General features: G+C 36.3%; 41 protein-coding genes, 2 tRNA genes and 2 pseudogenes (1 of these 45 running past the window's edge). 21 read left to right on the top strand and 24 right to left on the bottom strand.

What is annotated here, in order from left to right:
• Together ABID39_RS03000 and glpX are read left to right on the top strand one after the other, a co-directional pair.
• Positions 1 to 805, top strand: partial view of a homoserine dehydrogenase gene (locus ABID39_RS03000; protein ID WP_354185903.1) — the 3' portion only. 506 nt of this gene lie to the left of the window's left edge; only the last 805 of its 1,311 coding nucleotides appear in the window; the start codon falls outside the window, past its left edge; the stop codon is at positions 803 to 805.
• Between the two features lie 148 nt (positions 806 to 953).
• Complete coding sequence (gene glpX, locus ABID39_RS02995; RefSeq protein ID WP_354185901.1) at positions 954 to 1,940, top strand: class II fructose-bisphosphatase; 987 nt, start codon at positions 954 to 956, stop codon at positions 1,938 to 1,940.
• A gap of 107 nt (positions 1,941 to 2,047) precedes the next feature.
• Here glpX and ABID39_RS02990 read toward each other — a convergent pair whose 3' ends face one another.
• The gene (locus ABID39_RS02990; protein ID WP_354185899.1) at positions 2,048 to 3,154 is read right to left on the bottom strand and encodes a branched-chain amino acid aminotransferase; all 1,107 of its coding nucleotides are present in this window, start codon (positions 3,152 to 3,154) and stop codon (positions 2,048 to 2,050) included.
• A gap of 302 nt (positions 3,155 to 3,456) precedes the next feature.
• Between ABID39_RS02990 and ABID39_RS02985 the strand changes: the two genes are divergently transcribed.
• Entirely contained in the window at positions 3,457 to 3,831 is a 375-nt protein-coding gene (locus ABID39_RS02985; RefSeq protein WP_354185897.1) for a hypothetical protein, read from the top strand.
• Positions 3,832 to 3,922: 91 nt separating this feature from the next.
• On the opposite strand, the gene ABID39_RS02980 is transcribed toward ABID39_RS02985, so the two are convergent.
• The 3 genes from ABID39_RS02980 to ABID39_RS02970 all read right to left on the bottom strand — a co-directional run bounded on the left by ABID39_RS02980 (position 3,923) and on the right by ABID39_RS02970 (position 9,542).
• A complete protein-coding gene (locus ABID39_RS02980; protein WP_354185895.1) occupies positions 3,923 to 6,397 on the bottom strand; it encodes an SPOR domain-containing protein in 2,475 nt (824 codons plus the stop codon).
• 159 nt (positions 6,398 to 6,556) lie between these two features.
• On the bottom strand, positions 6,557 to 8,314 hold the full coding sequence (argS, locus tag ABID39_RS02975) for an arginine--tRNA ligase (protein ID WP_354185893.1): 1,758 nt from the start codon (positions 8,312 to 8,314) through the stop codon (positions 6,557 to 6,559).
• A gap of 31 nt (positions 8,315 to 8,345) precedes the next feature.
• The gene (locus ABID39_RS02970) at positions 8,346 to 9,542 is read right to left on the bottom strand and encodes a deoxyguanosinetriphosphate triphosphohydrolase (RefSeq protein ID WP_354185891.1); all 1,197 of its coding nucleotides are present in this window, start codon (positions 9,540 to 9,542) and stop codon (positions 8,346 to 8,348) included.
• A 105-nt stretch (positions 9,543 to 9,647) separates the two neighbouring features.
• On the opposite strand from ABID39_RS02970, the gene erpA reads away from it, so the two are divergent.
• The 5 genes and pseudogenes from erpA to glmS all read left to right on the top strand — a co-directional run bounded on the left by erpA (position 9,648) and on the right by glmS (position 15,190).
• Positions 9,648 to 9,971 carry an iron-sulfur cluster insertion protein ErpA gene (erpA, locus tag ABID39_RS02965; RefSeq protein WP_354185889.1) on the top strand — a complete coding sequence of 108 codons (324 nt, stop codon included), beginning with the start codon at positions 9,648 to 9,650 and terminating at the stop codon, positions 9,969 to 9,971.
• A 12-nt stretch (positions 9,972 to 9,983) separates the two neighbouring features.
• Positions 9,984 to 11,001, top strand: a pseudogene (locus tag ABID39_RS02960) (RgsD C-terminal domain-containing protein).
• A gap of 44 nt (positions 11,002 to 11,045) precedes the next feature.
• The gene (locus tag ABID39_RS02955; RefSeq protein WP_354185885.1) at positions 11,046 to 11,834 is read left to right on the top strand and encodes a cytochrome c biogenesis CcdA family protein; all 789 of its coding nucleotides are present in this window, start codon (positions 11,046 to 11,048) and stop codon (positions 11,832 to 11,834) included.
• A 13-nt stretch (positions 11,835 to 11,847) separates the two neighbouring features.
• Positions 11,848 to 13,197 carry a bifunctional UDP-N-acetylglucosamine diphosphorylase/glucosamine-1-phosphate N-acetyltransferase GlmU gene (gene glmU, locus ABID39_RS02950; RefSeq protein WP_354185883.1) on the top strand — a complete coding sequence of 450 codons (1,350 nt, stop codon included), beginning with the start codon at positions 11,848 to 11,850 and terminating at the stop codon, positions 13,195 to 13,197.
• A gap of 169 nt (positions 13,198 to 13,366) precedes the next feature.
• Positions 13,367 to 15,190, top strand: a complete 1,824-nt coding sequence (gene glmS, locus ABID39_RS02945) for a glutamine--fructose-6-phosphate transaminase (isomerizing) (protein ID WP_354185881.1) — start codon at positions 13,367 to 13,369, stop codon at positions 15,188 to 15,190.
• 1,379 nt (positions 15,191 to 16,569) lie between these two features.
• Here the strand turns inward: glmS and recG are convergent.
• Complete coding sequence (recG, locus tag ABID39_RS02940; RefSeq protein ID WP_354185879.1) at positions 16,570 to 18,678, bottom strand: ATP-dependent DNA helicase RecG; 2,109 nt, start codon at positions 18,676 to 18,678, stop codon at positions 16,570 to 16,572.
• Positions 18,679 to 19,078: 400 nt separating this feature from the next.
• Here recG and dnaE point away from each other — a divergent pair, with 400 nt between their 5' ends.
• A complete protein-coding gene (gene dnaE / locus ABID39_RS02935) occupies positions 19,079 to 22,567 on the top strand; it encodes a DNA polymerase III subunit alpha (RefSeq protein WP_354185877.1) in 3,489 nt (1,162 codons plus the stop codon).
• A gap of 732 nt (positions 22,568 to 23,299) precedes the next feature.
• Here dnaE and ABID39_RS02930 read toward each other — a convergent pair.
• Together ABID39_RS02930 and ABID39_RS02925 are read right to left on the bottom strand one after the other, a co-directional pair.
• Positions 23,300 to 24,550 carry an FAD-binding protein gene (locus tag ABID39_RS02930; RefSeq protein WP_354185875.1) on the bottom strand — a complete coding sequence of 417 codons (1,251 nt, stop codon included), beginning with the start codon at positions 24,548 to 24,550 and terminating at the stop codon, positions 23,300 to 23,302.
• A gap of 31 nt (positions 24,551 to 24,581) precedes the next feature.
• Positions 24,582 to 24,830 (bottom strand): zinc-finger domain-containing protein, encoded by a 249-nt coding sequence (locus ABID39_RS02925; RefSeq protein WP_354185873.1) that lies wholly within the window; start codon positions 24,828 to 24,830, stop codon positions 24,582 to 24,584.
• 320 nt (positions 24,831 to 25,150) lie between these two features.
• On the opposite strand from ABID39_RS02925, the gene ABID39_RS02920 reads away from it, so the two are divergent.
• Entirely contained in the window at positions 25,151 to 27,331 is a 2,181-nt protein-coding gene (locus tag ABID39_RS02920) for an RNA degradosome polyphosphate kinase (protein ID WP_354185871.1), read from the top strand.
• Between the two features lie 8 nt (positions 27,332 to 27,339).
• A complete protein-coding gene (ppx, locus tag ABID39_RS02915; RefSeq protein WP_354185869.1) occupies positions 27,340 to 28,851 on the top strand; it encodes an exopolyphosphatase in 1,512 nt (503 codons plus the stop codon).
• Positions 28,852 to 29,496: 645 nt separating this feature from the next.
• Here ppx and rnd read toward each other — a convergent pair.
• The gene (gene rnd / locus ABID39_RS02910) at positions 29,497 to 30,651 is read right to left on the bottom strand and encodes a ribonuclease D (protein WP_354185867.1); all 1,155 of its coding nucleotides are present in this window, start codon (positions 30,649 to 30,651) and stop codon (positions 29,497 to 29,499) included.
• A gap of 134 nt (positions 30,652 to 30,785) precedes the next feature.
• On the opposite strand from rnd, the gene aspS reads away from it, so the two are divergent.
• Positions 30,786 to 32,576: an aspartate--tRNA ligase gene (gene aspS / locus ABID39_RS02905; RefSeq protein WP_354185865.1), complete on the top strand. Its 1,791-nt coding sequence runs from the start codon at positions 30,786 to 30,788 to the stop codon at positions 32,574 to 32,576.
• A 553-nt stretch (positions 32,577 to 33,129) separates the two neighbouring features.
• On the top strand, positions 33,130 to 35,367 hold the full coding sequence (parC, locus tag ABID39_RS02900; RefSeq protein WP_354185863.1) for a DNA topoisomerase IV subunit A: 2,238 nt from the start codon (positions 33,130 to 33,132) through the stop codon (positions 35,365 to 35,367).
• A 117-nt stretch (positions 35,368 to 35,484) separates the two neighbouring features.
• Here the strand turns inward: parC and ABID39_RS02895 are convergent, their stop codons facing one another.
• From ABID39_RS02895 to rpe, 10 genes are all read right to left on the bottom strand, one after another.
• Positions 35,485 to 36,735 carry a multidrug effflux MFS transporter gene (locus ABID39_RS02895; protein ID WP_354185861.1) on the bottom strand — a complete coding sequence of 417 codons (1,251 nt, stop codon included), beginning with the start codon at positions 36,733 to 36,735 and terminating at the stop codon, positions 35,485 to 35,487.
• A 98-nt stretch (positions 36,736 to 36,833) separates the two neighbouring features.
• Positions 36,834 to 37,166, bottom strand: coding sequence for a Grx4 family monothiol glutaredoxin (gene grxD / locus ABID39_RS02890; protein ID WP_354185859.1), 333 nt, complete (start codon positions 37,164 to 37,166; stop codon positions 36,834 to 36,836).
• A 98-nt stretch (positions 37,167 to 37,264) separates the two neighbouring features.
• A complete protein-coding gene (locus ABID39_RS02885; protein ID WP_354185857.1) occupies positions 37,265 to 37,498 on the bottom strand; it encodes a BolA/IbaG family iron-sulfur metabolism protein in 234 nt (77 codons plus the stop codon).
• A 68-nt stretch (positions 37,499 to 37,566) separates the two neighbouring features.
• Positions 37,567 to 39,774 carry a phosphoribosylformylglycinamidine synthase subunit PurL gene (gene purL, locus ABID39_RS02880; RefSeq protein ID WP_354185855.1) on the bottom strand — a complete coding sequence of 736 codons (2,208 nt, stop codon included), beginning with the start codon at positions 39,772 to 39,774 and terminating at the stop codon, positions 37,567 to 37,569.
• A gap of 348 nt (positions 39,775 to 40,122) precedes the next feature.
• The gene (gene purQ / locus ABID39_RS02875) at positions 40,123 to 40,794 is read right to left on the bottom strand and encodes a phosphoribosylformylglycinamidine synthase subunit PurQ (RefSeq protein WP_354185853.1); all 672 of its coding nucleotides are present in this window, start codon (positions 40,792 to 40,794) and stop codon (positions 40,123 to 40,125) included.
• Between the two features lie 9 nt (positions 40,795 to 40,803).
• Positions 40,804 to 41,043: a phosphoribosylformylglycinamidine synthase subunit PurS gene (gene purS, locus ABID39_RS02870; protein WP_354185851.1), complete on the bottom strand. Its 240-nt coding sequence runs from the start codon at positions 41,041 to 41,043 to the stop codon at positions 40,804 to 40,806.
• 80 nt (positions 41,044 to 41,123) lie between these two features.
• Positions 41,124 to 41,888: a phosphoribosylaminoimidazolesuccinocarboxamide synthase gene (purC, locus tag ABID39_RS02865; protein WP_354185849.1), complete on the bottom strand. Its 765-nt coding sequence runs from the start codon at positions 41,886 to 41,888 to the stop codon at positions 41,124 to 41,126.
• Positions 41,889 to 42,049: 161 nt separating this feature from the next.
• Positions 42,050 to 42,598 carry an RBBP9/YdeN family alpha/beta hydrolase gene (locus tag ABID39_RS02860; protein WP_354185847.1) on the bottom strand — a complete coding sequence of 183 codons (549 nt, stop codon included), beginning with the start codon at positions 42,596 to 42,598 and terminating at the stop codon, positions 42,050 to 42,052.
• A 73-nt stretch (positions 42,599 to 42,671) separates the two neighbouring features.
• Complete coding sequence (gene purB / locus ABID39_RS02855) at positions 42,672 to 43,979, bottom strand: adenylosuccinate lyase (RefSeq protein WP_354185845.1); 1,308 nt, start codon at positions 43,977 to 43,979, stop codon at positions 42,672 to 42,674.
• Between the two features lie 10 nt (positions 43,980 to 43,989).
• The gene (gene rpe, locus ABID39_RS02850) at positions 43,990 to 44,664 is read right to left on the bottom strand and encodes a ribulose-phosphate 3-epimerase (RefSeq protein ID WP_354185843.1); all 675 of its coding nucleotides are present in this window, start codon (positions 44,662 to 44,664) and stop codon (positions 43,990 to 43,992) included.
• A 148-nt stretch (positions 44,665 to 44,812) separates the two neighbouring features.
• On the opposite strand from rpe, the gene ABID39_RS02845 reads away from it, so the two are divergent.
• Together ABID39_RS02845 and dksA are read left to right on the top strand one after the other, a co-directional pair.
• Positions 44,813 to 45,346, top strand: coding sequence for a flavin reductase (locus tag ABID39_RS02845; RefSeq protein WP_354185841.1), 534 nt, complete (start codon positions 44,813 to 44,815; stop codon positions 45,344 to 45,346).
• A gap of 326 nt (positions 45,347 to 45,672) precedes the next feature.
• Positions 45,673 to 46,089 carry an RNA polymerase-binding protein DksA gene (gene dksA, locus ABID39_RS02840; RefSeq protein WP_354185838.1) on the top strand — a complete coding sequence of 139 codons (417 nt, stop codon included), beginning with the start codon at positions 45,673 to 45,675 and terminating at the stop codon, positions 46,087 to 46,089.
• Between the two features lie 69 nt (positions 46,090 to 46,158).
• Here the strand turns inward: dksA and ABID39_RS02835 are convergent, their stop codons facing one another.
• Positions 46,159 to 46,677: a hypothetical protein gene (locus ABID39_RS02835; protein ID WP_354185836.1), complete on the bottom strand. Its 519-nt coding sequence runs from the start codon at positions 46,675 to 46,677 to the stop codon at positions 46,159 to 46,161.
• 199 nt (positions 46,678 to 46,876) lie between these two features.
• Between ABID39_RS02835 and ABID39_RS02830 the strand changes: the two genes are divergently transcribed.
• On the top strand, positions 46,877 to 49,420 hold the full coding sequence (locus ABID39_RS02830) for an ATP-binding protein (RefSeq protein WP_354185834.1): 2,544 nt from the start codon (positions 46,877 to 46,879) through the stop codon (positions 49,418 to 49,420).
• 271 nt (positions 49,421 to 49,691) lie between these two features.
• On the opposite strand, the gene purN is transcribed toward ABID39_RS02830, so the two are convergent.
• The gene (purN, locus tag ABID39_RS02825) at positions 49,692 to 50,303 is read right to left on the bottom strand and encodes a phosphoribosylglycinamide formyltransferase (RefSeq protein ID WP_354185832.1); all 612 of its coding nucleotides are present in this window, start codon (positions 50,301 to 50,303) and stop codon (positions 49,692 to 49,694) included.
• Positions 50,300 to 51,385, bottom strand: coding sequence for a phosphoribosylformylglycinamidine cyclo-ligase (gene purM, locus ABID39_RS02820; protein ID WP_354185830.1), 1,086 nt, complete (start codon positions 51,383 to 51,385; stop codon positions 50,300 to 50,302). The genes purN and purM overlap by 4 nt, the downstream gene beginning before the upstream one ends.
• 165 nt (positions 51,386 to 51,550) lie before the next feature.
• Between purM and ABID39_RS02815 the strand changes: the two genes are divergently transcribed.
• The 5 genes from ABID39_RS02815 to ABID39_RS02795 all read left to right on the top strand — a co-directional run bounded on the left by ABID39_RS02815 (position 51,551) and on the right by ABID39_RS02795 (position 54,773).
• Positions 51,551 to 52,762 (top strand): AI-2E family transporter, encoded by a 1,212-nt coding sequence (locus ABID39_RS02815; RefSeq protein ID WP_354185828.1) that lies wholly within the window; start codon positions 51,551 to 51,553, stop codon positions 52,760 to 52,762.
• The gene (gene hdaA / locus ABID39_RS02810; RefSeq protein ID WP_354185826.1) at positions 52,759 to 53,445 is read left to right on the top strand and encodes a DnaA regulatory inactivator HdaA; all 687 of its coding nucleotides are present in this window, start codon (positions 52,759 to 52,761) and stop codon (positions 53,443 to 53,445) included. The genes ABID39_RS02815 and hdaA overlap by 4 nt, the downstream gene beginning before the upstream one ends.
• A 737-nt stretch (positions 53,446 to 54,182) precedes the next feature.
• Positions 54,183 to 54,259 (top strand) — tRNA-Pro (locus tag ABID39_RS02805).
• Positions 54,260 to 54,350: 91 nt separating this feature from the next.
• Positions 54,351 to 54,656 (top strand): ETC complex I subunit, encoded by a 306-nt coding sequence (locus tag ABID39_RS02800; protein ID WP_354185824.1) that lies wholly within the window; start codon positions 54,351 to 54,353, stop codon positions 54,654 to 54,656.
• A 40-nt stretch (positions 54,657 to 54,696) separates the two neighbouring features.
• Positions 54,697 to 54,773, top strand: a tRNA-Arg gene (locus ABID39_RS02795).
• A 1,292-nt stretch (positions 54,774 to 56,065) separates the two neighbouring features.
• Here the strand turns inward: ABID39_RS02795 and ABID39_RS02790 are convergent.
• The 3 genes and pseudogenes from ABID39_RS02790 to ABID39_RS02780 all read right to left on the bottom strand — a co-directional run.
• A complete protein-coding gene (locus tag ABID39_RS02790) occupies positions 56,066 to 57,103 on the bottom strand; it encodes a tyrosine-type recombinase/integrase (RefSeq protein ID WP_354185822.1) in 1,038 nt (345 codons plus the stop codon).
• Positions 57,104 to 57,109: 6 nt separating this feature from the next.
• A complete protein-coding gene (locus ABID39_RS02785; RefSeq protein WP_354185820.1) occupies positions 57,110 to 57,328 on the bottom strand; it encodes a hypothetical protein in 219 nt (72 codons plus the stop codon).
• A 115-nt stretch (positions 57,329 to 57,443) separates the two neighbouring features.
• A pseudogene (locus tag ABID39_RS02780) lies at positions 57,444 to 57,671 on the bottom strand (lambda exonuclease family protein); the annotation flags it as partial.

The following is a 57,671-nucleotide window of genomic DNA, read 5'->3' as shown; positions in this document are numbered from 1 at the left end:
ACGTATGTTTACTGAAGGTCTTTCATTTAAAGACTGTTTGGCCGATGCACAAAAGCTTGGTTATGCAGAAACTGATCCAACTTTTGACATTGATGGAAATGATACCGCTCATAAATTGGCTTTATTGACAAGTTTGGCATTTGGAACAGAAACTTCGTTAGATGACGTCTATGTTGAAGGAATTAGCAATATCTCACAGATTGATATCAGAGCGGCTGATGAATTGGGTTATCGGATTAAGCTTTTAGGGGTTGCATTAAAAACTGATTCTGGAATCGAACAACGTGTTCATCCAACGATGGTACCAACCTCATCAATGATTGCACAGATCCACGGAGTAACGAATGCACTTTCTATTCAAAGTGATTTATTAGGTGAATTACTGTTTTCTGGTCCTGGTGCTGGAGGAACGGCAACAGCATCAGCGGTTATTGGTGATTTAGTGGACATAGCAAAAGCACCTTCCAGTTTTCAGTATGCACCTGTTTTTGGAAGCCCAGCATTGGAGCTTTCTCCTCATAAAAAAGCACGTATTTCTCATCATGCAGGTGGTTATTTTATTCGTTTAAATGTTCATGATCGCGCTGGTGTTTTTGCAACAGTTGCAAGACATATGGCTGATCATCATATTTCATTAGAGTCGATTGTTCAAAGACCTTTTGTAGAAAGTCAGGCTGTAAAAACAATCATTTTGATAACACATGAAACAACAGAAGCAAATGTACGGCAAGCACTTGCTGAAATTGAAAAAGATAGGCATCTTGTTGCAAAATCTCAATTTATTCGTATTGAACGTATGACATAGAATTAATAATTTGTTTATAATAGGACATAAAGAAGCTTGAGTATTTTCTCTTGTGGAAAGTTTTCATCTTTTCCAAAAGCTTTCTTCTTAATACTTAGAAATAAATGTTAGTGTATTTTGCTAATGTTTATTCAGTAGGATTTTTCATATGCCCACAACTCAAAAGATTTTAAATGGACTTGATCGTATTTTAACGCTTGAATTAGCGCGTGTAACTGAACGTGCTGCTGTTGCAGCTGCACGCTGGCGTGGACGTGGTGATGAAAAGGCTGCTGATCAAGCTGCTGTAGATGCAATGCGTCAAGAACTAAATCAGTTATCTATTGATGGTACAGTGGTGATAGGTGAAGGTGAACGCGATGAAGCGCCTATGCTTTATATTGGAGAAAAGGTAGGTCTTCAAAATGGATTGGCGATTGATATTGCACTTGATCCACTGGAGGGAACGACAATTTGTGCTAAAAATCTTGCTAATTCTTTGGCTGTCATTGCAATTGCTGAAAAAGGTAATTTACTTTATGCACCTGATGTTTATATGAAAAAAATTGCTATTGGTCCTGGTTATCCAAAGGGGGTTGTTGATATAGATGCTTCTCCTGCTGATAATATTCACGCTCTTGCAAAGGCTAAGGGAGTGGTTGCTAATCAGATTACTGTTTGTATTATGGATCGTCCTCGTCACGAAAAATTGATTCATGAAGTGCGAAAAACTGGGGCATCAATTCGTTTAATTGGTGATGGAGATGTTGCTGGCGTTATTGATACAACAAATCCAAATGAAACGGGTGTTGATATCTACATGGGAATTGGTGGAGCACCAGAAGGCGTATTAGCAGCTGCCGCTTTGCGTTGTATAGGGGGGCAGATGCAGGGGCGTTTACAGCTTGACACAGAAGAGAAAATTGCGCGTGCAGCCAAAATGGGGATCAATGATCCCAATAAAGCTTATACAATGGAAGAAATGGCAAAGGGTGATGTTTTATTTTCTGCAACAGGTGTGACGGATGGTAACATGCTTTCTGGTGTTAAGTTTACTTCTCGTTATATTCAAACGGAAACTCTCGTGATGCGTTCTCGTACTGGTACAATTCGTAATATTAAAGCACAACATCGAGATCATTCCAAATTTGATTAATGTTTTTCTGTGGTTCTTAAAAGATAAAGAATATCACCTCTGAGGAATGCGCTTCCATAAAAGTTTAAAAGATATGTTTATGGAAGCGCTCATTTAGAGATATCTTTTTACGAAAGATGAACAGAATGCACCCAACCATTTTTATCTTCTATATTCCCTTTTTGAAGATCAACCAGTTGTGTGCGAAGTTTTTTTGTAAGCTCACCAATCATTTCATTTCCAATAACAAATTCTCCATCTTTGTATTTAAAGCGACCGATTGCTGTGATAACGGCCGCTGTACCGCAAGCAAAGACTTCTTTAAGGTGACCACTTCGTGCATCTTCTTTGAGTGATTCAAAAGAGTAAGAACGTTCTTCTACTGTTAAACCTATTTGTTGGGCCAATTGTAAAATTGAGTGACGTGTTATTCCTGGAAGAATAGTGCCATTAAGTGCAGGCGTTACAAGTGTATTATTTTCCATAACAAAGCAAACATTCATGCCGCCGAGTTCTTCAATCCATTTATGTTCGACCATATCAAGAAAGAGCACTTGGTTACAGTTATGTTGTATCGCACTTTTTTGTGCGAGCAAGCTTGCTGCATAGTTACCGCCACATTTGGCAGCACCTGTACCTCCTGGACCAGCACGGCTATAATCTTTTTCAATCCATACACTGACAGGTTTTTCTTCTTCTTTGAAATATGATCCAACAGGAGATGCTATGATACAGAAAATATATTTTTCAGAAGGGCGAACTCCCAAAAAGCTTTCATTGCTAAACATGAATGGGCGTATATAGAGGCTCGCATTCGGAAGATCAGAAACCCATTTTTGATCAATTTTTACCAACTGATGAATGGCATCTAAAAAGATGTCCTTTGGCAATTCCGGCATGGCTAATCGCTTTGCTGATTCTATAAAACGTTGTGCATTGGCATCAGGGCGGAATAACAAAATGCGTCTATCTTTTGTGCGATATGCTTTTAGACCTTCAAAAATCTCTTGCGCATAATGTAGAACAGTACTTGCTGGGTCAATCTCTAACGGTTTGTATTGAGAGATAATAGCGTTATGCCAACCTTTCTCCTTAGTCCATTGGATGGTACACATATGATCTGTGAAAAATTGACCAAAACCAGGATTTTTTAGAATTTCTTCACGATTTTTATCTGACAGGGGTGATGGGTGTTTTTCTATTTTAAACGGAAGTGGTGAGGCGAGAGATTTCATAAGTAAAACCTTTTGGGATATGCTTTATTTTTATGTGCTTTTTATCATAAAAAAACACCAAAATGTTTTCATAGCAACTTTATTATTAGAAAATCATTTGTGTCAATGTCTTAATTATAGGATTAGAAGAAAAGATTTTTGAAAGATATTTTGTTGCTATTTGTATGCCTCTTCTTCTCAATTTTATTCAATAATCTGGAACTTTTATACATATTTGTCGTTTTTTGGATAAGTCTCTGGATCATTTTGCATACGCATATTTTACAATTTAAAATTAGGGGAATTGAGAAAAGGAATTTACTATGATCGATAGAAATTACTACACATATGAAGAACGTATAGCTGCAGAAAAAAAAGAGCGTGAACAGCGTAACTCGATCGGTAGAGGTATTCTCGCTGTTCTCCTTGCTCTTTTTCTTATCTGGTTTGTTTTCGGTTTTTTAGGGTCTTTTTTTGAAAAAACTCCTGAAGGTGTATCTCACTCTAATCCTACACAATCAAACCAGAACATCATAAGTCCTAAAAAAGATTTTAGTACATCATCTCCTATACCTTATACCTATAAAGGTACGCTGCCTTCTTTACCTCACGAACAAAATTCTTTCTCAGAAAGAAGCCAGTCTGATATGGATCAAGGAATAACATTCCCTCGGATACATGAATCTGGAAAAATTTGATAGGATTCTAACTTTTTAAGTCACTTGATTAGTTAATTTACTACTGTCTAAATTAATAGTGCGACGGTTGTTGAGTCCGTCGCATTATTTATTAGCGGGTGATAAAGCAATTCCCTCCAAAACTTTTTATGTCCTCACAAAGGCTTATGGCGTCATTCCGATTTTGCGTTTGAATACGAATACGATAATAGATTCCCTTTCCCGGTATGAGAGCAGACTGAATATTTAAAGGACGAACGCCGATAAGAGATCCAAATTTGGACTGCATTTTTTTCAAAGAATCTCTAGCTAGCGCATGGGTTGGTTGGGAGGAAAGCTGTACGTAATAACTTTCTGAATTTTCAGTGTCTGTTTGGTTCGCTAGTTTTTGGTGAGAAAAATCATGCGTTTGTAATTCTGAACTTCTCTCTGCACGTGAAGGAATGGGTATAAATTTTTCTTCAACATGAGAGGCATTTTCAGCTATTATTTTATCAATATTATGCGTGAGATTATCTTCTGTTTCGTTGTTATTGGTATCGGACGTTTCGTTGTTATTGGTATCAGAATCGTACGAAGAAATAGGGGAAGAATCTTGAAATTGATCTTCAGTCGTTTGATTAATTGTTTCTTTTAATTCGTTAGGAACTTCTTTTTCTGTGTGATGTTTAGGCGCCAGTACAATTGTACCGTCTTGGTTTACAACAACAGTTTGTACTTCTCGTGTTGGAATAGTGTGATCGATAGCTCCATTTATGGCATCTTCAACATCAGTTTCATTAAGAGAAGAAGATGAAGAATCTGTATCTCCCTGTTGATTTACTTCTACTAAATTCTCAGGTTGTTCAGAATTATCAATAAGAAACTGCTGTGTATTCTCTTGTTTATCATTTTCTTCGGTTGTTTGTTTATAAATATCTAAATTATGTGCAACATCATTTTCCGTTTCAGTCGTTTCTTGTTTGAATTTGAAAGGCGTATTATCAGCGTGAATAATGGGTACATTTTCATTTTTTTGTGGCGACATAAAGAGATAAGAGTAACCGGCAAAACCAATTGCTATTAAAATAAGAAGAACGATACTTTTAGTAAAAGTTTTACCAACAATAAAACTTCTTAAGAAAGAAGGGGGAGGGGCATGGGGAGGAATATTATCTGCTCCTTTGTGTAATGAATCTTCGGTAAAAGAGGAAGAATGATGTCTCGTATTGTCAGTAGGAAAATAGTTAGCATTTTGTTCTTGAAAATCTCTATATGCATCTTCTCCTAGATCTTGCATGGTTTGATGAAAGATTTTATGAAAGATTTCACTTTCCTGTTGTTTCTGAGAAAAATTTTCTTCTCGAACATTTCCAACATTAAGGATCTCAGAAAATTCTTCTTTAAAACCATCGGTTTGTATATCATATTCTGGAGTTTCATATGTGATTTCAGGAACTGTAATTGTTCCAGTTTTTTCTACTATTTCCTCTGCAAATTTATAGGTATCAACATTGGGAGGAGGCGTATCTCTGTGGGTATAGTTATGAGCAAAAAAACTATCTTCTTGTTTTGTATTAAAACTTTCCGATGAGGAATGCGCCTCATTTAAATCGCTTTGATTATACGATACTTCTTCTTTGGATATCTTTTCAGTATTATTGATGTACTGGGCATGAATATCAGGATATTTCTGAGTTCTTTCAGCATAAGTTTCTTGTTTTAAGAACTTTTCTTCATAAGATTCAGATTGTGTGAATTCTTTCACATCAGAAGGTTTATCGATTTGCGTTGTATGTGGCGATATGCCCTTTGTTTCTTCATTTCTTATGGTATTTTCTCTTTCTAAAATATGATCAGAAGATGAAAAAAACGTGTTTTCATCTGTAGGATGGGGAGAGATATTAGTATAATATTCTTCAACCCAATTTTCTTGATCAGCTGAAACTATATATGAATGATTTACAGGAGTGTCGTTATAATTTTGCTGTATATTGGAAATACTTGATTGCTGCACATTTGTTTGTGAAAAATGATTGGTTTGTTCGACAGGTTTTTTAGATTTTCTGTGTATATCCACTTCATCCAAAAAGAAATTTTCTGTTTGCATACTAAAATCACTTTTTTCAGAAAAGGAATCATCATTTATTGGTGCTGCTCCCTTGTTGGATGATTGATTCTTTTGAATAGGTAATGGTGAAAGTGCATCTAAAATTTGTTCTTCATCATGAGATGGAGATGAGGAGCTTTCTTCTTCAGATAAAAATTTATTTTGTTCTGAACTGCTAAAAAAAGCATTTTGTGTAGTATATGCGTTTTGTTTATTGCTTGTTGTGTAGGAGTTCCATTGCGTTCTTTGATCATCAAGTGATGGGTCATTCGTTAAATGATTTTCAAATTTTGCTTCTAAAAATGATAAATCAAAATCATCATCGTGCGATGAAGTTTTAGAAAATTGAGATGCTGATGGATCAGTCTGTGAAGATTGATCATGCTGGTTCGCATCTTGTTTATTCGGATTAAAAATTTGCGTAAGCTTCTCTAAAGGATCGTGATGTTCATGATCCTGCTTTATTTCGCGTGAATTTCTGCGATCGTTATCGCTCATAGTTTTTCTCACATGATGATCTGCATCTGCGTGCAATAAAATAAATGGTTAATTATAATTTAGTATGGTTTAAAATTATAAGCTTACCCCCTCCTGTAATAAGAATACATAAAAAAGTTTTTCAATAAAGGGCTTATTTTATGTATTTACAAAACTTTTTCAACGCATTTCTGTTGGGGCGTCGACTCCTATGATTTTAAGTCCTGATGATAAAATATTTACAATAGCTTGGATTAATCCTAATCTGGCAAGTGACAACTCCTTATCATCGGGCTGAATAAAGCGTAAATTGATATTATCACTTCCTTTATTCCAATGAGAATGAAAATTTGAAGCAAGATCATAGAGATAAAATGCCAATCTGTGTGGTTCTTTATGGACGACAGCTTGCTCAATAATACGTGGATATTCAGAAAGTTTGCGTATTAAGGATATTTCACTCTCATCTGTTAACCGATTGAGGTGTGCAATCATTGTATTCGTTGAAAAATTTTCGATATGAAAGGCTTCTCGTGCTTGACGAAAGACTGAATGGCAACGTGCACTTGCATACTGCACATAAAAGATAGGATTATCTTTTGATTGTTCTGTCACTTTTGCAAAATCAAAATCAAGAGGTGCTTCGCATTTACGATACAGCATCATAAAACGTACTGGATCACGACCCACTTCCTCTACAACATCACGCAAAGTGACAAATGATCCCGCTCTTTTTGACATGCGTACAGGTTGGCTATTGCGAAAGAGTTTTACTAATTGACATAAGAAAACGCTTAATTTGGCTTTATCTCCAGAAATTGCTTTGGCCATTGCTTCTAACCGCTTTACATAACCAGCATGATCCGCACCTAGAATATAAATCATTTCATCAAAATGACGATTGAATTTATCATGAAAATAAGCAACATCAGCAGCAAAATAAGTGTAAGAGCCGTCAGATTTTATTAAGACACGGTCCTGATCATCACCAACATCTGTAGAACGGAACAAGGTTTGCTCGTTTGGTTCCCAGTCTTCTGTATTTTTCCCCTTTGGTGGTGGGAGTTTTCCTTTATAGATATAACCGTTTAAAGTAAGGTTATTAATTGTGTTACGAATAGCACGGGCGTTATCTGCATAAAGCATTTTCTCAGAGAAAAAGATGTCATGATAGACATTAAGAGCTGCTAAATCTTGGCAAATCATTGACATCATTGCCTGAATTGCCCGTTCCTTTACGATAGATAAAGCTTCACCTTTATCCATAGTGAGTAATTGGTCATCAAACTCTTGGACGAGTAACTTACCTAATGGAATCAAGTATTCACCAGGATAGAGACCTTCTGGAATTTCATGAATTTTTTCTCCAAGAGCTTCTCGATAACGTAATAAAACGGAATGAGCGAGTACTTCGATTTGTTGACCAGCGTCATTGATGTAATATTCTTTCGTAACATTATAACCTACAAATTGGAGCAAATTGGAGAGCACATCTCCAACAACGGCACCTCGACAGTGCCCAACATGCATTGGTCCTGTTGGATTTGCAGAGACATATTCAACATTGATGCGCTTTCCTTGCCCCATGGGAACACGGCCGTAAGACGTACCTAATTCAAGCATAGATTTTACAACATCTTGCCAAAATGGCTTTGTAAGTCTGATATTGATGAAACCGGGACCGGCAACATCAATGGAGTCAATAGAGGAATCATTTTTAAGAAGCTCTATAATTTTTTCTGCAAGTGTACGAGGGTTTAATCCAATAGATTTTGCAAGGACCATAGCAGCATTTGTTGATAAATGGCCATGTGAAAAATCACGGGGAGGATCAACGGTGATTTTCGATAAATGAAGTTTATCTCCATTTTTTTCTTTTATATCAGATAATTCAAGTAATTTTTTAACTTTTTCCTCGAAGCTTTTAAAGACATTCATATTCATCTTCCATCATGGTATTCAAAAACGATTAAAAGAAATTATCTGTATAGCCAAATAAGCGGTGATATTCACGTATAGCGTAATGATCGGTCATACCTGATAGAAAATCAGCAATAAGACATGCTAACTCTTCATTTGTTAGACAGGCTATTTTGTTCCCCCAACTTTCAGGCATTGTATCCGGATTTTTATAATAACAGTCGAATAATTTTTGTACAATAGATTTTGCTGCATCGCGACGGCTAAGAACTTGATCATGGTAATAAAGATTTTTAAACAGGAAGTTCTTTAGTTCTTTTTCATGAGTAGACATTGTGGGTGAAAAAGCAACAATGGTTTGTTTCGCATGGTGAACATCATCTATATTTTGTGGTTTTATACGTGCCAAGTTTTCTTGTGAGTGTTTGATAACATCTTCAACCATGGTTGTTATTTGCCTTCGTACCAGTGTGTAACTACGCCGAGCTTGATCAAGTTGTGGATGCTCGTCTGTTATATCTTTCAATAATGCTGCTGTCAGTGAAACCTGTTCGAATTGATCAAGTGTTAAAAATTGCGAACGCAGCCCATCATCAATATCATGGGCATTGTAAGCAATATCATCAGCAATCGCAGCACATTGTGCTTCTAGTCCAGCAAAAGAATCGAGTTCAAGATCCTGTTTTTCATTGTATTGTAGAATATCTATAGGAACTTCTTTGCTGTGTGCATAACGACCTAAAAGAGGACCGTTATGCTTCACAAGTCCTTCGAGTGTTTCCCAAGTAAGATTAAGTCCATCAAAATTTGCATAGCGTTGTTCTAATTTTGTAACGATGCGTAATGCCTGTGCATTATGGTCAAAACCACCATAAGGTGCCATCATTTCATTAAGGGCATCTTCTCCTGCATGGCCAAAAGGTGTATGTCCAAAGTCGTGAACAAGAGCAATAGCTTCGGCAAGATCTTCATCAAGGAAGAGTGCACGGGCTAAGGTTCGTGCAATTTGAGAAACTTCTATTGAATGTGTCAGCCTTGTGCGATAATGATCACTTTCATCAGCAATAAAAACTTGGGTTTTATGTTTAAGGCGTCGAAATGCATTAGAGTGAATAATACGGTCTCTATCTCGTTGAAAAGGCGATCGTATGCTACTCATAGGTTCATGGAATAATCTACCACGGCTTGTTTGCGGGTTGGCACTATAGATCGCTCGAGATTGGTAATTGATATTGCTTATATCCATTGCAAGCTGTCCATTATCATTCTAAATTGGATTGGTTTATTATGAATAAACGTCTCTTTGATTTAGGATACTCTTTCTTGATAGTTTAATGCAAGGATATATAGGATGTGTGTAAATATTTCAGATGTTGCTGCCAAACGAATTGCACAGATACTTTCGAGTGAACCTGATAAAATAGGATTACGTATTTCCGTTGAAGGTGGAGGATGTTCTGGGTTTTCTTATAAATATCATTTGGTTTCTAAAATGGATGAGGATGATCTCGTTCTTAAAAAAGATGGTGCTATTGTTTTTATTGATTCACTTTCTCTTCCTTTCATGGAAGGAGCAGAAATTGATTTTGTTGATGATCTTATGGGACAGTCTTTTCAAATTCATAATCCTAATGCGGTCTCATCATGTGGTTGCGGTGTAAGTTTTTCAATTTAGAATGGTGACTCTGTGAGATTGTTTCTTGAAAAAAATATTACTTTGGTCAACAATGCAAATAATGAGTATTTTTATGAAAATATTGCGCAGATATTTGTGGTTATGCGTGGTGCTTACTACAGTGGGGTGGAGCTACCATGTTTTTTCTGAAGAAGGAAAAGGGCAAGTTTATCAGCGAAAACAACCAAAAAACTTTATTCTAAAATCTCAAGATCATGAAGAAGAAAATCAAGTTCTTCAGAGCCAACTTATATTAAATGCTCGATTAAAAAATAGTAATGAAGATATAGCAAAAGGGCTGGTATGGCGGGTTTATGCACCTATTTTAGGAATTGATGATAAATTACCATTGATTGCAACTTATGAGGGTGGCAGTGCGCGCTTTTCTTTAGAACCAGGGAGTTATCTTGTTCACGTTTCATTTGGTCATGCAAGTGCGGTGCATCGTGTCAGTTTAGAAAGTGGACAGAGCATTATTAAAAACTTTAACCTTGATGCTGGTGGTGTCATTTTAAATGCTACACTGCTTAACGGTACAATTAATGACAAGGAATTGCGTTTCACCATCTATGAGGATGAAAAAGAAAATGATGATACTGATGTGGTTTTATCAAATATTAAACCCCAATCAATTGTCCGTTTAAAAGCTGGGCACTATCATATTGCTTCTCATTATGGTTCTGTTAATGCCACTGTTCGTTCAGACATTCACGTGGATACGGGAAAAATTACTGAAGTCACTCTTGAACATCAGGCAGCTCAAATTGTTTTAAAGTTGGTACGACAAGAAGGAGGGGAAGCGCTTGCTGATACAAGCTGGTCTATTACCAATGATTCTGGTGATATCGTTTACGAAACTGTTGGTGCATATGTTTCACTCGTGTTAGCTGAGGGTGAGTATATTGCAATTGCCAAAAATAAAGATAAAATTTATCAAAAAGTTTTTTCAGTTGTTTCCGGCCATGATGAAGATATAAGTGTGGTGACGGATGCAAAAAATATGCAAAAAATTGAAGAAGAAGTGGATTAATGATTTTTCATAGATATAAACCGTAATGAGAGGGGGATAGAGATTTGGTTGTAGAAATTTCAACAGTTGGTGTGTTTTTTGCCGGTGCATTATCTTTTTTATCGCCGTGTGTTTTGCCGTTAGTTCCTCCTTATTTATGCTATATGGCAGGTATTGGTATTGATGATTTTCGTTCAGATAAGCAGAGTGGAAAAGTATTTGTACGGTGGGAGCTTTTTTCTTCTGTTATTGCTTTTATTCTTGGTTTCACAACTGTTTTTGTTGCTTTAGGTGCTAGTGCGAGCACAATTGGTCAATTCATTGGCTATTATCGTGATTGGTTTGCGCTTGCTGCTGGAGTGATCATTATTATTTTTGGTTTAAATTTTTTAGGTATTTTTAAAATTGCTTTTTTATTTCGTGAAGCGCGTTTCCAAACGCGTAAAACGCCAGCTGGCCCTTTAGGGGCTTATATTATTGGTTTAGCTTTTGCATTTGGTTGGACACCATGTATTGGTCCAATTTTAGGTCCTGTTATAACCCTTGCTGGAACAAAAGAAACTGTAGGTGAGGGGGCACTCCTTTTAGGGGTTTATGCTTTAGGTCTTGGAGTACCTTTTGTGTTAGCAGCTTTATTTTCAAGTAGTTTTATGAAGTTTTTAGGGACTTTTCGTATTCATTTAGGAAAAGTGGAGAAGGTCATTGGAATTTTTTTGGTTATTACGGGTATTTTATTTTTAACAGGTTCTATGCAGGATTTTTCATTTTGGCTTTTGGAAAATTATCCTTCTCTTTGTAATGTAGAAGCTTTTCATTGGCATGATATTATAAGTTTTTTTGGATTTTCTCGTTAGTTATATGTGATTTATGGTTAGAAACTGTCTTTTTATTGTTCTTGCAGCAGGTGAGGGAACGCGTATGAACTCATCTCTCCTTAAAGTGCTGCATAAAATTGCTGGGTTGCCGCTTGTATGCCATGTTATAAAACAAATAGAGTTAGCAGGTGTTTCGCAATTAGCAGTCATTGTGGGGGCTGGTGCAGAAGATGTTACTAAAGTTGTTCAATCATTTGCAAAAAATGTAATGATTTTTGAGCAAAAAGAACGTTTAGGAACTGCTCATGCTGTTTTATCTGCTCGTTTAGCTTTGCAAAAAGGAGTGGATGATGTTCTCATTGTTTTTGGCGATACACCTTTGATTGAGCAAGGTACATTGCAAAAAGTCCGTGCGCAGCTTGCTGAGGGAGCAGATGTTGTTGTTGCTGGTTTTCATGCTTCAGATCCGACAGGTTATGGGCGTCTTCTTCAGAAGAATGGTAAACTTGTCGCCATTGTAGAAGAAAAAGATGCAAGTGATGAAGAAAGAAAAATTTCTTTTTGTAATGGTGGAATATTCGCTATCAATGGAAAGCATGCACTTTCTCTTTTAGAGAAGGTTCATAATCATAATTTAAAGAAAGAATATTATTTAACTGATCTTGTTTCTATTGCGGTTAGTGAAGGACTAGAGGTTCGAATTGTTGAAGTGCCTTTCGATAATGTTATAGGGATTAATAACTGTTTTGAGCTTTCTGAAGCGGATGCTTTGTGGCAAAAGCGTAAAGCACAAAGTTTAATGTTGTCTGGTGTTACAATACTTAAACCAGAAACTGTCTATTTTTCTTATGATACAGAGATTGAACCAGGGGTGATGATTGAACCAAATGTTTATTTTGGATTAGGAGTCAAGGTACAATCTGGCGCAATTATTCATGCATTTAGTTATCTAGAAGGCACTGTGGTTGGAGAGGATGCAAGGATTGGACCTTATGCACGTTTGCGTTCTGGAACAGAATTAGCGCGATCAGTCAAGATTGGAAATTTTTGCGAGGTTAAACAAGCAAAGGTCGGAGAATCTTCTAAAATTAATCATTTGAGTTATATTGGTGATGCAGAAATTGGTGCTTATAGCAATATCGGAGCTGGTACGATTACTTGCAATTATGATGGGTTTCGCAAACATAAAGTTATGATTGGTGATCATGCTTTTATTGGTTCTAATTCAGCTCTTGTTTCTCCATTGATTATAGGGAATGGCTCTTACATTGCTTCAGGAAGTGTTATCACCGAAAATGTTCCTATGAATAGTATGGCTTTGGGACGCGCACGGCAAGTGATAAAAGAGAATTATGCAATAAAGTTGCGCGCGCGTTTATCAGAAAATAAACAAAAGAAGTAATCATTCTATTTCTTTCTTTTATAGTGATTTAACCATTGTATAGAAGATTTAATTTTAAGTATTGCCGTACTACATATTTGATTTATCTGATGACTTAAAGTTTTGAATGAAAGCTATTGGATTGTTTTATAGAATATTATAAATCTGTGATGTAGGTTGGAGCTTTTAAATGTGTGGAATTATTGGAATTCTAGGAAATCGGTGTGTTACATCTTCTTTGATTGATGGTTTGAGGCGTCTTGAGTATAGAGGGTACGATTCTTCTGGTGTTGCTACAGTGCATAATGGGCACCTTTATCGTATGCGCGCTGAGGGTAAACTTGTTTATTTAGAAGAAAAATTAAAACAAACACCTCTGGAAGGAAATTTAGGGATTGGCCATACCCGTTGGGCGACTCATGGAGTTGCTGTGGAGAGAAATGCACATCCTCATTTAACTGAACGGCTTGCAATCGTTCATAATGGTATTATTGAAAATTTTGTAGAATTGCAAAGAGAGCTGATTAAAGATGGTTATGTCTTTGAAACAGAAACGGATACCGAGGTTATTGCGCATTTAATTACGCGTGCATTAAAAAGTGGTCTTTCGCCCCAGGAAGCAATGCGAACAAGTTGGAAAAAATTGCAAGGTGCTTTTGCTCTTGCTCTTATTTTTAAGGATGAAGATAATCTTATGATTGCTGCTCGCTCTGGTCCGCCGCTGGCAATTGGATATGGAAAAGATGAATTTTTTGTTGGATCAGATGCTATTGCTTTGGCACCATTCGTAGATCGTATTAGCTATATGGAAAATGGGGATTGGGCTGTCCTGACACGGGAAGGCGTAACAATTTATGATGCTAACAATCAGCCAGTACAACGCCCCATTACAACATTATTTGAAGGAAATTTATTAGTTTCTAAGGGTAATCATCGTCATTTCATGCACAAGGAAATGTTTGAACAACCTGAAGTCATTTCTCGTAATTTAGCATATTATCTTGATCTTGGAAATTATACAGTTCGTTCACTTGAGAATTTGATTGATTGGAAAAATACGCATCGGCTACTCTTTGCTAGCTGTGGAACAGCTTATTATTCTACCTTAGTGGCACGTTACTGGTTTGAGAATTTTGCTGCTTTAAGTGTTGATAATGATGTCGCTTCAGAATTTCGTTATCGTGAACCACCCTTAAGTCCTGATGTGTTATCGGTGTTTGTTTCTCAGTCTGGTGAAACAGCTGATACACTGGCTTCTTTGCGTTATTGTCGTGAACGTAATATAAAAACAGCGACAATTGTGAATGTTGAGCAATCGACAATGGCAAGAGAAGCTGATTTTATTCTTCCTACATTAGCGGGGATAGAAATTGGTGTTGCTTCAACAAAAGCCTTTACTTGTCAATTGGCAACGCTTGCCGCTATGGCGCTTGATGCTGCTAAGCAACGTGGATATCTTTCAGAGAAAGCAGAACGTCAGTTTGTTCAACAATTGGCAGAAATTCCAAGAATTTTAAACGAGGTTTTAAAATTAGATAATAGGATTGAACAGATTTGCCGTCATTTAGTAAATGTAAAAGGTGTGCTTTACCTAGGGCGTGGAACTTCTTATCCGATTGCTTTAGAGGGAGCTCTGAAATTGAAGGAGCTTTCTTATATTCATGCCGAAGGTTATGCAGCAGGTGAATTGAAACATGGACCAATTGCGTTGGTAGATGAGTCAATACCAGTTATTGTTGTGGCACCTTATGATAGGTGGTTTGAAAAAACTTTTTCTAACATGCAAGAGGTGGCAGCGCGCAATGGTCGTATCATTTTGATCACTGATAAGAGAGGGGTAGAAGCAGTTCATCTTGATACTTTATCAACGATTGTTTTGCCAGATGTTCCAGAATTTATTGCACCTATTATTTATACTCTACCTATTCAGTTAATCGCTTATCATACAGCTGTTTTATTAGGAACAGATGTTGATCAACCGCGTAATTTGGCAAAATCGGTCACTGTTGAATAAAAATCTGTTCTAAACATAAAAAGAAAAAATCAGAAGAAAATGATAGGACTCTATTATTTCTTATCAAATTTTTTAGAGGTAGCAATATTTTAAAAGTCATTCATTTTTCATATGGATGGAATCTTAAGGGAAGATCCTTTGCAAAAGTCAAAAATTATAGAAAAAATTATATAAAAATGGTTAGATTTTTTGAGAGAAGTATTTGAAGACATTGTCAGAGTCATTGAAATGTAATGAATGACTAAAGAAGAATGGTATTTATTCCTGTAGATGTTTATCCCATTCTAGGTGTAATGTCTATTTTAGTATATAGTTTGGGTTCAAAGTAACTGTTGTAGATATTTGCCACCATTTGTAAAAAATCTATTTTCAAGCCTTGTAATAAAATTTGTTTTATAGATGAATTTTTAAATATAAGGTTGTTCGTACTATTTATTTTAAATTGTTAAATATTAATAGAAGCTATTCTTTTTGAGAAAAACTTCTATTTATATAAAGTTAAGTAGTGTAATTAGTAATTTATCGATTAAACTAAGTATTGCAAAAATATAATAAATATAAATTATTAAAAAATATAATACAATAATTTTATATTTGTATAAATAAAGTAATTTATATAATAATTTCTTTATTTATAAATATAATATAATATAATATATTATGATAGTTTATTTGAAGAATATTAAGTATTATAATAAATTTATATGTTAGTGGAAAAGGAATATTATTATTTTTTATGCTTATTCATAAAGTATTTTGTTAAAACAGTTCTAAAAAGATATATGATAGAGCTGTTAGAGGTGGAATTTTTATATATAGTAGCAAGAATGAACACTTTTACCGCTTATGCAAATTTGTTTATAGATAATTGCTTGTTTTTAATAACGGATCGATTATAGAGTTGGGCAGTTTATATCGTATAATAGAAAAAGTTAGTATAAGTATAATAAATAGTTTTCTCTCATTTAATGAAATATATTTTGTATTTGTGGAAATTTTATTGAAAAATCATAAAAAACATCAAAGTATCACGGAATTTTTAATTTAAGTTCATTTTGATGAGAAAATTTATTATTTGTGCTGTAAGAATTAAGCTTGGTTAGCAGAAATTTTATAGAAGTTGTATTGTAAGAGCGTGTGCTATTGTAATCTTATTTTTTCATATACGAGGGGGGAAGTTTACTTCATTTGGAGAATGTTTCATTCTTTGCTTCTTTATTTTAGCGAGCGTAGCTTCCCTTTTTTAGACAGTTAGATATTTATATTATTTACTGTAAATTCTTTTATCTATCTATTTTATGGTAGTTATGATGAGAGGGGATATTGGTGAAAAGATTTCTATAATACGATTTGTAACGCTTTCTATTTTTATTTGACAGTTATCCTGCTCGTAATAGACGCATAGCGTCATCACGCCCAAAAAGATAAAGGAGCAAACGTAAAGTTTGTCCTTGTTCTGAAGAAAGATGAGGATCACGTTGCAAAAATGAATGTGCATCTCTTCTTGCCATGGATAAAAGATCATTATGTATTGCAAGGTTTGCTACGCGAAACTCAGGCATACCAGATTGTTTGGTTCCTAAAAGTTCTCCTTCTCCTCGCAAACGCCAATCTTCTTCAGCGATTTTAAAACCGTCTTCTGTATTGCGTATAATATTAAGGCGTGTCGCTGCCATCTTTGTCAGTGGCTCTTTGTAGAGTAAAATACAGGAAGATTTTTTGTTTCCTCGTCCAACACGTCCACGCAATTGATGCAATTGTGAAAGCCCGAAATGTTCTGCATGTTCGATGACGATGATAGAAGCATCAGGAATGTCCACTCCCACTTCAATGACTGTGGTTGCAACCAAAATACTTGTATTTCCATATTTAAAAGATGCCATAGCTGCTTCTTTTTCATCTGTAGACATTTTCCCATGGATCATTCCAACAAGTGTACCAAATCGCTCATGAAGCATAGCAAAACGGCTTTCAATTGAAGTGAGCTCAAGAATTTTAGATTCTTCCACTAAAGGGCAGATCCAATAAAGTTTTTCACCTTTTTCTAACGCAATAGCAATGCGTTCTATGAGTTCATGAATACGTTTCAAAGAAAGTATTGCTGTTTTAATTGGTTGTCGTCCCATTGGTTTTTCAGTAATTTGAGAAACGTCCATATCACCAAAAGCTGTTAAGACGAGTGTACGTGGAATAGGGGTGGCGGTCATTACTAGCATATCAGGTTTATGACCTTTTGCGGTAAGGGCAAGTCGTTGATGCACACCAAAACGGTGTTGTTCATCAATAATCGCTAAGGCAAGATTATTATAAGAAACGCTATCTTGTATGAGAGCATGTGTTCCGATGATTATAGAAGCTTGGCCTGATAGGATATCGTTCAAGATGTTTGTGCGTGTTTTTCCTTTTTCTCGTCCAGTTAAAAGGGTTGTTCGTAATCCGATCTTTTCAGCAAGAGGTGCAATTGTAGAAAAATGCTGTCTGGAAAGAACTTCTGTTGGTGCCATTAAAGCGGATTGTCCTGAATTTTCAGCAATTTGTGCACTTGCCATCAGTGCAACAACGGTTTTTCCTGCGCCTACATCACCTTGGAGAAGCCTTAACATTGGTTCTGGTGCAGCAAGATCTTTTGCTATATCTTTTATCGCTTTTGTCTGTCCATTTGTCAGCTGAAAGGGAAGGGCTTTTAGGAGCTTTGTTGTGTAAGTTCCTGTTGGTGGGCGAGGGGTTCCAGAAAGAGATTTTGTTTGCAAACGTGTTAAAGCAAGAGCTAACTGACAAGCAAGAAGTTCATCATAAGCAAGACGTTTACGTGCAGCACTTTCTAAAGTTAGATCATCGGGATCTACGGGGGCGTGGATTCGGCGTAAAGCAATGGCAAAAGAAGGAAAATTTTGCTGCTTTTTGACATCTTCTTCTATCCATTCTGGTAAGAGAGGAAGATAATCGAGGGCATTTTGCATTGCACGTCTTAGTGCCTTTGCTGACAATCCGGCGGTAGAGGGATAAACTGGTTCGATCAGAGATATTTGATTTGATTGCTCACTTGATACAATATAATCTGGATGAATCATGGAAAGTTGTCCATTAAACCGCTCTACTTTTCCTGATACGATGACTTTTTTTCCTTCCGGTAGCTGTTTTTTCAGCCAAGAAGGTTTGGCATGAAAAAAGACTAAATTTATTTTTCCTGTTTGATCATGTGCTACGACCCGATAGGGTAATCGGCTACGGCTAAATGGCGGTGGCTGATGCTGATTGATCATAATTTCAAGAGTAACCGTGCTTCCTTCTTGAGCGTAAGCAATACTGGGGCGCATTCTGCGATCTATAGCAGAATAGGGCATGAGTTGGAGGAGATCAATAAGAGTAGGCTCACGCTGTGTAGGGTTAATGTTTAAGATTTTTGCCAGCAAGCTATATAGCTTAGGTGTAACCCCAGAAAGGGTACGGATAGAATTAAAAAGAGGAGCAATAAGGCTTGGAATCATAAGGAAATTTACCCTGCTCTTTTTGTTTTTTCTAGTATTTTAAAAGGATTTTTTGAAGATAAATTGTATAAAAAATATTTTATTTATACTTTTAATTTTATATTTTAAAACTTATTAATATAAATTAATACTTAAATAATACATAAAATTAAAAATATATTTTAAATATTATCTATATTTATAGGTTTTATTTATTTTTTTTGTATAATTTATTTGCTGTGAATAGAGGCATTTTCTTGATGAAAACTCTTATAAATATCAGTAGAACTGGGATATCTTAGTGGTCTGTGGGGGACATGAATTTAAAAGCTTTAAAAGCATGATAAGTTAATGTATTCCTTAGTTATAGAGCACTAAAATTTGCAATTTAGCATTTGTTTTGTATTGGGAAACTGTGAGAGTGGCGGAAAATAAAAATAAAATACAAGATGATGAAAATTCTTTTCCTCGTTTTATTCATTTGAGGGTACATTCTGCCTATTCGCTTCTAGAAGGGGCTTTAAAAATCCCACAAATTATTCAACATGCCATTTCTGATCATACACCAGCGGTTGCTGTTACCGATACAAATAATCTATTTGGTGCTTTGGAATTTTCGCAATCTTGTTTTTCTCAGGGTATTCAGCCTATTATTGGCTGTCAACTTGCAGTTGATTTTTGTGATGAAAATAGTCATCCGCGTTTTGTTAAAGGGCGCCATCCTTCTGATTTTTGTTCTCTTGTTTTTTTGGCTGCTAGTGAGGTAGGTTATGCGCATTTAGTTCGTCTTGTGAGCCGTGCTTATCTTGATAAGTGCGATACTGATCCTCCTCATATAAAAGCTGATTGGCTTTCTGCACACAGTGAAGGAATTATTGCTTTAACTGGTGGTAAAGGGGGGCCTATTAATCTTCCTTTAGAAGAAGATAGAAAAGAACATGCTGTTGAACGTTTAACTTATTTGAAAAAAAATTTTGGTGATCGTCTTTATATAGAATTACAGCGTCATGGCTCTTTTGATAGACAAGTAGAAGCTGCACTTATTGAATTGGCATATGCATATAAAATTCCTCTTGTTGCAACCAATGAAGCTTTTTTTCTGAACAAAGAAGGGTATGAAGCACATGATGCGCTGATGGCAGTTGCAGAAGGACAGATTGTTTCTAATCCAGATCGTAAACGTGTGACGCCAGATCATTATTTGAAGTCACAAGACGAAATGATTGCTCTGTTTTCTGATCTTCCAGAAGCGCTTGAAAATAGTGTTGAAATTGCATTGCGTTGTCATGCTGCTACACCGGTTCGTAAACCTATTTTGCCTCGTTTTATAGAGCAATCTGTTAATTCAGATGCTCCTTTAAAAGTAGAAGATAATGAATTGTTAAAGCAAGCTAAAGATGGTTTAAAAATGCGGCTTGAGACAATTGGGCTGGCCGAAGGATATACAGTTGCAGATTATGAACAGCGACTTGATTATGAAATTTCCGTTATTACTCGCATGCAATTTTCTGGTTATTTTCTTATCGTTTCGGATTTTATAAAATGGGCGAAGCTTCATGATATCCCGGTTGGTCCAGGACGTGGCTCTGGGGCTGGTTCATTGGTTGCTTATGCATTGACTATTACTGATGTTGATCCATTACGTTTTTCTCTTCTCTTTGAGCGCTTTCTTAATCCAGATCGTGTTTCTATGCCGGATTTTGATATCGACTTTTGTCAAGAAAGACGCGAAGAGGTGATTCATTATGTTCAAAAAAAATATGGTCGTGATCAAGTCGCTCAAATTATTACATTTGGTAAGTTACAGGCGCGCGCAGTGTTGCGTGATGTTGGGCGTGTTTTGGAAGTGCCTTATCGTCAGGTAGATTATCTGACAAAATTGGTTCCCGCTACACCTGGGAGCCAGGTTGAATTGGCTGATGCTATTAGGGATGAATCTAAGTTTGAGGAGGAAAAGAAAAAAGATCCCGTTGTTGGACGCACTTTAGATATAGCACTTCAGTTGGAGGGGCTTTATCGTCATGCATCAACTCATGCTGCAGGGATTGTTATTGGTGACCGTCCGCTTTCAGAGCTTGTTCCAATGTATCGTGATCCTCGTTCTGATATGCCTGTTACACAATTTAACATGAAATATGTTGAACAGGCAGGGTTAGTAAAATTTGATTTTCTTGGATTGAAAACGCTAACTGTTTTGAAGATGGCGGTAGATTTTGTTGCACGCAAGGGAATCAAAATAGATTTGGCAAATATTCCTCTGAATGATGAACTGACCTATGCTATGATGGCACGTGGTGAAACGGTTGGTGTGTTTCAAGTTGAAAGTTCTGGTATGCGTAAGGCGCTGATTGGAATGAAGCCAGATCGTATTGAAGATATTATCGCGCTTGTTGCACTCTATCGTCCTGGTCCGATGGAGAATATTCCAACCTATAATGCACGAAAACACAAAGAAGAAGAAATTGCTTCTATTCATCCTAAAATAGATCATTTAATTCAAGAAACACAAGGCGTGATTGTGTATCAAGAACAGGTGATGCAGATTGCTCAGGTGCTTGCTGGATATTCGCTTGGAGAGGCTGACTTATTGCGCCGTGCTATGGGTAAGAAAATTCAAAAAGAAATGCAACAACAGCGTACGCGCTTTGTCAATGGAGCAGTGGATGGTGGTGTTGATAAAGAGCAGGCTGACATTATCTTTGATCTTTTAGCAAAATTTGCAGATTATGGTTTTAACAAATCGCATGCTGCTGCTTATGCGATTGTTTCTTATCAAACAGCTTATATGAAGGCGCACCATCCAATTGAGTTTTTAGCTGCTTCAATGACGTATGATATGACAAATACGGATAAATTAAATGATTTTCGGCGTGAAGCATTAAGGTTAGGGATTAAAATTATTGCCCCTTGTGTGCAAACATCACATCGTGTTTTTGAGGTTGGTGATAACTGTATTTATTATTCTCTTTCTGCTATTAAAGGTGTAGGAGAGGCGGTTGTTGATCATATTGTTGCTTGTCGTGGAAATAAACCTTTTAAGGATTTAGAAGATTTTTGTGAGCGTATTGATCCACGTATTGTTAATAAGCGTGCGATGGAAAGCTTGATTTATGCTGGTGCTTTTGATTGCTTTAATATTGCACGTGAGGTTTTATTGGCGAGCCTTACAACTCTTCATGCGCGTGCTCTTCGTATCATGGATAACAATTCTAGTGGACAGATTGATATATTTGGAGTGACAAGTGCTTTAAAAGAGCCTTTAATTCTTTCGCAAACCTCTCCTTGGTTGCCTGCTGAAAAACTCTATAGAGAATTTCAAGCAATAGGTTTTTATCTTTCTGCTCATCCTTTGGATGAATATCAAGATATTCTTGCTAAAAAACGTGTACAAACTTGGGTTGATTTTTCTCATGCTGTTAAAGGGGGGGCAACTGCTGCTAGGCTTGCTGGAACTGTTGTGGCAAAACAAGTACGAAAAACAAAATCTGGTAAGAAAATGGGAATTGTTCATTTTTCTGATATGAGTGGACAGTATGAGACGATTTTATTTTCTGAAGCACTTACGGTTTATGAGGATATGCTGGAACTCGGAAAATCTTTTATTGTTACGGTAAGTGCAGAAAACCGCTCTGAAGGTATTAGTTTGCGTCTTGAGACGGTTCAATCCTTAGAGGATGAAGCATTACAGCATCATAAAATGATGCGTCTCTTTATAGAAACAGTTGATATGCTTCCGCAAATTAAGCAAAATTTAAATCATAGTGGGGATGGACAAGTAGGGATTATTCTGATTCAAGAAGATGGATTACGAGAAGTCGAAATCACTCTTCCAAAGCGATATAAGGTTAATTCACGTGTGGCAGCTGCGATGAAATTAATTCATGGTGTTGTTGAGGTGGAAATCACTTGATCAAGAGCTGTGAGATGACTGTTTGTTTTGATTGGTGTTTTTATTTTATCGGTTCTTTATGGTTTGTCTTTGAAAAAGATCATGTTGAGTAAGAATGCCAAATATAGAAAGATTCTTTCCTTTCAAATTTTTTGTGATGAAATCATCAAGATTATTTCTTTGCATATCAATGGTAGTATCAGTGTGTAGATAAATTTTTTTAGAAGATGTCTTTTATAAACTGCCTAATGCAAGAGTTGTTGCTGTATTTCAAAGTTGGAAAATTGAATGATTGTACCGTATTGTTCGTATTTGATAGGCACAAAGTTGGTGTATCAAGCACAAAACGATGGATAATGGATTTTCTTACAGTCCTCATGAAGCTTGTTATGAGATAGCTTTTGAAGCAATAAGAGATGTTTTTTAGTAAGTTTGTAGAATGTATAGCATAATGGCATATTATGCTGTGTGAGAGGGTTCTTCTTGATGAAAGATATGATAGATAAAAGCGTGAGACGATGCTTAGATTTCAATGATTTTATTGTAAGTGTCATTTTGATAATTAATGAAAAATCTTCTCAAGAATTTTAAGCAATAAATTTTTGTTTTTTCGTCTTCTGGACAAGTATCAATCCCATTTTCAAAAATGGTAAAACCTTACTTTTATTGTGATAAATTATAAATAATTTTGGTATAATAATATTTTAAAATAGTCTTCTTTCTTTGTCTATATAAGCGCAATATGAGGGGGCTTTATAGGTTTTTATCATACGTTTTTATGAGGTTTATAGCATCGTACATATAAAGCCAATTAAGGTTAGACATGATGCTTTCTGGGGTACGAATTTTCATGATGAAATTACGTGCAAGTGCTATAGGACCGGTCGCGTGATAGGCTATTCTATTTAAATCTCCACGTTTTTTTACTGCTGTAACTCGGGGATCACGTATTTTTTCGTATAGTGAAAGAGCTTCTGTTAATGAAAGATTTTTAAGAGAGAAAAGTTCTGCTAATGTGGCAGCGTCTTCTATTGCCATAGCAGCGCCTTGCGCTGCAAAGGGAAGAGAAGCATGGGCACTGTCACCAACAAACACTTGTCTTTTTAGACCTAAGAAACGGTTCTGTTTCATTTGAAAAAGTGGCCAATAGCTCCATTCATCGATATGGTCAAAGATTTGCAGAATTTGTAGATTCCAATCTTTAAAAAGAGAGCTAAGATTTTTTTTATTTCCTTTATATGTCCATCCTTCTTTTGAGTGTTCTCCATGCGTAATGGCTACAAAATTAAAAATTTTTTCTGATGGTTGCATGGGATAGATAACAAAATGATTTTTTGGTCCCATCCAAGCTGTGATTGTTTTCATATTTTGTAGTAGAGAATGAAAGTTTTTAGGAAGATTTTCCAGTTCCGTTGTTGCACGCCAAGCAATAAAACCGCTAAAATTTGCTTTTTCATGAAAAGGAGGTAATTGCCGTAATGTGGACCAGACACCATCGCATCCAATAAGAAGTGGTGTTAAATAAGATTGTTGTTGTTGTGCTTCAGTTAATGAATCTACTTTAATTGTTTTTATATGAATGTTGTTGGTTGCAGTTTGTGTTACTGATACAATGGATTCGCCTGCTTGATATTTTATGAAAGGGTTTCTAAGAACAGCATTGTACAGAATTTTTTGTAATTCTGCACGGTGAATCGTGATATAAGGAAACTTCCAGTTTTTTTCCGATAAGTTGATAAGATCAACCCGCAGCCGTGTTTTTAAAGATATCCCATCTCTTAATTCAAGAAAATGTGGTGTTGTACCTATTTTTGTGAGCTCGTTAAGAATTCCCCAACGAGCAAGGATACGGGTCGCATTTGGAGTGAGCTGAATACCAGCACCCGCAGAATCAAGCTGTTTACGCTTTTCGATAATGGTGCTTGTAATTTCTTTATGAGCAAGTGCCAAAGCTGTGCTTAGACCGGCAATACCTCCTCCTACAATGATTGGTGATTGATCCATATATTACTTTAGATTAAAAGCAGAGAGCATATTATAATGGATTTCTAGGATGATATAAACATCCTGTTGGGTTTGTTTGATTGTATGATAGTGAGGAAACATAGCGATAAAGAGTTGAACAATAAGGGCAGATTTTTTCATCTGATGCGCCCATATCGATAAAAATATGAGGATGATCGAAAGGTTGTGTGGCACCTACACACATAAATTCTTTTACGCCAATTTCGATAGTTTTATATCCAAGGTCATTTTGGAAATGGGGAATATTATGGTTAGCCATGGTGTGCAAACTCCGAGTAAATTACCTCATCAGGTATGATCTCAATTCTCTATTTTGCGCATTAATTTGTAATAAAGCTTCTAATAATGCAAGGTGCTTTTTGCAAGAAAGAGCTATTTTTACATGTTATACGAAGATGTACTGTGTTCTAGGAATTTGCGTAAAGAGCGGGCGTGAGTGTTTTAAAATACGCATAGAGATAATATGAGAAAATGATTCATTTTATATGTCATAAATATTGGTAACATATCGTAAAGTGTTCTATGTGATACTTATTTATAATGATTTGAGAGAGTATAAAGGAAGCTTAGCTATAATATATGAAAAAGAGGGTGAAAGATAAAATTTTTCTATCGGATATCACAATGAAAAATCGGAGGAGATTTGTTAATCGAGAATTTTCATGGTTACAGTTTAATACGCGGGTATTGATGGAGGCTGCTAATTCAAGACATCCTTTATTAGAACGATTACAATTTCTTTCAATTTCAGCAGCAAATCTTGATGAATTTTGTATGGTTCGTGTTGCTGGTCTTGTCGCTCAAATTCGTTCTGGGAGTACAGTGCGCAGTGCAGATGGGCGCACACCGCAGGAGCAGCTTGATTTGGTATTAGATGAGATTTCACGCTTACAGGAGCAGCAGTTACAAGAATTGCGTGCTTTATGCTATGAATTAAAACAGAGTGATATCGAGATTATTCATTCTAATGGGCTTTCAGAAATTGAAAAATCATGGCTCGAAAAATATTTTTTTGATACAATTCTTCCCGTTTTAAAACCTTTATCTGTTGATTCTGCTCACTCTTTTCCGTTTGTTCCTAATTTAGGACTTTCATTTGCTCTTCAATTGTCTCAGAGTGTTGATCAACACTCTTCTATAGTATTGTTACCTGTTCCAACGACCTTAAAGCGTTTTATTCTTCTTCCTCGAGAAGAAAATAATGATTTTCGTTTTATTGCATCCGAAGAAGTTATCAACCTTTTTATGCGTTATGTATTTCCTGGTTTTGAAGTTGATGGAATTGGCACGTTTAGAGTCATTCGTGATAGTGATATTACAGTAGAAGAAGAGGCGGAAGACCTTGTTCATTTTTTTGAAACAGCTCTTAAAAGGCGTCGTCGTGGGCAGGTTATTCGCATTGAATTTGACGCAAAAATGTCAGAGGATTTACGCAAATTTATAACGAATGCTCTTGCTGTTCCCGATAATTGTATCAGTATTCTAGATGGATTGTTAGCACTTAATTCGGTTTCAGAGATTGTTTCTATTCCACGTGATGATCTCAAATTTATTCCTTATCATCCTCGTTTCCCTAAATATATTCGCGAGTATGGTGATTACTTTGCGGCTATTCGTGAAAATGATATCGTGATTCATCATCCTTATGAGTCCTTTGATGTTGTTGTGCAATTTTTATATCACGCCGCTCACGATCCTGATGTTGTGGAAATTAGACAAACTCTTTATCGTACATCGAATGACAGCCCAATTGTCAGCGCTTTGATTAAGGCTGCTGAACAGGGAAAGTCGGTGACTGCTTTGGTAGAACTTAAAGCACGCTTTGATGAAGAAGCCAATATTCGTTGGGCACGTGATCTTGAAAATGCAGGTGTTCAGGTAATTTTTGGTTTTGTTGCGTTAAAAACACATGCTAAGATGTCACTTATCGTAAGACGTGAAGGAGAACGTCTTTGTTCTTATGTTCATCTTGGAACTGGAAATTATCATCCTATTAATGCTAAAGTTTATACAGATCTTTCTTTTTTCACCACTGATGATGATATTGCTCACGATGTTGCATTATTGTTCAATTATATTGCTCAATATGAACGACCAAATAAAGTAATGAAGATTGCTTTTTCACCCTTAACGTTGCGTAGTCGTATTCTTAAGCATATTGAAGGGGAAGTTGCTCATGCGAGAGAGGGGCGAGAGGCTGCTATTTGGATGAAAGTCAATGCATTGGTTGATCCAGAAATTATTGATGCTTTATATTATGCCAGTCAAGCGGGGGTAAAAATTGATTTGGTTGTGCGGGGGATATGCTGTTTACGTCCTGGGGTTCCAGGGATTTCTGATAATATTCGTGTAAAATCAATTGTAGGACGTTTTCTTGAACATAGCCGTATATTTTGTTTTGGTAATGGTGAAGATTTGCCAAGTGAAAGCGCGTTGGTTTATTTAGGATCTGCTGATATGATGCCTCGTAACTTGGATCATCGTATTGAAATATTGGTTCCAGTTTTTCATAAGACGGTTCGTAAGCAGATTCTTTTACAAATTATGTTGGTTAATATTATTGATAATCAGCAAAGCTTTGATATACTCAATGACGGAACCTCAAAACGTATAATACCGCAAAGAGGTGAAAGTCTGTTTAATGCGCAGGAGTATTTTATGGTCAATGCAGGTCTTTCGAGGCGGGGGAAATCTTTAGAGTCTTCCGATTCGCATTTGGTTGCATTGTATCGGCAACAGTCCGAAATGTATAAGGACTGAAAAGTCTAATGACATATATAAATGCTCAGGGCCGATTGAAAGGGTGTAAGCCTGTTGCTGTTATCGATATCGGCTCGAATTCTGTTCGTCTTGTTATTTATGAAGGTCTTGTTCGTTCTCCGACAGTTTTATTTAATGAGAAAGTTCTCTGTGGTCTTGGTCAGGGTGTTGCAAGGACGGGGTTTTTAGAAGAAAAATCAATTAAAATGGCATTGCGAACACTAAAGCGCTTTCGTATGCTTTGTCGACAAATTGGAGCAGATGAAGTTTATACTCTCGCAACAGCAGCAGCGCGAGAAGCAAAAAATGGCTCAGTATTCATTCAAAATGCTGAAAATATTTTACAAAATAAAATATATCTTCTTTCAGGAAGTGAAGAGGCTGCTTATTCAGCATATGGAGTTATTTCTACTTTTTACCAACCAAAGGGTATTTCCGGGGATCTTGGTGGGGGAAGTCTCGAACTGATTGATATTGATCATTTTGATGTAGGTCAGGGGATAACTTTACCACTTGGTAGTTTACGGCTACAGTATATGTCCAATAATGATATTGACGTTGCTGCAAAAATTACCCATGAGCAATTTTGTAAACTTTCTTCTGTTCATAAAGACAGGACACGTTATTTCTATGCAGTAGGAGGTACGTGGCGTAATTTGGCAAAACTCCATATGGAAACGAAGCACTATCAACTTCCTGTTATGCATGGCTATGAAGTTGATGCCGTTGAGATGGAAGGCTTTTTGCGTCATGTAGCGAGTGGCAGTATTGATGATATAAAAGGGATTTCAGCTGTTTCAAAAAACCGTCGTCAGCTTTTGTCTTATGGAGCAATTGTTCTTATTGAACTCATTCAATGTATGAGATTTGAAAAGATTATATTTTCTGGAGCTGGAGTTCGTGAAGGTTTTCTTTATTCACGATTGCCTCAAGAGGTTCGTATTTCAGATCCTTTAATTACTGCATGTACGGAGATGGCTATTTTACGGGCGCGTTCACCAAAACAAGCTGAAGAACTTATTAATTTCACAACCAATGCCTTTAACGTTTTTGGAGTTTTAGAAACTGAAAATGAGTGTCGTTATCGTAAAGCTGCTTGTCTTCTTGCGGATATTGGTTGGCGCATACATCCAGATTATCGAGGCAATGAGGCAGCACATCAGATCGTGTTAGGATCTTATCCGGGAATTTCTCATGAGGGGCGCGTTTATGCTGCGCTTGCTGTTTTTTTTCGTAATACGGGTTTGCGGACTGATGAAGAATCTCTTCCCATTTTTCAGTTAGCAACCGAAGAGATCATTAAAAAAGCGCGCATTCTTGGTGAAATTATGCGTATTGCTCATCTTTTTAGTGCTTCTACTGCAGGTATTTTACCTCATTTATCGTGGCATAAAAAAACAGATCATATTGTATTATACATTCCAGGGCGTTACGCTGACTTATTAGGAGAGCGCCCTCTTGGGCGGTTAAAAAAATTATCAAAAATAGTCAAAATGCCTCTTTCTTTTGAAACGTTCTAATTCTTTCCTTGATTCAGTTATAGGAATCCATCTTTAAATTATGACACACTTAATCAATCCCTATTCGAATTGTTCTGTAGATTCATTTTAAATTGTTGATTTGTAAATTTGATAGAGCATTTATCTTTTTGATATAATGTGTGTGAAGGTATTATTTTTTTGCACTCTGTGTTTGTGCTAAACTGCTGTTTTTGTAAACAGGGCAAATGTCATTTGAAGAAAACTTTTTTCTTTATCTATTTGAAATAAAAAGTTTTTTATGGATTGTTTCTATGTAAGTTTTCTATCCAGTGGATATTTCTAAGATTTAGTCTTATTGGGACACAAATATTAATTAAATTTAAGTTTTGAAATTATCCTTTATCTTTTTTAGTCTATTTGTGTTGGTGATGGGGTAGATTCCAGTTACTTTATAAAGATGACATAAAATAAATTTCTCTCTCGAATGAAAGGACTCCAAACTCATTCAAAGCTCTTTGTCCATTTTTTAAAAACAAAATTAGCAGAGCAAAATGAGATTGAATTTTTTATTTTTCAGTGACTTTTACAATGAAACAAATAATACTCTTCAGACGAATTTTTGTTGCAACTACAGAAGAATTTTTGTTGCAATTATTTGATGCAAGTGGTTTGACTTTTTAAAAATTAGAGCAGCTTGGTACTTATTTTTCCATCATTAAAATAAAATGCTATTTGACCTTTTAACATCTGCTCGGCTTTTTTCCCAAATATTTCATAGCGCCAGCCATTCATAGCTGGAATATTTTTTTGAGTGCATCCATTTGCAATTTTTTCTAAGTCATTAGAAGTTGCAATAACTTTAGGTGCAATGCCATTTTCATTCGCAACAAGCTTTAATAACACTTTGAGAAGATCAACAACAGCAGTTGAAGCTTCATTAAGTGGATTATGTTTAGGAAGAGGAGGCAAAGTAGCAAGATCAACTTCGAAGCCCTTGTTAACGGCTTCGATTAATGTTTGTGCGATTGAAAGTTTATCCCAATTTTTATTAAGACTGCGCAAACGTTTCAAGGACGATTCGTCTCTTGGTTGTTGAATGGCAATTTCGATAAGACACTCATCTTTCATAATATGACGACGTGGGACATTATGCTTTCGTGCTTGACATTCACGCCAAGCAGCTATTTTTTGTAAGATGGCCAATTCGCGTGGGTTTTTAATTTTTCCTTTCACTTTTTTCCATGCTTCATCTTCTGGGATATCATAGGTTTTGGGTGCTAAAAGGATTGCGATTTCATCATCCATCCAGTGGGTGCGTTTGTTTTTTTCTAGCTGTTTTTTTAATGAGAGGTAAACATCTCTTAGATAGGTCACATCTGAAAGTGCATAGAGGAGTTGTTTTTCGGAAAGAGGTCTGTAGCTCCAGTCTGTAAAACGAGATGATTTATCAAGTTGATGCCCTGTGCAACGTTGTACAATTTGGTCGTAAGAGATAGAATCACCAAATCCACAAATTGATCCTGCTATTTGCGTGTCAAAAAGAGGAGAGGGAATGATTCCTCCAAGATGATAAATCGTTTCGATATCTTGACGTGCAGCGTGAAAAACTTTAACAATTTTTTCATCGACCATGAGATCAAAAAATGGTTTTAAATCAATATCTTGTGACATAGGATCAATAAGGGCTGTTATGTCTGGAGATGCAAGCTGAATGAGACATAATTGTGGCCAAAAAGTTGTTTCGCGCATAAATTCAGTATCGACCGTTACAAAATCTGAGGTTCGTAAAGTGTCGATTGCTGTTTCAAGATCTGTTGTTTTTGTAATAAGATTCATCATTGTTTTATTATAGCTAGATAAATTAAATTTGTCTTTTATTGACTTTTTTTTTGAGTCTTTATTCTCATATCTTGACAAATGGTTGTTAAAAAGCGTTTGTAGCGCAGTGGAATATTTAATCAAAGGCAAAAACTATGCATCGTTATCGCAGTCATCATTGCGCTGCTCTTCGTAAGTGTGATGTAGGAACACAGGTTCGTCTTTCGGGATGGGTTCATCGTGTTCGTGATCATGGAGGAATCCTTTTTATAGATTTGCGTGATCATTTTGGAATCACACAGATTGTGGTTGATCCTGCTTCACTAGCTTTTAAAATTATTGAAAAAGTACGTTCTGAGTGGGTTATTCGTGTGGATGGCGAAGTATGTGCACGTTCTGATGAGGTTATTAATACATCTCTTCTGACAGGTGAGATTGAAATTGTTGCAAAAGAGGTAGAAATTCTTTCAAAGTCTGATGAACTTCCTCTTCCTGTTTTTGGAGAGCCTGATTATCCAGAAGATATTCGATTGAAGTATCGTTTTCTTGATTTACGTCGGGAAACTATGCACAAAAATATTATGCGTCGTACTGAAATTGTTTCTGCCATTAGACGGTCTATGCAAGAGAACGGCTTTACAGAATTTACGACGCCACTTTTGACAGTCTCATCACCAGAAGGAGCGCGCGATTTTTTGGTTCCAAGTCGTGTTCATCAGGGAAAATTTTATGCATTGCCACAAGCACCTCAGCAGTACAAACAGCTGTTGATGATGTCAGGTTTTGATCGTTATTTTCAAATTGCTCCATGTTTTAGAGATGAAGATCCACGAGCAGATCGTCTCCCTGGTGAGTTTTATCAATTAGACATTGAGATGAGTTTTGTAGAACAGGAAGATATTTTTTGCACAATGGAACCCATTATGCGTTCTCTTTTTGAAGAATTTGCTAATGGAAAGCCTGTCACACAAAGTTTTCCTCGTATTTCCTATGATGAAGCAATGCAAAAATATGGTTCTGATAAACCTGATTTGCGTAATCCTATTATTATGGAAGATGTTTCTCAACACTTTTACGATTCTGGCTTTAAAGTTTTTGCTCAAATTTTAGCGAAAGATAAGAATGCACAAGTTTGGGCTATTCCTGCTAAAACGGGTGGAAGTCGTGCTTTTTGTGACCGTATGAATGTATGGGCACAAGGTGAAGGACAACCAGGACTTGGTTATATTTTCTGGCGTGAAGAACAAGGAAAATTTGAAGGTGCTGGCCCTATCGCAAAAAATATTGGTGTGGAAAGAACAGAAGCACTCCGTGTACAGCTTGGGCTTGAAGGTGGTGATGCTTGCTTTTTCGTGGCAGGTGATCCAAAGAAATTTGCATCTTTTGCAGGGGCTGCACGGACGAGGGTCGGAGAAGAATTAAACCTTGTTAATCGGGAGTGTTTTTCTTTAGCGTGGATTGTTGATTTTCCATTCTTTGAATGGAATGAAGATGAAAAAAAGATTGATTTTGCACATAATCCTTTTTCTATGCCTCAGGGGGGAGAGAAGGCTCTTGAATGTCAGGATCCTCTTACTCTTAAAGCTTTTCAGTATGATTTGGTATGCAATGGTTATGAGATTGCTTCAGGTGGAATCCGTAATCATTCACCAGAGATGATGCTTAAAGTTTTTAATCTTGCTGGTCTTTCTAAAGAGGTGGTAGAAAACCGTTTTGGAGCTCTTTATCGTGCCTTTCACTATGGAGCTCCACCGCATGGTGGTATGGCGGCTGGTGTTGACCGTATTGTTATGCTTTTGCAAGGTGTAAAAAATTTACGTGAGGTTGCTTTATTTCCTATGAATCAGCAGGCGCTTGATCTCTTAATGAGCGCTCCATCTGATGTTTCTTCTGCACAATTGCATGATTTAGGGATACGAGTTACTCCTTCTGCCAAAAATAGTTAATAAATTGTAGTTATTTGCTATTACATTTAAGTAAATTCATAAAATTTTTTGTGAAGGCATGTGTATATTGTAGTTATATTTAAGATTTATATTATTTATCATGTAATATTATATTAATGACTAAATCATTGTAATATAGAATATATAAGTTTATATATATAAATTTTAATCTATAATATAATTATTTTATACTTTGTATTTATTCTAAAATTTTTCATTATTAAGTTTAGTAATGAATTGTATTATCTATGTTTTCTGATGATTTTTTGATTGTGTTTACAGCTTAAAGACAATTATTATATTATTCTTTTAAGTTTTTTTTAAGCTAATATATTAAGCATTTTTATGTTTCGTTAAAACGAAATGTAGAATATGTGCATAATTTTTTAAAATTGATATAATTTTTTGTTCATGTTTTAAGCATAATATTTACTTTTATATATTTGATTTTTAATAAAAATAGTCAATTGATGAAAAATTGCACTAAAGAAATCAATTATGAAATAATTAATCGTTATTGTAGGAATTATTGTCCTAATACTATGTTGATAAAATGATGTTACCTTTTGATAAAGAACATATTGAGCAAATAGAGTTACGTTCCGCTTTACAAGAGCGTTATTTGGCTTATGCACTTTCGACGATTACGCACCGTGCATTACCTGATGTGCGTGATGGATTAAAACCTGTTCATCGGCGTATCGTTCATGCGATGCGTTTGCTTAAACTTAATCCAGAGCAATCTTATGCGAAATGCGCACGGATCGTTGGTGATGTCATGGGAAAATTCCATCCGCATGGTGATGCATCTATTTATGATGCATTAGTACGCTTGGCTCAGAGTTTTGCTGTTCGTTATCCATTGGTTGATGGACAAGGCAATTTCGGTAATGTTGATGGTGACAATGCTGCTGCTATGCGGTATACGGAAGCGCGTATGACTGAAGTGGCTGCGTTGCTGCTTGAGGGTATTAATGAAAATGCGATCGATTTTCGTTTAACCTATAATGAAGAAGATGAAGAGCCAGTTGTTTTACCCGGCGCTTTTCCTAATCTTTTAGCAAATGGTTCATCCGGTATTGCTGTTGGTATGGCAACATCTATTCCACCCCATAATGTTGCTGAACTTTGTGATGCGGCACTGCATTTGATTGCTTATCCAGATGTCAGTGATGAAGAATTAAATCAATTTGTTCTTGGTCCTGATTTTCCAACAGGCGGTATTTTGGTTGAGCCTAAAAAGAGTATTGAGGAGTCTTATCGTACGGGACGTGGATTCTTTCGATTGCGTTCGCGTTGGCATCAGGAGATCGGTAGCCGTGGTTCTTACGCTATCGTTGTTACTGAAATTCCTTATCAAGTTCAAAAGTCGCGTCTTATTGAAAAAACAGCAGAATTATTGCTTGCACGGCGATTACCAATGCTTGAAGATATTCGCGATGAATCTGCAGAAGATATCCGCATTGTACTTATTCCCAAAAATCGTACTGTTGATCCTGAACTTCTTATGGAGTCTCTTTTTAAATTGACTGATTTTGAAGTAAGATTTCCTCTTAATCTTAATGTTTTATCTTTGGGAAAAATACCGAATGTTCTTTCTTTGCGTGAAAGTTTGCAACAATGGCTTGAACATCGTCAGGAAGTTCTTGTTCGTCGTTCTCATTATCGGCTTAGTGAAATTGATAGCCGATTAGAAACTCTTCAGGGTTATCTTATTGCATATTTGAATCTTGATGAAGTAATCCAAATTATTCGTGAAGAGGATGAACCAAAAAAAGAATTGATTGATCATTTTAAATTAACAGAGAATCAAGCTGAAGCTATTCTTAATATGCGCTTGCGTTCTTTGCGTAAGCTTGAAGAATTTGAAATTCGTAAGGAATTTGAAAGTTTGAGGGATGAAAAAGAAAAACTGCAGCATTTGTTAGATTCACCTACAAAACAATGGAAAATAATTTCTGAGGAAATCATAAAAGTTCGTAAAATTTTTGGTCCGGATACTTTCTTAGGAAAAAGACGTACGACATTTGAAGAAGCACCAAGGCATGATATTGATGATATTCATCAAGCAATGATCGAGAAAGAGCCAGTTACGATTGTTATTTCTGAAAAAGGTTGGATGCGTTCTTTGAAGGGGCATTTGAATGATTATAATACGCTTTCTTTCAAAGAAGGGGATTGTTTAAAATTAGCGTTTCCAGCATTCACTACAGATAAAATTGTGGCGATAAACACTGGTGGAAAATTTTTTGCTATTGCTGCAAATAGTTTGCCTGGAGGACGTGGACATGGTGAACCAATTCGTCTTTTAGTTGATATGGATGATGAGTACGATCTTCTTACAGCTTTTGTGTATGATGCACAGGAAAAACTTCTCTTAGTTTCCTCTCATGGAAATGGTTTTATTGTACCTGCTACGGAAATTATCGCAAATACACGAAAAGGAAAACAAATTATGAATGTGAAGTCTCCTGATTCAGTAAAGCTTTGTGTTCCGGTAAAAGGTGATCATGTTGCAGTGGTTGGCAAAAATCGTAAAATGCTTGTTTTTTCTATCGAGCAAATACCAGAAATGAGCCGCGGTAAAGGTGTCCGTTTGCAACGTTACAAAGAAGGCGGTGTTGTTGACGTCAAAACCTTTAATTTATCAGAGGGATTAAGCTGGCAAGATACAGCTGAACGTTGTTTTAATCGTCAAGCTGCTGACCTTATTGAGTGGATAGGAGTTCGTGCAGGGAGTGGGCGTTTGGTTCCAAAAGGCTTTCCTAAATCAGGAAAATTTATCAATTAAATTTAGTCTATCTTATTGGTAAATTATAAAGGCAGAAAAACGAATATTGTATGGCTTGATGTTGTTACAGTATTCTAAAAAGGGTATTTAAAAGCTTTTTATAGCAAAGTCTATTTATTAGGAGTGCTGGTGACATTGCCTAAAAAGATGTCCACGCTCTGCCCATAATACAAGAGCTATAGCAATAAGACTTAAAAAGAAAAAACTTGCTGCATTGGGTGTGGTTGTTTCATTAAATTGTTGTGCAACAAAAAAGCTAATTCCAGCACCAATGGATGTTTGTAAAAAGCCAGATACAGAGGAGGCTGTTCCAGCCACTTCTCCCATGGATTCGAGAGCGAGTGTATTAAAATTAGCCATAATGCCTCCGCAGGTAAACATGAGTGTGCAAAATAAAAGCATGTAGAAAGGAAAAGGGATGATACCATCGCTTAAGATGGCTCCAATAAACCAGATGCATGAAGTAATACAAAAGAGCAAAAGCATAGAGTGTGCGATACGTCGCATTCCGAGACGTCCAACAAGGTGAGAATTAAAGAATGAAGATAGAATTTGAAATGCCGCACCGACAGCAAAGGCAACAGGAAACCAGAGCCCTAGATTATAGATCCCTTCATATGTTTGTTGTGATGTATTTACGGAGATAAAGATACAGCCTAAAATAATGGAAGTTGCTAGCGTATAGCAAAGAGTTGTACGATTTATTACAACAAACCATAAGTTGTGTTTGATTGAAGAAAAGGATAAGGAGCGTTGTGTATGAAGAGTTTCAGGTAAACGCAGATAAATCCAAATCATCAGTCCAAAACCAATCATTGCCATAAATATAAAAATAAACTGCCAATGCCCAGATAGTAAAATGACTTGTCCTGTTGCGGGACCAATCATTGGTGCAATAAGAAAAATCATCATAACAATAGACATAACTTCTGCCATTTTTCTACCGCTATAGAGATCACGAACAACTGAGACTGTGAGTATGCGCATGGAAGCTCCTCCCATACCTTGTAGGATACGGAGGACAAGCAATAAAGAAAAACTGGATACAAAGGCACAACCAATTGCAGCAAATGAATAAAGTGCAAGACCGATAAGAATAATTTTTCGTCGTCCATAACGATCACTTATAGGACCAAAAAATATCTGTGTGATGCCGTAGCTGATAAGATAACTAGAAATGATATAATGCTGATCATTTTCGTTGATAATATGTAGACTATTCAAGATATCGGGCATAGCTGGCAGCATAATGTCAACGGCTATAGAATTAATCGCCATAAGTGCACCAATAAGAAACACAAATTCTTTATAGCCAATTTTCTTTTTAATCGCATCACTATGCGCTTGTTCATCAACTGCATATGACATACGGCATCCTTGAAATAAAAATTCTTAACAAATACAGCCTCTACTTAAGAGTCTGAATAACGAGCTCTCTTTAAGAAGCTGAATAAAATAAAAGATACCTATGGTTCATTGCAGGGAATGCTTTTTTTCTTTAGTAGCTCTTGCAATTCATTATTTTGGAACATTTCTTTCACGATATCACAGCCACCAATAAATTCACCTTTGATATAGAGTTGCGGAATTGTTGGCCAACTTGAATAATCCTTAATTCCTTGACGCAATTCGTCAGAAGTTAAGATATTGATCCCTTTATATTTTAATCCTAAATAGTTCAGGATTTGCACAACTTGTCCTGAAAATCCGCATTGTGGAGCATCTGGTGTTCCCTTCATGAATAAAATGACATCATTTTTCTTAATTTCGTTGTCAATAAAATCATGAACAGTGCTCATCTTTATTCCTCGATATTGCAGATTTTGTAAGTGTATATTTATATTTTCACTCTTTTTTAATCGTATTGAGTGAATGAATGCAAGAAGAAATTTTTAAATTATTTAGGAACACTGGTTTGCAATGCTAGAGCATGGAGGTTATTCCCCATATTTCCTTTAAGGGCATCATAGACCATTTTATGTTGCTGAACACGGCTTTTGTTACGAAAACTTTCAGAAATCACTTCTGCAGCGTAGTGCTCTCCATCGCCAGCAAGGTCATGAATTGTCACATGTGCATCGGGAATAGCTTCGCAAATAAGTTTTTCAATGGTATGGGCATTCATCGCCATGATTATTTTCCTTTATTTGTTCTTTTTTGTAAAAATAGCATAAGTCAAGATAGACAAATAGCTCTTTATTATTCGCCCATAAATTGCGGAAGCCAGCTTTCGTAAGCTTGTGTGAGTTGGTCTATCGAAAGTGTTAATATTCCATCTATATCAAGAGAATGTCCTTCAACTGTGCCAAGTTTTGTGAAAGAAATCGCGTTCATTTTTGCAAGTTCTTTAAAATTGTTAAGAGCATGAGGTTTGACAGATAAAATATAACGTGCTTGATCTTCTCCAAAAAGCTCTGCATGATGGGGTGATTTGTTGCTTAATTTGGCTTTAATTCCTTTACCTGCTTTAATGATCATTTCTGCAAGTGCAATGGCTAAGCCTCCATCCGAAAGATCATGGGCAGCATGAATAAAACCACGATGAATGACATCTCGAACAAATTCTCCATGTTTTTTCTCAAGTTGTAAATCTATATGAGGCGGTGCACCTGCATCAAGATGTAAAATATCACGTGCATAGATTGATTGTCCTAAATGAGAACCACAAGCTCCAATCAAAACAATATAATCTCCATTTTGCATACCACTGATTGTTACCATTTTAGACCAGTCGTCAAGAAGACCAACACCAGCGATTGTAGGTGTGGGAAGAATTGCTTTTCCATTGGTTTCATTATAAAGAGAAACATTACCTGAAACGATAGGAAAATCGAGGGCTCTACAAGCTTCACCTATACCTTTAATAGCGAATACCAATTGTCCCATAATTTCAGGTTTTTCAGGATTACCAAAATTGAGATTGTCTGTTGCTGCCAATGGTATCGCACCTGTTGTGCTGATATTCCGCCAGCATTCTGCAACAGCTTGTTTTCCTCCTTCATAAGGATCAGCTTCACAATAACGAGGAGTGACATCAGAAGAAAAGGCAAGGGCACGTTTGTCATTATTGTTTATACGAGTGACACCTGCATCGCCTCCTGGACGAACAAGAGTATTTCCTTGGATAATAGTATCATATTGTTCATAAACCCAACGTCGCGAACTTTGATCGGCAGAGTTTAATAATGTAAGGAGCGCATCACCAAGATTTTCAACTTGCTCAACTTCTTCTGCTTTTAGAATGGGCTTTTGGACAGGCTCACTCCAAGGTCGATCGTAAATAGGTGCTTCATTCCCGAGCTCTTTGATGGGAAGATTGACGACTTCCTCTCTTTGATGCACAACACGAAAACGTAAATCATCTGTTGTTTTCCCAATAATAGAAAAGTGAAGTCCCCATTTGTGGAAAATTGTAGCTGCCTGTTTCTCTAGTTCTGGTTTCAGTACCATAAGCATACGTTCTTGGCTTTCAGAAAGCATCATTTCATAGGCTGTCATATTTTCTTCACGAACGGGTACTTTATCAAGATTAAGCTGTATTCCTAAATTCCCTTTTGCACCCATTTCAACTGCAGAAGATGTTAAACCTGCTGCTCCCATATCTTGAATGGCAATGACAGCACCGAGATCCATGAGTTCTAAACATGCTTCAAGAAGACACTTTTCTGTAAAAGGATCTCCTACTTGAACAGTTGGGCGTTTTTCGCTGATTGAATCATCAAATTCGGCAGAAGCCATTGTTGCTCCCCCAACACCATCACGCCCTGTTTTGGCGCCAAGATAAACAACAGGAAGTCCTACTCCTTGTGCTTTAGAGTAAAAAAGGGAATCTGTTTTTGCAATGCCAGCGACAAAAGCGTTAACAAGGATATTGCCGTTATAACGTTCATCAAAATTTATTTCTCCACCAACGGTTGGAACACCAAAGGCGTTGCTATAACCACCTATTCCAGAAACAACTCCAGCAACAAGATGGCGTGTTCGGGGATGATCTGGAGCTCCAAAACGTAACGCATTCATAGCTGCAACAGGACGAGCACCCATCGTAAAGACATCACGCAAAATACCACCAACACCCGTTGCTGCACCTTGATAGGGCTCAATGTAGGAGGGATGGTTATGGCTCTCCATTTTGAAAACTACGCATTGTCCCTCACCAATATCAACAACACCAGCATTTTCACCAGGTCCTTGAATGACACATTTTCCTTCTGTTGGAAGAGTTTTAAGCCATTTTTTAGATGATTTATAGGAACAATGTTCATTCCACATTGCAGAAAAAATTCCTAACTCAGTAAATGTGGGCTCTCTTCCAATTAAAGTCAGGATATGTTGATATTCATCATCTTTTAGGCCGTGTTGCACAATCAATTCTGGTGTAATGGCGATGTTATTACAAGGCTTCATGAGTATTTATCCATCAAATTAATCAAAATTTAGCATTTTCAGTACTTTAAATCTAGCGGTTTAGATTATAAACGATTACGTTGTTTGGTTGTGTGAGAATTTATAAATTTTCAACTGAGTTTTTGGTTATTTGCTTGGTGGCTCGCACAATCCGCAACGGTTCCTGAAAAAAGTTCAGTAAAAGTTTTCGAATAAATCTTTGTGCGTTTAGGAAAATACTACTCTGCGTGTTTTGAAAAACACCCTTCATTGTATTTCTAAAATATTTGATTCGTAAATTTATCGCGTAAGAAGCAACATAAGATTTGGTTTTTAAAATAATCAGAGAGCACAAGACCTTTTTTCTCATCATCCATTGACCAATTCTAAAGCACTTTGGAAAAGTAAACGGCCGTCAGTGCCACCATGTGCGGGTTCGATAAAGTTTTCAGGATGAGGCATCATACCAAGAATAGTACCAGCTTTGTTGATGATACCAGCAATATTATTTATCGAACCATTAGGATTTGTATTTTCTGCATAACGAAAAACAATTTGCTCATTGTCTTCTATTTGTTTTAATGTTTCATCATCAACAAAGTAATTTCCATCATGATGGGCAACGGGACAACGAATGATTTGTCCTTTAGAATAATACCGAGAAAATTTTGTTTTGGCGTTTATTACTTCAAGTTTTACTTCACGACAAACAAATTTTAATGAAGCGTTACGCATCAAAGTACCAGGCAATAACCCAGCTTCCAACAAAATTTGAAACCCATTACAGATGCCTATTATTGTAACGCCTTGTTGTGCTTTTTCACGAACGGCTTGTAAAACTGTTGTTCGTGCTCCAATCGCACCGCATCTTAAGTAGTCGCCATAAGAAAAACCACCAGGAATAACAATAACATCTACATCTGGTATTGTTGACTCTGTTTGCCAAATTTTAATTGGTTCAACCCCTGTTATATGTTGTATTGCAGCAACCATGTCTTGATCGCGATTGAGTCCAGGTAATTGAATGATAGCAGTTTTCATGAAGAGACCTTAGAAAATTTCTATAGTATAATTTTCAATGACAATATTTGCCAGCAATTCTTGGCACATCTGTTGAAGTTTTTCTTTTGCTGCTTCAGCAGGCTGATCATCAAGCTCAATATCAAAAACTTTTCCTTGGCGAATGGAGTGAATGCCTTGAAAAGTTAAACTTTTTAAAGCACCGACAATTGCTTCTCCTTGTGGGTCAAGGACACTGCTTTTTAAAGTAACTGTAACACGTGCTTTCATTTTTTATTTCCTGTTTCTAGAAGTCCTCTCTTAGAAGAGATCACCGATATAAGGAAGGTGAAATTCTGTCACCTTGCTGTTTACTTTACTAAAACTGGACCACTTGGTCGTGGAGGTTCATTTTCATTCATGATACCAAGACGTTTTGCAACCTCTTGATAAGCATCAATAAGTCCTCCCATATCACGTCGAAAACGATCTTTATCCATTTTTTCTCGTGTTTGCATGTCCCAGAGCCGAGCAGAATCAGGTGAAATTTCATCAGCAAGGACAATGCGCATTGTTTCATCTTCCCACAGGCGACCAAATTCCATTTTAAAATCAATTAATTGGATATTAACACCTGCAAAAAGTCCACAAAGGAAATCATTAATACGAACAGAAAGTTGCATAATATCTTCTATTTCTTGTGGCACAGCCCACCCGAAAGAAGTAATGTGTTCTTCTGTAACCATTGGATCGTCAAGAGAATCATTTTTATAATAAAATTCAATAATTGATTGTGAAAGAGCTGTTCCTTCTTCTAGTCCCAAACGTTTAGCAAGAGAGCCAGCTGCAACGTTACGAACAACAACCTCCAAAGGAATAATTTCAACGGCTTTGATAAGTTGTTCGCGCATATTTATACGCTTGATAAAATGTGTCGGAATGCCCAAACGACCAAGATGGCTAAAAATATATTCTGAAATACGGTTATTTAAAACCCCTTTTCCATCGATAATTTCATGCTTTTTTGCATTAAAGGCAGTTGCATCATCTTTAAAAAATTGAATATAAGTTCCAGCTTCAGGTCCTTCATATAAAATTTTGGCTTTGCCTTCATAAATACGGTGGCGACGATTCATTGTGTTTCTCTATTTATCTGAGAGGTTTTAATAATAATAACAGATGATACTATCCTAATTGGCAGGAATTCTCAATGACTGCTATCACACTTCATACAGTTTTTATTATTGAAGTTCTCAAAAAGAAACAAGAGGTTATAAAGGCAAAAAAGAGAGGCTTTTCAAATTTTCGCAAGAAAATGGGAAAAAACCATAAGTCCTTCAGGCCAAGGTCCGTGGCCAGATTCTGCATTGATATGACCAGATTGACCTGCATCAACAAAGAGCGATCCCCAATCATTGGCAAGATTTTCTGCCACTGAGAATTGACAAAATTCATCATTTTGGCTGGCTATAACTACGGAGGGGAAAGCGAGTTTTTTACGATGATAGGGACCAAATGTCATTAAATGTTTGGGGCGTATTTTTTCATTGGCTACATCTGGAGGTGCAACAAAAAAGGCGCCACAAACTTTGTCTGCGTTTTGTTGTGTTGCATGAATAGCTGTAGGAACTCCTAATGAGTGGGCAATAATCACAACAGGTTTTTGAGCTTGTGCTATGGCGCGTTTAACTTCATTAACCCATTCTTCACAAACAGGTTTTGACCAGTCCGTTTGTTTAACGCGGCGGGCTGTAGATAATTTTTTTTCCCATCGTGTTTGCCAATGATTAGGACAAGATCCTTTGTAGCCAGGAACAATAAGAATATCGAGTTGACTGACTTTCATAAAATTGTTTCCTTCATTGCAATAGTTACTTTGTCATAGACAAAACACAATGTATTGATTTCTTATATGAAATTTATGATTTTTCAAAGATGCGTTTAAAAATTGTGTTGATATGTTTGGTGTGATAAGAAAGATCGAATTTTTCGCGAAGTTCTGCTTCACTTAAAGCTTTTGTAACTTCTTCGTCATTGAGCAATTCTTCTAAAAAATCTTTTCCTTGTTCCCAAACTTTCATCGCATTTCGTTGTACAATTCGGTAAGAATCTTCACGGCTTACTCCAGCTTGCGTGAGTGCTAAAAGTACGCGTTGTGAATGCACAAGTCCACGGAACTTATTGAGATTTTTTTTCATATTTTCTGGATAGACAATTAAATTGTCAACGACAAAAGTGAGACGAGTAAGAGCAAAATCAAGTGTAATAGTTGCATCAGGAGCAATATAACGCTCAACAGATGAGTGAGAAATATCACGTTCATGCCAAAGTGCTACATTTTCCATCGCAGGCATTGCAAATGCACGGACCATACGCGCTAATCCAGTTAAATTTTCGGTTAAAACTGGATTACGTTTATGGGGCATGGCAGATGAACCTTTTTGCCCAGGTGAGAAATATTCTTCTGCTTCAAGGACTTCTGTTCGTTGTAGATGGCGTATTTCTACGGCTAATCTTTCAATAGATGAAGCAATAACACCAAGTGTTGCAAAGAACATGGCATGACGATCACGTGGTATCACTTGGGTGGAAACTGGTTCAGCATGCAATCCAAATGCTCTTGCTACATGTTCTTCAACGCGTGGATCAATGTTTGCAAAAGTTCCTACAGCTCCTGAAATAGCGCAAGTAGAAATTTCTTCACGTGCTGCAAGAAGACGCTTACGACAACGAGAAAATTCAGCATATGCAAAGGCAAATTTAAGTCCAAATGTTGTTGGTTCAGCATGAATGCCATGACTTCGCCCAATCGTTATTGTCTCTTTATGTTCAAAAGCACGTTTTTTTAATGCTTCAAGAAGTTCATCTAAATCCCTTAATAAAATATCACTGGCACGCATCAATTGAATATTGAGTGTTGTATCTAAAACATCTGACGATGTCATACCTTGGTGGATAAACCGTGATTCTGATCCGGTAAATTCAGCTAAGTGTGTTAGAAATGCTATAACATCATGCTTGGTGATCGCCTCAATTTCATTAATGCGATTTACATCAAACTTAGCAGAACTTCCCTTTTCCCAAATAATTTTTGCTGCTTCTTTAGGAATAACACCTAGATTTGCCAATGCATCGCAGGCGTGCGCTTCAATTTCGAACCAAATACGGTATTTCGTTTCAGGAGACCAAATTGCTACCATTTCAGAGCGAGAGTAACGTTCTATCATAATTTTTTCCTTATTGTGAGAGGGTTGCAGCTTGGCGCAATGCATGAATACGTGTTTTATAAAGTTCTTTGTTGCCATTTTTATAAATTGCAGAGCCTGCAACAAAGACATTTGCACCAGCTTTTGCAGCTATTCCGATTGTGTCAACGGTGATACCACCATCCACTTCAAGATCAATAGGCCTGTTCGCAATCATACTTTTGACGCGTTTGATTTTATTTTCCATTTCTGGGATGAAGTTTTGTCCACCAAAACCAGGATTAACCGTCATGATCAGGATAAGATCTAATTGATCGAGCAAATATTCAAGCACATGTTCTGAGGTACTGGGGTTGATTGCAACTCCTGCTTTTTTCCCCATTGCTTTGATTATTTGTAGTGAACGATGAAGATGTGGGTTAGCTTCAGCATGAATCGTTATAATATTTGCACCAGCCTTTGCAAAAGCTTCAAGATAAGGAGTTTCTGGTGATATCATCAAATGAACGTCAAATATTGCTTTGGTTAATGGGCGAAGTGCCTTGACGATATCAGGACCAAAAGTAATATTAGGAACAAAATGTCCATCCATGATATCAAGGTGAAGCCAATCTGCACCAGCATCAATAACATCCAATACTTCTTGGCCAAGTTTGGAAAAATCAGAAGCCAAGAGCGAAGGTGAAATAAGATGAGAATGAGGCATTAAAATCTCCTTGATAGGCTGTTTTTTATCATGTCGTTCTTTATATTCAAATATCTTTTGTGTTATGACGTAAAAGAAAAGGTAGGTGTCATAGATCTTTTTATGAAAAGATCACTTGAAATTTTAAAGCTATATTTAAGTGAACAATATGCCAAATCATACAACACATTTAATGCCTGAGATTCAACATAATATTACTGTTTCTTCGCAAGAATATCGAGATGCTATGAGTCATTTTGCAGGTGCTGTGCATATTGTAACAACAAATGGCATTCAGGGAAAGCGTGGAGTTACAGTTTCAGCTTGTTGCTCTTTATCAGATGATCCTCCAACACTTCTTGTTTGTCTCATGCGTCATAATCCTAAGAATCGGTTGTTTATGGAGAATGGAAATTTTTGCGTGAATAGTTTGGCAGGAAAACATCGTGCATTGGCGGATATTTTTTCAAGGCGTTGCAATTACACACCAAATAAAGATTTTCATAGAGATCAATGGGGTACATTGCAAACCGGTGCACCTAGTTTATTAGATGCTTTAGCATCTTTTGATTGTCGTTTGATTTGTTGGCACGAGCATGCAACTCATTATGTTTTGATCGGTGAAGTTGTTGCAATACACTGTAATCATGAAAAAGACGCTTTGATGTATTTGAATCGAGGTTATCATACTTTGCCTTTTTAAAGATTTTTACTTTTTTGCATATGAGAAATGATTTATTATTGGTGTATTTCAAGCTTTTTCTAACCAGTCAGGGAGGTTATTTCGTATGATTTCAAAGTTTGTATTTTTTTAGAAGCTTATAAAGATAACTGAAAAGGAGGAGAAGTCTTTGCCAGCATTATATCAAGATTAAGAGAAGTGTATGCTGTGTGCAAAAGTAGCTGAATATTTAAACTGTAGCTTTAAATGTATTGGTTTATAGGTATAAAAAAAGCATTTTACACTTGTATTGATTGATATTGCACAATATATAGTCCGCACATACCATATATGGAGGTTTTTATGGCATGAGCGAAGAGATTGATGATCAATATCACCCCAGTGAAGATGAGCCTTTTATGAATGAGCGACAAAAGGCCTATTTTCGTGCTAAATTAATTTCTTGGAAGAATGATATCTTAAGAGAAGTCCGTGAGACTTTAGAAAATTTACAGGAAGAAAGTGCTTGTCAACCCGATTTTACTGATAGAGCGTCTTGTGAAACTGACCGCACAATTGAATTACGTGCTCGTGACCGTCAGAGAAAGCTTATTTCAAAGATAGATGCTGCTTTGGAGCGTATTGACAATGGAACTTATGGCTTTTGTGAGGAAACTGGCGAACCTATTAGTATAAAGCGTCTTGAGGCTCGACCGATTGCAGTTTTATCGTTAGAAGCACAAGAACGCCACGAGAGACGAGAAAAAGTCTATCGTGACGATTAAAATCGATTAGGAGATACAAAGAGTATACTTAGGAGACACAAAAAGTATACGGCGCTAGAGTTGCGTATTTTACTTTTTGAAGGCAGGGATAAATAAAAAGGGCTCTTGTCTTCCTTCAATTTCAGCACTAGTTATTGAATCTTCAACCTTTTGCTTTATAAAAGGGGTAGAAGTTCTTCTTTGTGTGTTTTCCCTTCCATTTACGGAAAAAGATCTTTTCCCTGTAAGATTAAGATTTAGATTTGTTTCTGTTGTTGTTAACACTGGCTGTGTATGTTGTTGTGTGACACGTGCATTGATGACATTGGATTCTACAACAACATCTGTTAATCCACCGATAAGAAGCAAATGTTCTTTATCATCACAACGTACGAGAATAAGACGACGTGTGCGGTCGATAGCAATCGTCTCGCATAGAGTTAATCGTGAGGGATGTTTTTTTATGTTATTTCTAGAATTTTCTGTATTGAAACGGCGTGAAAACAAGATAACTGTAGCAACAGCTACAATTATTATGATGAAAAACGCAAAACTTATAGTTATATGAGATGCGGATGTACCTAATAGGTTTGATAACCAGATATACATGGAATTTCTTTCGCTTAAAATGGAAATGTTATTTATGATAGGTTTGTAATACTCTTAAAAGGTTTACTTACAATAAGCAAAGATCTTTTAAACATAGAGTAATTTTTCTTGGGAAGATATTATCCATGCTATTATTTAATAATCATGATTATAAAAGCAATTTCTTGTATAAGAAACAGCCATAATCAAGGCAAATGAAATGGGTAAAGGTTTTGGAATAGTGAAAGATCATCGTCTGTTTCCTGTATCTCGAGTGGTTGTGATTCTTGGTGTTGTTTTTGTAATAGCTTTTTTTCTCATTATCGGTATTCTGGATTTCTTTTATCCACATAGCTATTTACAAAAAGTCGAGTTGGTATCTCTTTTGGCTTTAGCGGTTATAGGGGTTTCTGCACTCGTTTTGAGTGGAATGGGGGTCTTAAGATATCATGCAGCGAAGTGGCATGAAGACTTTGATTTTAGCATTTTTAATAATACTGATGATGCAATTATTGTTTCCGATTTGTCAGGTTTTGTTTATTATTCTAACCAAAGTTATCGAAACATTCTTACCTATAAGCCTGAAGCATCTTGTTATATGGTTCTTGCTGGTCTTCCAGGGGCTGGCGTACTTTCATATCGTTTAAAGGTTGCTGCCTGTAGTAATCTTGCGGCGCAAGAAGAATTAAGAGTGGAACAGTCGATTTTTTCTCATTCTACACAAAGAAAATCTGTTTGGTATAATATTTCTGTTCAACCGATTACGAAGGGGAGGGAAAAGTTTTTATTTTGGCGCATTGCTGATATTTCGCATTTACAGGAATGTCGTGAAGTTTTTTTCTCGAATCTTCAAGAAGCTATCAATCACTTAGATCAAGCTCCTGTTGGTTTTGTATCCGTTAATACACAAGGGACAATTCTTTATGCAAATGCAGTTTTTTCTGAATGGTTTTCGATTGATTTAGCAAATTTTACTATTGGTCAATATAGTTTTGATCAATTATTTGATAATATTGGAGAAAATATTTCGTGGAATGATATTTGTTTGCAAAATAATAAATATCAAAGCTCGGGTTACTCTTTGCCTTACGTATTTTCATTGTGTTTAAATTCAGAGTTCGGTATTAAAAAAATATTGAATTGTTTTATGCGTGCTTCTTCTCTTTTAGAGAACGAAACTATTTATCGTATTGTGGCAATTCCACAGCAGATACAAAAAGAAGAGGGTGATGATCCATCAAAATTACCTAGTGCATTAATGGGGTATTTTGATGTGAGTCCATTTGCAATAGCAGTGGTGGACCAAAAAGGGCATTTTATACACATGAATAATGTCTTTTCATCACTCATAGGATGTGTGAGCAAAATTGTTAATTTTTATGATGTTATTTCTCGTCGTGATCATGCACAGTTAGAGCGTGCCTTTCAAAGGATTATGAGAAATAAAAATTCTTCAGTCTCGATAGAAATCGTTTTAGAAAATAATGAAGAGCGCCATTTGCGTCTCAATATGATCCCTGTAAAACCATATTATGGTGATGGATTACAAGATTTTGTTATTGTCTCTGCTGTAGAAATAACAGAACAAAAAACACTTGAAGATAAAATGATACAAAGTCAGAAAATGCAGGCTGTTGGGCAGTTGGCTGGTGGTATTGCACATGATTTTAATAATGTTTTAACAGCAATTTTGATGTCGTGCGATCTTCTTTTAAATACACATCGTAGTTCTGATCCTGCGCATGCTGATCTTATCAATATCAAAAATAATGCTAATCGTGCGGCTGCACTTGTGCAGCAATTATTGGCTTTTTCTAGAAAGCAGACACTTAGACCTGAAGAAGTTGATTTTACAGAATTTTTATCAGATATTCGCAATCTTATATTACCCCTTTTAGGCAATAATATTCGATTAAAAATTATTCATGGAAGAGATTTATGGAGCGTTGAAGTTGATCAAGCATCTTTCCAGCGTGTGGTTATAAATTTAGTTATCAATGCGCGTGACGCTATGCCAGATGGGGGTGTTGTTACGATTGCGACAAATAATATTACAAAACAACAAAGTGCTGAATTTGATTATGTTGGCTTTTCAATTGGTGAGTATGTGCAGTTGACGATTTCAGATACAGGAACTGGTATACCGATCGCTATACAAGAAAAAATGTTTGAACCATTTTTTACAACAAAAGAGGTTGGAAAAGGAACAGGGCTTGGTTTATCAATGGTTTATGGAATTATCAAACAGACAGGTGGTTACATTTACTGTGATAGCGCAGAAGGAAAAGGAGCAACATTTCATATTTTTCTTCCTCGTTATATTCCTGAAACAGATAGTAAAATTTCTCTACAGATTGAAAAAAATGAAGAGCAAGAAAAAAATACAGATTTAACAGGGGTGGCAACTGTTCTATTAGTTGAAGATGAAGATGCTGTCAGAATGGGTGGAGTAAGGGCACTTCGAATGAGAGGATATACTGTTTTAGAAGCTGCAAGTGGTGTAGAGGCTCTTGCTATTCTTGAAGAAAATAAAGGAGCTGTTGATATTATTGTTTCTGATGTGGTGATGCCAGAAATGGATGGACCAACTTTGCTTAAGGAAACGCGTAAAAGCTATCCTGATATCAAATTTATTTTTGTTTCTGGTTATGCAAAAGATGCTTTTACTAAAAATCTTCCAGAAGATGCTATTTTTGGTTTTTTATCTAAACCATTTACACTCAAACAGTTAGCTATAACAGTTAAAGAAACACTTGAAGAGTGAAGTGAAAATTTTGTGTATTTTAAAAAAAATTAAGATAAAGATTTAGAGTATATTGCAAAATAAGCACCATAACAGCAATATATGAAATTTATAACCGAGTGACTAAGAGTCATTTAGAATTTCATCATTTAAGAGTTCAAAAATTCCTGTATAATCTGTACAAAAATTTTCGAAAACGAAGACTTTATTACGCCAAAATCTTATAGAGTTCGAAGTATAAGCGTTGAAGGTAATGTGAGGTGTGATAATTGGAAAATGTCAATTGACGCACTCAAAGGGATAGAAGCTGTTGTTGATCATCTATCATTTTATCATTTCCTTCAATGAATATTTTTAAGGCTTCTGGATAAAGTTTGTGTTCAGCTTTAAGGACTCTCTGTGCTAAAATATCAACGGTATCATTGCGACACACTGGAACAGCTGCTTGAGCAAGAATTTTTCCTGCATCCATCTCTTCTGTAACAAGGTGAATAGTGCAACCAGTGATTTTAATACCTGCTTCTAAAACCCTTTCATGGGTATTTAAGCCTTTAAATGAGGGAAGGAGAGAGGGATGAATATTCAAAATTCGTTCTTCATAAAGTTTTACAAAATGCGGTGATATGAGGCGCATATAACCAGCAAAACAAATCAGATCCGGTTGATATTTTGCTAGAACTGCTAAAATAGATTCTTCGTGCGCTTCTTTTGTTGGGTAGTTTTTTCGATCAATGATATGAATAGGTAAATTATAGTTATGTGCCTTTTCAATACCCATAGCATGAGGGTTATCGCAAATAACGGCGATGATTTCAGCAGGATAATCTTTTTGTTTACTCGCTTCAGCAAGAGCGACCATATTGGATCCATTACCAGAAATAAAAACAATGATTTTCTTTTTCATAAGTGAAGTGCACCTTTATAGAGAACTTTTTTATCTTGGCGTTTTGTTAAAATGCCGAGTGATGTAACTGTTTCTCCTTGCATTTCAAGAGCTTTCGTAATGGTTTCAACTGTGTGCTGTGCTACGATAATTATCATACCAATTCCGCAATTAAATGTTCGTAACATTTCCGTTTCTTCTATTTTACCTTGTTTGGCAATCCATGAAAATACGGGAGGAACATGAATAGCCGAAAGATTAATTTCAGCGCAGAGAGAAGAGGGGAGAACACGTGGGATGTTTTCCGTAAATCCTCCGCCTGTGATATGAGCAAGAGCTTTGATTCCTTGGTATTTCTGTATAATGGGGAGGAGGGATTTTACATAAATGCGTGTTGGAGTGAGCAGTGCTGTACCGAGGTCGATTTGAGGATCAAAAGGGGCGGCATCATTCCATTTCAGATGGCTTTGTTTGATGATTCGTCTTACGAGAGAAAAGCCGTTGGAATGAATTCCAGATGCGCTAAGTCCTAAAATGATGTCGCTTTCTGTAAGATCTTTTGAAGGAAGTAATGCATTTCGTTCGACTGCACCTACAGCAAAGCCTGCTAAGTCATAATCCTTTTCTGCATACATATCAGGCATTTCTGCAGTTTCTCCTCCAATAAGGGCAGCGCCTGCTTGTTTACATCCTTCTGCAATGCTAGAAACGATTGCGGCACCTTGTTCAGGATCAAGTTTTCCGGTTGCGAAATAATCGAGAAAAAAGAGAGGTTCAGCACCTTGTACCAGCAAATCATTGACGCACATAGCCACAAGATCGATCCCAACAGTGTTATGAATACCGGTTTCAATAGCAATTTTTAATTTTGTTCCTACACCATCATTAGCTGCTACGAGAATAGGATCGATAAAGCCTGTTGCTCTTAGATCAAAGAGGCCACCAAAGCCGCCAATTTCTACATCTGCACCTGTTCGTTTTGTTGAACGTATGTAGGGTTTAATTTTTTCTACCATGGCGTTACCTGCATCGATATTTACACCGGCTTCTTCGTAGGTAAGACCACATTGGGATTTATTATTTACGAGATCTTGATTACTCATGGGAGCCTTCCTTGTAAAAAATCAGATTTTGATATTATGCAATGCCATGATAGAGTTGTCTCCGCAAGAGATATTGATATTTACTTTTGAAGAAAATGAGCAACTCTTCTTGATCTGAGTGTGAAGAAGCTTATAATTTTTGTGAAGAGTTTTTGTAGGATATTTATGAGTAAGATACCAGATAATCATGATCGTTCCGCTTGGCAGCTTATGAATAAGAAAGCGAAAGAGAATATAGTCCGTAGTCGTTATAAGGCTTATGTGCCAGCTTATACTCAAGTACCGTTACCGAACAATATGAAAACGCAAATTTTTTTTTGGCTTGGTACATTAGTCTTTTTCGTTCTTTTTATGGTTGTTTTTGGTTCTGTTTTACTTCCTTTTGTGGCAGGAATTGTATTGGCTTATTTCCTTAATCCGATTGTTCAATTGCTTGAAAAAATTGGTATTCATCGTGTTTTAGGGACTATCCTTATTACCTTGTTTATTGTTGTTGTTTTTGTTGCTGCTTTAATTATTTTAATTCCTATTATCAGCTGGCAAATACAGCAATTTATGAGCGATGGTTTGCCTATTTACATTAATCGTATCCAAACTTTTTTTTCTGAACATGATTTTGGTTGGGTTATGCGCTATTTTGGTAGTGATCCAGGTGAATTACAGAGTAATATTAAAGGTCTATTGGGACAAAGTTCTGATTTTATCACCTCTCTTTTGAATTCGCTTTTGAAATCAGGAAAATCTATTGTTAATATCGTTAGCCTAATCGTTGTAGCACCTGTAGTGGCATTTTATCTATTATTAGATTGGCCACGTATGGTTGCAACAGTTGATTCGTTAATACCGCGGGATCATCTCGAAACTGTTCGTAGCATTTTTTATGAGATGGATAGAGCAGTTGCTGGTTTTGTTCGTGGACAAGGAACGGCGTGTTTAATATTGGGAGGGTATTACGCTATTGGTTTGACTGTCACAGGACTTAATTTTGGTCTTTTGATTGGTATGTTTATTGGTCTTATCAGCTTTGTTCCTTATATTGGCACGATGAGTGGTTTTCTCCTCTCTGTTGGTGTTGCTTGGGTCCAATTCTATCCAGATAATTGGGAATGGATCGTCGTTATCATGATTATCTTCTTAATTGGACAATTCATTGAAGGATATATTCTTCAACCGAAACTTGTGGGATCATCAGTGGGGTTACATCCGGTGTGGTTAATGTTTGCACTTTTTGCTTTTGCTTCACTTTTGGGTTTTACTGGTATGCTTGTTGCTGTTCCTGCTGCTGCTGCTGTTGGTGTTTTGGTTCGTTTTGCTCTTCATACTTATCTTAACTCTCAGATGTATTCGCGAAGTGGAAATTCGGAGCTGATAGAATGAATGGGCGTGAAACGCAGTTACCTTTAAATTTTTCTTATAATCCAGTTTTCCAATTTGATGATTTAGTGGTAACAGAAAGCAATCGTATGGCTTTTCAGCTGATTGATCATTGGCCCAATTGGGTTTTGCCACTTGCAGTTTTGGTCGGAAAAGAAGGATCTGGTAAAACACATTTTTCTAGCGTATGGGCGCAGAAAGCTGATGCTATAAATCTTGATCGTAATAAAGTTGATCAAGCTATTTCTGTAGCTTCTTCAGGAAGATCATTCTTAATTGAAGATGTTGATACGGGTGAAATTAATGAGACAGGACTTTTTCATTTAATTAATAGTGTTAAGCAAGCAAATCTTAATGCACGGCAAGCTACTTTATTGATGACTGCACGTACAGTACCCTCAGCGTGGAATTTAAAATTAAATGATTTAAAAAGTCGCCTTAATTCGGTTATGTTGGTTGCAATTCATCAGCCGGACGATGCATTACTAACAGCTGTTGCTTTTAAACTTTTTTCCGATAAGCAGATTATTGTTCACCCTGATATTGTTTCTTATCTCGTAAGCCGTTGTGAACGTTCTTTGTTTTCATTGAAGCATGTTATTGATTCTGTTGACCGTTTGGCATTACAAAGAAAAAGCAAAATAACACGTGCTGTCATTGCTGAAGTTCTTAATACGCATAACTAGTAAACACTGTTTTTTAGTGTGATTTAAATAGTTAGATAAAACGTGTTTGTGTCTTATTCGTTGTTTAGGTTGTAGATAAAACCGTTACTATTTCTAGTTTTCTGCTTTTTTATATATGTTGAGAAGGGAAATAAGGTATTTATTGACTTCATGATTTTTAAGATCTTTATTTGTATTTTTTCACAGCTTGTAAAATTGTATGAGATACTTGAAAGTGATTTTAGGAGAAAGAAAGGTTTTCTTTGTTTCTCTAATCACGTTTTTACGGCTTGAGAAAAATATTTGTTCTTTTGTTCATTGCTTTTTTGTAAGAAACCATAGAATTTTATAATAAGAATGATTGAGAGGATAGAGAGGTGGCAGGTAGAATCAGTTTTCTCATGATGTGTATTGGATTTTCTATGAACATAATGTCGATGTTGGGGTTTTATGCTATTTAGAAATTTTTATTATATTGAGATCGTTTTTGTTAACAAAACTATTCATTTTGAATGTTGTTGATAGTATCAAATTCTTCTTGAAGCGATGGAGGAAGGGCTTTGTGGGGAAATAAGTTGTTTAAAATGGGATAGATTCTTGAGGAGGTATTTTTTTTATTTATATCAATAAAATGAAATATTGAGCAGAAAAATTTTTAAATTTGTAAAGAAATACAACAAAATTAAAAAAAATGTGTTTTTCTCTTGCACTTCTGTTGCGAAAATTTTAGGAAATGTGCATCGAATAAATGCAAATGGCGGAGCGTAGCGCAGCTTGGTAGCGCACCTGATTTGGGATCAGGGGGTCGTAGGTTCGAATCCTATCGCTCCGACCATATTTAGTAATATGTGAAAGAATGGCCCAAAGTGGGTGCGTGTGGTGAGAAATTATCATTCAAGTGTTGTGTAGTCTGAAGGAAAGTAACTATGATCGCACATATTTATAGTCCTGCGAAGACTGCTATGCAGTCAGGTAAGGGAAATACTGGTTTCTGGATTCTGCGATATGAACCGGTGCAGGCGAAAATGCTTGAACCTCTTATGGGGTATACGGCAACTTCTGATATGAATAGCCAAGTAGTGCTTCGATTTAATAGTAAGGAGGCGGCGGTTGCATTTGCGTGCAAAAGTGGTATTTCTTACCGTGTGGAAGAACCACATAAGCCGATTCGGCGTGCTGTTTCTTATTCTGATAATTTTCGCAGTGATAGGCAGCAGTCTTGGACGCATTGAGTTAGGGATACTGTTTTGAATTAAGAGAGTCATGAAGTTTGGTCCCGTAGCTCAGCAGGATAGAGCAACGGCCTTCTAAGCCGTGGGTCACAGGTTCGAATCCTGTCGGGATCGCCATAAAAATCTTTTCTGCGTATAGCTTATTTGTTTTTTCATATTTTGAAACATTCGGTTCAGGTGAACGAAAATTCTCTGGTGGAGATTTTGAGGTACGGTCTGTAAAATATGTTTTCTTCTTTTACGAATCGTTTTTTCAGCACTTTTTTGTAGAAGTAACATCGTATTGTTTTCGGAGTAGCTCTTAAAAAAAGCTTTTACATTTTTTAAATTATAATATTCTGTATATTAGTTGTACGCTGAGCAGAATATTATGGTTATTGGTTTCAATCTGACAAAAGATATTTTAAAATATTAAGAAGTCGGCACATTTATATGATTGAAAAAATGAATAGAAAATAAAAAGTGGTTAAGAGAAAAACTCACGGATAAAGAGTAACAGTTTCCTTATGAAATAATCCGCGCTTGTTTAAAGTGTGAAGATGATTTTTCGTTTTGTGGAGTGAATAGTATTTTTTAGCTTTTTATTGATTCTTTATTTTTCTCATCTCAAGAATGCGATAGATTATATTTTTCATACTTAAGCATTGATTTTTAAAACTTAAGTTCACCAAATCTTTCCATAAATGGGGTGCGAGAGGTTTTTAAGGATTTTTATGAGAAGAAGAGATATTGTGGACATTTTCTTCAGGTTTAAAAAATCTTCTGATTCGTAATAATTGGGAGGTGCATTTTAAAATCTGCTTTCATTGTAATGAAGTACTTATTCTTCTAGGAGAATTTTTTAGAAGTTCTCCCCCTTTGGTAAAATCTCATAAAAACTTTGTATTGATTATTCTGAACATATTTTAGATATGATACAAAATTTTTAGATGTATCTATAGAATTTTATCTTCTTTAGAGATTCGCTGTACCAATTGGTATGAAAAAAAGATCACAAATCTGTAGGATTTAGATGAAGATACAGCATCTCTTTCAAGAATAGAAAAAAATGCTTGTTGTAAGGATTTTACAATAAAATCTTCTGATTCGTTTCATTGTGAAACTGTCAGCATATTTGTGAGATTGCTGAGCTATTTTTCACAACAAGATTTAGAAGAATTCAAAAAATTATTAGAGAAAATTGGCAAAAGAAAACATGTTCTATAGATCACATGCTAGAAAATCCTATTCCTGTTTTTATTTGTATGTCCCTTATCTTAAAAAAGTAAGCATAAAATCAATATGCTGTTTATAGTACAAGGAAATGGTGGGCGTGACAGCCCCACCAATTTACAATAAAATCAATAGTTTATCTAAAAGTTCGGGAATTTTGATTCTATTGATTTTGTTATGTTTTTTCTGCTTTATCCCTAACCTTTTTGAAGCTTTTTGATAGCTTCTATTGCGAGTTTTTTACGGTCGGCACTTTGAGTGTAGAGTGATGCCATTTTGTCTTCTGTCCAGCCAAAAAGCGCTTTCATTTGTGAAAGTGTTGCACCTGAATTGGCAGCACGTGTTGCTGCTAATTTTCTCAAGCCATGAGCTGATTTTTTAATGTTGGCTTCATTACAAGCTTTTCTAAATAGATTACCAAAGCTTTCTTTGGTTAATTTCTTACCACCTTTTCCGCAAATGAATGTTTCATCTCCGATAGGTCCAATTTTAAGAGTTTTGGCTAATTCCGGCAAAATAGGGAGAAAGACATCTGTTTGGAATTTACTTTTTTCTGTTTTTAAATGAATAATATCATCTTTAATATCTTTCCAACCGATGCGAATAGCATCACCTCGTCTCAAGCCTGTATAGAGAAGAACATCAATCCAAACGCGTTCATGTGTACCATGAGTCCATTGCTTATAGTATTTTTCTATGTCTTCTTCTGTCCAAGCAGGGAATCCCTCTTTATTTTTGAGAGGAGGTCTTTTTATACCTAAAGCTGGGTTGTCTTCTAAAAGACCTTGCTCAATTGCCCATTTAAAAAGACTATTAAGTGCTTTCAAAAAGTTTCTAGCGCTTGCTGGGGTTTCTTTACGTCGTTCAACACCAGCTATGATATGTTTTTTTTCAATGGCTTGGTATGGAATATTTCCTACAGAATCGCAAATTTTCATTAGAATAAGTTCTTTTTGCCTTTGTGTAGTTTTAGCGAGACTAAACCAATCGATGCTATTAAAATACTGTTTAAGAAGCCATGCAAATGAACCTTCAACAAGTTTACTAGGTTTTGATTTATGGGGTATAAGCCCTTGTAATTCCGAAATTGCTCTTTTGTAGTCGTCAACAAACTCTTGTGTTCCATAGGTTCCACGTACTCTGATGCGTTGACCGTGATCAATTCGCACATACCATATAATTTTACCATGACGTGTACGTTCACGAACAAGATGAGGGGGGCGTGGTTTTGGCATGGAATTTTATATTTTAGAGAGCAAAGTTTCGTAATAGTCATCCTTTGACATATCTAATAATTTGTCAGGATTTTTTGCTGAATTAGGTATTGGTATATCTGATTTAAGATAGATAAGGAGTTCTCCTGTAGGCTTGATTTCTATGAGTTCGCATCCTTGTTTTTTTGCTTCTCTTAAAGCGCGTGCGATAGCTGGTTGTGTTATGGTGGGAAGGCGATGCGCCATGTTTTTTCTCCTTACATTGAGATGCAATTTCTCCGTGGCGTGAATCACGCATGTTTTGAAAGTTGTTATGAAAGGGCGGGGGTGCTAAGGGGGGGGAAGAGCACCCCCATAAGGTTCATGCAGCTTTTGTAGAGAGTTGTTTTATCTCTCGTTCTATCTCTGCTAAAAAGGTTTCAACAGCTTGATGAATCTGTTCAATTTGTTTTTCATCACGATGCACGCGTTTGATTTTCATGCGTAAGTGAGATGATTGGTTTGTAAAACGTGGATCATAGCTTACAAAATCACACCATTTTCGTCCTGTACAAGCCATTTGGAATTGCATTTGTGCGATATATTCAGG

This window comes from Bartonella japonica (genome assembly GCF_040545385.1).
Lineage (GTDB): Bacteria > Pseudomonadota > Alphaproteobacteria > Rhizobiales > Rhizobiaceae > Bartonella > Bartonella japonica.
This window is presented reverse-complemented; position numbering and strand designations above follow the sequence as displayed.

Bases quoted from the DNA above. Each gene is read 5' to 3' on its own strand.
- glpX (WP_354185901.1), top strand. From the start codon at position 954: ATGCCCACAACTCAAAAGATTTTAAATGGACTTGATCGTATTTTAACG.
- ABID39_RS02990 (WP_354185899.1), bottom strand. From the start codon at position 3,154: ATGAAATCTCTCGCCTCACCACTTCCGTTTAAAATAGAAAAACACCCA.
- ABID39_RS02985 (WP_354185897.1), top strand. From the start codon at position 3,457: ATGATCGATAGAAATTACTACACATATGAAGAACGTATAGCTGCAGAA.
- ABID39_RS02980 (WP_354185895.1), bottom strand. From the start codon at position 6,397: ATGAGCGATAACGATCGCAGAAATTCACGCGAAATAAAGCAGGATCAT.
- argS (WP_354185893.1), bottom strand. From the start codon at position 8,314: ATGAATGTCTTTAAAAGCTTCGAGGAAAAAGTTAAAAAATTACTTGAA.
- ABID39_RS02970 (WP_354185891.1), bottom strand. From the start codon at position 9,542: ATGGATATAAGCAATATCAATTACCAATCTCGAGCGATCTATAGTGCC.
- erpA (WP_354185889.1), top strand. From the start codon at position 9,648: ATGTGTGTAAATATTTCAGATGTTGCTGCCAAACGAATTGCACAGATA.
- glmU (WP_354185883.1), top strand. From the start codon at position 11,848: ATGGTTAGAAACTGTCTTTTTATTGTTCTTGCAGCAGGTGAGGGAACG.
- glmS (WP_354185881.1), top strand. From the start codon at position 13,367: ATGTGTGGAATTATTGGAATTCTAGGAAATCGGTGTGTTACATCTTCT.
- recG (WP_354185879.1), bottom strand. From the start codon at position 18,678: ATGATTCCAAGCCTTATTGCTCCTCTTTTTAATTCTATCCGTACCCTT.
- ABID39_RS02930 (WP_354185875.1), bottom strand. From the start codon at position 24,550: ATGGATCAATCACCAATCATTGTAGGAGGAGGTATTGCCGGTCTAAGC.
- ABID39_RS02925 (WP_354185873.1), bottom strand. From the start codon at position 24,830: ATGGCTAACCATAATATTCCCCATTTCCAAAATGACCTTGGATATAAA.
- ABID39_RS02920 (WP_354185871.1), top strand. From the start codon at position 25,151: ATGAAAAAGAGGGTGAAAGATAAAATTTTTCTATCGGATATCACAATG.
- ppx (WP_354185869.1), top strand. From the start codon at position 27,340: ATGACATATATAAATGCTCAGGGCCGATTGAAAGGGTGTAAGCCTGTT.
- rnd (WP_354185867.1), bottom strand. From the start codon at position 30,651: ATGATGAATCTTATTACAAAAACAACAGATCTTGAAACAGCAATCGAC.
- aspS (WP_354185865.1), top strand. From the start codon at position 30,786: ATGCATCGTTATCGCAGTCATCATTGCGCTGCTCTTCGTAAGTGTGAT.
- parC (WP_354185863.1), top strand. From the start codon at position 33,130: ATGATGTTACCTTTTGATAAAGAACATATTGAGCAAATAGAGTTACGT.
- ABID39_RS02895 (WP_354185861.1), bottom strand. From the start codon at position 36,735: ATGTCATATGCAGTTGATGAACAAGCGCATAGTGATGCGATTAAAAAG.
- grxD (WP_354185859.1), bottom strand. From the start codon at position 37,166: ATGAGCACTGTTCATGATTTTATTGACAACGAAATTAAGAAAAATGAT.
- ABID39_RS02885 (WP_354185857.1), bottom strand. From the start codon at position 37,498: ATGGCGATGAATGCCCATACCATTGAAAAACTTATTTGCGAAGCTATT.
- purL (WP_354185855.1), bottom strand. From the start codon at position 39,774: ATGAAGCCTTGTAATAACATCGCCATTACACCAGAATTGATTGTGCAA.
- purQ (WP_354185853.1), bottom strand. From the start codon at position 40,794: ATGAAAACTGCTATCATTCAATTACCTGGACTCAATCGCGATCAAGAC.
- purS (WP_354185851.1), bottom strand. From the start codon at position 41,043: ATGAAAGCACGTGTTACAGTTACTTTAAAAAGCAGTGTCCTTGACCCA.
- purC (WP_354185849.1), bottom strand. From the start codon at position 41,888: ATGAATCGTCGCCACCGTATTTATGAAGGCAAAGCCAAAATTTTATAT.
- ABID39_RS02860 (WP_354185847.1), bottom strand. From the start codon at position 42,598: ATGAAAGTCAGTCAACTCGATATTCTTATTGTTCCTGGCTACAAAGGA.
- purB (WP_354185845.1), bottom strand. From the start codon at position 43,979: ATGATAGAACGTTACTCTCGCTCTGAAATGGTAGCAATTTGGTCTCCT.
- rpe (WP_354185843.1), bottom strand. From the start codon at position 44,664: ATGCCTCATTCTCATCTTATTTCACCTTCGCTCTTGGCTTCTGATTTT.
- ABID39_RS02845 (WP_354185841.1), top strand. From the start codon at position 44,813: ATGCCAAATCATACAACACATTTAATGCCTGAGATTCAACATAATATT.
- dksA (WP_354185838.1), top strand. From the start codon at position 45,673: ATGAGCGAAGAGATTGATGATCAATATCACCCCAGTGAAGATGAGCCT.
- ABID39_RS02835 (WP_354185836.1), bottom strand. From the start codon at position 46,677: ATGTATATCTGGTTATCAAACCTATTAGGTACATCCGCATCTCATATA.
- ABID39_RS02830 (WP_354185834.1), top strand. From the start codon at position 46,877: ATGGGTAAAGGTTTTGGAATAGTGAAAGATCATCGTCTGTTTCCTGTA.
- purN (WP_354185832.1), bottom strand. From the start codon at position 50,303: ATGAAAAAGAAAATCATTGTTTTTATTTCTGGTAATGGATCCAATATG.
- purM (WP_354185830.1), bottom strand. From the start codon at position 51,385: ATGAGTAATCAAGATCTCGTAAATAATAAATCCCAATGTGGTCTTACC.
- ABID39_RS02815 (WP_354185828.1), top strand. From the start codon at position 51,551: ATGAGTAAGATACCAGATAATCATGATCGTTCCGCTTGGCAGCTTATG.
- hdaA (WP_354185826.1), top strand. From the start codon at position 52,759: ATGAATGGGCGTGAAACGCAGTTACCTTTAAATTTTTCTTATAATCCA.
- ABID39_RS02800 (WP_354185824.1), top strand. From the start codon at position 54,351: ATGATCGCACATATTTATAGTCCTGCGAAGACTGCTATGCAGTCAGGT.
- ABID39_RS02790 (WP_354185822.1), bottom strand. From the start codon at position 57,103: ATGCCAAAACCACGCCCCCCTCATCTTGTTCGTGAACGTACACGTCAT.
- ABID39_RS02785 (WP_354185820.1), bottom strand. From the start codon at position 57,328: ATGGCGCATCGCCTTCCCACCATAACACAACCAGCTATCGCACGCGCT.